This window comes from Lysinibacillus sp. K60, from assembly GCF_019731275.1.
In the GTDB taxonomy this organism is placed as follows: Bacteria; Bacillota; Bacilli; order Bacillales_A; family Planococcaceae; genus Lysinibacillus; species Lysinibacillus capsici.
The window spans coordinates 57,672-115,342 of the sequence record NZ_JAASJR010000003.1; the positions used below are offsets into that span (position 1 = coordinate 57,672).

The window sequence follows — 57,671 nt, forward strand, 5'->3', positions numbered from 1 at the left end:
CAGAATCAATCATAGCTCTTAAAGACTGGTTACTCCATCAGCCAAATGCAAAATACGTTATCGCTGACACGGAAAAAGAAAATATGGCTTCCCATCGAGTTTTGGAAAAAGCAGGGGCTGTCTTGTTTAAAGAAACGAAGTCTCTCTATTTTTGGCGGTTCCACCTTTAAAATAAAAGACAAAAGGCTATAATTGAGCCTTTTGTCTTTTGTTTTTGAGTATTTTTCTTACTGCAACAACGAGACTAACAAAAACAATGGCTCCAGCTGTATCGACAAGCACATCTTGAGCACTCATTGTACGACCTGGCGTAAAGCCTTGACGAAATTCATCAAGCACCGCAATTATAGCTGTTCCACCGATAGCAATACTTGCTGCAAAACGCCTTTTTCCCCAGGCAAAGTAAAGGCCAAGTGCGATGCATCCAAATCCTATGAAGTGTGTCAATTTACGAATTAAAAACTCTACAAATGGAAAATAACCTCGCTCTTCCACTGAAACGATGGTTCCCCAATAGGGAATTTTTAAAATAGATAGTTGTTTTTCAAAAGGTTTATTGGCGAGCAAATCTTCTAATTCTGGTAGTATACTCTGTTGCTCATAGGTCATACTAGAGGAGATTACTAGTACAACTAGACAAATGAGCAAAATTAGCCATTTTTTCATCGATGTTCATGATAGTACTCATTTTTTGTTAGCTCATTAGCTATTTTGAAATCTGCTATTGAATTAATTTTCTCGTAGGAAGCAAGTGTTTGTGTTAGTTGTTGTTGTGAGCTTGCGCCAATGACCGTAGAAGCGATTGTTGGCTCTTTCAGATTAAAAGCGATAGCCAAAGCATGCAAGTCATCATAGTGTAAAGCTAAGTCTGTTAACGTTGTTGTTAACTCCTCAGCAGTATAGGTGTTAAAACCATTAACATGTTGTAGACGTTGTTGCCAGCTATTCGTTAATAAGCCCTTTGCCACTGTGCCACGTGTGACAACAGATGCACCCTGTTTCGCAATAAAGTTAAACCATTCTTCAGGGCGGCGATCGAGGGCACTGTATTGCATCATGACGCTTCTAGCCGAGCTTGCAGGTAAAAATCGCTGCAATACATTCGGACGAATGGAGGATATACCATATTCACGAATAAGCCCTTCTTTTTTAAGTCCTTCAAATGTATCAATTATCCCGTCCCAATCATCTTCGATTGTACCACCGTGTAATTGATATACATCAATGTAGTCTGTTCCTAAACGTCGTAAGCTAGCATGGACAGCTTCTTTTATATAGGATGGTGATGCATCCCAATGCCAGCCATCTATCCCTTCTGCCCACCGATTACCTACCTTTGTTGCTAGAATGACATCGTGACGACGCTTACCTAACGTTGCGCCAATGATCTTTTCGTTTGCACCATAATCATATAAATCAGCTGTATCTATATAGTTAATGCCAGCATCTAATGCCATATCGACAATGGCAGCTGCTTGTGTTTTATCTGTCGAAAGAGACATGCCTCCTAAACTAATCTCTGAAATAAACAATTCACTTGTACCAAGCTGTCTTTTTTTCATACGAATGACCTCCTTCGATTTCTCTACTTGTAATGGTACAATGAACATATCTGAAGAACAAGCGAGGTTATCGTCAATGAAAAAGTTTGAGGAAAAAACAACGAAAACGACACCGATCTATGACGGTAGAATAATAAAACTACAAATTGATGATGTCACTTTACCAAATGGACAGATTGCAAAGCGTGAAATAATTAAGCATCCAGGTGCCGTAGCAGTGATTGCTGTTACGGACGAGGGTAAATTAGTGTTAGTAGAGCAATATCGCAAAGCGCTGGAGCGTTCTATTATTGAAATTCCGGCTGGAAAGCTTGAGCCAGGTGAGGAGCCAGTGATGACAGCACGTCGAGAATTAGAGGAAGAGACAGGTTATGGCGCGCATCAACTTACTTTTTTACAAACATTTGCAACATCACCAGGCTTTGCGGATGAAGTTATTCATTTGTTTGTGGCGAAGGGATTATATACAATAGTCAATAAAGCAGATTTAGATGAGGATGAATTTGTCGAACTATTAGAAGTTTCGTTGGAAGAAGCACAAGTAATGGTGGCTGACCAGCGTATATATGATGCTAAAACAGCATTCGCAGTGCTATGGCTAGCTGCAAATTTAGAAAATAATCTTTTAGCATAATAGAGACGGACGAGCATAAGCTGTACAAACCTTGATAGAAAAGGAGCATGTTTATGTCTCGTACGGTGTCTATTTTTTATCACGCTTCCATCATTGCAGTAAGTTTTGTTTGTGGCGTTATTTTCTTTCATATTATTGGTGGACCGAAAGCGGAACCCTTTATATTATTTATAGAGCCTCGTTTAGCAGATGGGGACAGGCAATCCATTTTTCGTTTAGTACTGCCTGTTGCTATTTCCATAGGTCTTATATTATTACTAGCAACACATAGCGTCTTAAAGGTGTTAGTGCGTGTGACTGTAGCCATGCGTGCCACTTTTTTTGGCTTTAGTTCGGTTTTTTTATTACAAAAACTTGAAGCTTTTTGGCTTTATACGATTTGGTGGTTTCCATTTCAGCTCATCTATTGTATATTGTTGCTAGTCCTATGCAATTTACTTGTACCCGCTTGGTCAAAGCGAAAAATCGGGAAACAAGTATCTGGTCGGACAATTTTGTTGAATTTTATCGCATTTTTCATCATAATAGTTGCTGAGTTTATTGTTATTTCTTATGTGTTAAAATGATGGATTGAATAGACCAAAATTGTGATCAGATAAAAAAGTAGAAGCATGTTAGAAATCTATTCACTATCTTGTAATAGGATTTACTCCTTTGGTATAATGGAAAGAGTTTAGGGGGGCGTCACATGGAGAGCCGAATTGATCGTATAAAAAAACAGTTGCATAGTGCTAGTTACAAGCTGACGCCGCAGCGAGAAGCAACAGTTGCTGTTTTGCTTGAGCACGAAGAGGACCACCTAAGTGCTGAAGATGTTTATCTTTTAGTAAAAGAAAAAGCACCTGAGATTGGTCTAGCTACTGTTTATAGAACGTTAGAATTATTAACTGAGCTCAAAATTGTCGACAAAATCAACTTTGGCGATGGCGTATCGCGCTATGATTTACGCCAAGAGGGAGCTGCCCATTTCCACCATCATCTTGTTTGTATCGAATGTGGTGCTGTTGATGAAATTCAAGAAGATTTACTTGAAGATGTGGAAGCCGTTGTTGAAAAACGTTGGAACTTTATCATAAAAGATCACCGACTAACTTTCCACGGCATATGCTGGCGCTGTCATGATAAAAACGACGAATCGAATGAAGAAAAATAACGAAAAACTGTCTGTTTTAATCTTTGGTATAGATTGAATCGGGCAGTTTTTTGTTTTTTTTATTGAAGTATAGACACCATTATGGTTGGTGGTTTATGTCGAATGGAGGGTCCTTTAGCACATTTCTTAAGGCCATGCTAAAATAGAGAATAATTGACAGTGAGGGGGCGTTGTGATGAATGAATTTCAATATGCAGTAGAGGACTATATCCATTTTATTCAGGTGGAAAGGCAGTTATCTGTTAATACATTAGCATCCTATCGCCGAGATTTAGAAAGCTATGTACATTTTTTAAAGGAAGTAGAAGGTATGTCTGATTTTAGTGTGGTGGAACGGACAACTATATTACGCCATTTAGAGCAATTACGGGCACAGGGAAAGACTAGTCGTACCGTTGCCCGTCATATTTCATCGATTCGGAGTTTCCACCAATTTTTACTACGAGAAAAGCGCTCAGAAACTGATCCGACAGTCCATTTGGAGATGCCGACAATTGAGCAAAAATTACCTAATATTTTATCTATCGAAGAGATTGAAGCTTTACTAACAGCTCCAAATAAAAGTAAGCCACAAGGTATACGTGATCTTGCCATGCTGGAGTTATTATATGGGTCTGGTATGCGCATCAGTGAACTTATTGCACTGGATTTAGCTGATATTCATTTAACCATGGGCTTTGTGCGTGTATTTGGGAAGGGTGGAAAGGAGCGAATCATACCGCTCGGCAAAAGCGCACTTTCGGCAATAAATGCCTATTTAAATGGTGCTCGTGGTCAATTACAGGGAAAGTACCCCAAAACAGATGCGTTTTTTATTAATCAAAGAGGGAAACGTTTAACAAGGCAGGGTTGTTGGAAATTAATGAAGGAGCATGCGTTAAAGGCAGGCATCCAACATGAATTAACACCACATACATTGCGTCATTCCTTTGCCACTCATTTGGTTGAAAATGGAGCCGATTTACGAGCGGTGCAGGAGATGCTTGGTCATGCAGATATTTCTACTACGCAGATTTATACACATATTAGCAAAACAAGATTATCTGAGGTCTATAAGCAATTCCATCCACGTGCTTAAAAGTTAATAGGAAAAAATTATATTTCAGTCGGATGTCTGACCTTTATTTTTCGCATTTTTTTGGTAAAATAGAGTCATGAGATTAGGAGGCAACCATTATGAATAAACCATTTAACAAAATCCATGTTGTTGTCATGGATTCCGTAGGTATTGGTGAAGCGCCAGACGCTGCAAATTTTGGGGATGTTGGCGCACATACACTAGGACATATCGCTGAAAAAATGAATGGGCTTACAATGCCAGTAATGGAGTCATTTGGTTTAGCGAATATTGAACCATTGCATGGAATGCATGCAACTACTGACCCTAAAGCATACTACGGTAAAATGCAAGAAGCATCAGTTGGTAAAGATACGATGACAGGCCATTGGGAAATCATGGGATTAAATATTGATAAACCATTTAAAGTGTATCCAGATGGGTTTCCAGCGGAGCTAATTGATGAGCTAGAGAAACGTACAGGTCGCAAAGTGCTATGCAATCAGCCAGCAAGTGGTACACAAGTAATTGAAGATTTCGGGAAGGAGCATATGGAAACAGGTGCGATTATTGTTTACACATCAGCCGATCCTGTTTTACAAATTGCTGCTCATGAGGAAATCATTCCACTAGAAGAGCTATACAAAATTTGCGAAATTGCTCGTGAATTAACATTACAACCTGAATATTTAGTAGGTCGCGTCATCGCTCGACCATTTGTAGGTACGCCTGGAAACTTTACTCGTACATCCAATCGTCATGATTATGCGTTAAAGCCATTTGGTCGAACAACGATGAATGTTTTGAAGGATGCGGGATTAGATGTGATTGCTATTGGAAAAATCTCGGATATTTTCAACGGTGAAGGTGTGACAGATTCTGTACGTACAAAAAATAATAGAGATGGTATGGATCAATTTGCAGAAGTTGTACGTCGTGACTTCCACGGTCTGAGCTTCTTAAATTTAGTGGACTTTGACGCCAATTTTGGCCATCGTCGTGATCCACTAGGCTATGGACAGGCATTACAGGAATTTGATGCGCGTCTACCAGAAATTCTAGAGGCAATGTCAGAGGACGATTTATTAATCATTACAGCAGATCACGGCAATGATCCAACCTTCCCAGGGACAGATCATACACGTGAATATGTACCACTAATTGTCTATTCACCACGTTTCAAAGGTGGAGCGGAACTTCCGCTTCGAGAAACTTTTGCTGATATTGCGGCAACAGTTGCAGAAAACTTTCATGTAGAAGCACCACCATTCGGTAAAAGTTTCTTACATGATTTGAAATAAGGGGGTTTTTTTGTATGAATATGGTTCAATTGTTTGAAAAGAAAAAACAAGGATTAGAGCTTTCTCAAGCTGAAATTCAATATTTTGTTGAAGGCTATACGACAGGCTCAATTCCAGATTATCAAGCAAGCTCTTTATTAATGGCGATACGTTTACTAGGCATGTCAGATGATGAGACATTTTATTTAACAAAGGCAATGATCGAATCAGGCGATGTCATTGATTTAACATCTATTGAAGGCTTTAAAATTGATAAACACTCAACAGGAGGAGTTGGTGACAAGGTCACACTTGTTGTTACGCCAATTATTGCTGCTCTCGGAATTCCTGTTGCGAAATTTAGTGGTAAAGGCTTAGGGATTACTGGGGGAACAATTGATAAACTTGAATCCATTCAGGGCTTTAAAACAGAGCTTTCATCCCAGGAATTCATTGATAATGTCAATCAGCATAAAATTGCAGTTGCTGGACAAACAGGTAATCTTGTACCAGCCGACAAAAAATTATATGCATTGCGTGATGTGACAGGTACTGTCGATTCTATTCCACTAATCGCCGCATCAATTATGAGTAAAAAAATTGCTAGTGGTGCCGATGGTATTGTACTAGATGTAAAATGTGGCTCAGGTGCGTTTATGAAGACGCAGGAAGAAGCACAGCGTTTAGCAGATACAATGACGGCCATTGGAGAAAAACTTGGCCGTAAAGTCATCGCACATATTAGTGATATGGATAATCCATTAGGGAAAATGATTGGTAATAAGCTTGAGGTAGTAGAGGCTTATGCCCTATTAAGTGGACGCTTGGAAGAAACGCATGAAGATTTGGTTGATGAATGTGTTGTCATCGCTTCCTTGATGTACCAAATTGCGGCTGGTGTGAATGAAGCGGAAGCGACAGCTGCTGTTAAGCGAGTGCTAGCAGATGGCTCTGCAGCTGCAAAATTCGAGGAGTTTATTGTGGCGCAAGGCGGAGTAGTCACTGATATTGTTCAAAATGACACAGCTCATAAAGTTGCAGTGACAGCGGTTTCAGAAGGCACTGTGGAAACTATAAATGCTTTATTAGTTGGTGAAGCAAGTGTTAGTCTAGGCGCTGGACGTTTAACGAAAGAATCAAAGCTAGATTATGATGCAGGTATTCAGCTAATCGCCAAAAAAGGTGATCATGTCACTAATGGCGATACGATTGCTTATTTGTATTCAAATCAGCCGATTGACGAAGAGACAATTAATAAAATTCAGCAAGCTTATACAATTGCATAAAGATTATTAGCGAGAGCCCTCACTTATGAGGGTTCTCGCTTTTTTGTGTGTTCGATGAATCGCCAAAATTTAGAGCTCGATAGCGTTTAGAAATTGTAGATTTATCCCATACTGCACTTAACCTAAAAAGCTATAAGTATGTCGATTAGACACTATTTCAGAAGACTTTGCACTAGTTCTGTCAGCCACAAGGATTCAACCTATTGAATGTGGAATTGCACGAGGAGGAGGCGATGTTCATGCATTATCAATTAGAAATGGTCACAAGAGAGACAGTCGTTATACGTTTGTTTGGGGAGCTCGATCATCATGCCGTTGAACAAATTCGAGCGAAAATTTCTGCAGCAATTTTTCAAGGCACTGTGACGACCATCATTTGGAACTTGGAAGGACTATCTTTCATGGATAGTTCGGGAGTTGGTTTAGTGCTTGGTCGTATGCGTGAGTTAGAGGCAGTTGCTGGGCGAACTATATTATTGAATCCATCGCCAACAATGCGAAAAGTATTTCAATTTTCAGGGTTAGGACCGTGGATGATGGATGCAACAGAGGAACAAGCGATTGATCGCGTAAGGGGGATTGTAAATGGATAACGAAATGACATTAACTTTTTTGGCACTTAGTGAAAATGAAGCTTTAGCGCGTGTAGCTGTTACAGGCTTTATTGCACAATTAGACCCAACTATTGATGAGCTATCAGAATTTAAAACAGTTGTCTCAGAAGCAGTTTCCAATGCTATTATTCATGGCTATGAAGAAGATGGTAAGGGTGTTGTGACAGTTCATGCTAAACGTGAGGATGATATTGTGACAGTGTCTGTCATGGATAAAGGGATAGGAATTGAAGACGTTAGTCGAGCGATGGAACCATTATTTACAACAAAAAGTATGATGGAGCGTTCGGGTATGGGCTTCACGATTATGGATAGCTTCTCAGACCAGCTGACAGTTATATCAAAATGGCAAGAAGGAACAACTGTAACATTCACGAAGAAATTTTACACAGTTCGCACAGCGGTAATGTGAGGTTAAACCCGTGAAGCCGTTAGAACAGTCGTCCGATAAGCTATTGTCTCAGGAGGAAATGCGTGATTTAATTGCACGCGCACAGCAGGGCGATCACGAGGCTCGTAAACGAATGGTAGAAGGCAATACGAGACTTGTGTGGTCCATTGTTCAACGTTTTACAACGAGAGGTGTTGAGCTTGAGGATTTATTCCAGATTGGCTGCATAGGGCTCATGAAATCTGTGGATAAATTTGATTTAACCTATGATGTGAAATTTTCAACCTATGCTGTACCGATGATCATTGGAGAAATTCAGCGCTTTTTAAGGGATGATGGCATGGTGAAGGTGAGCCGCTCTATTCGTGAGCTGAATTTTAAAATCCGTCATGCTACAGATGAATTTATTAAAAAGAACGAACATCCACCAACCATTCAAGAGCTTGCTCAGGTGCTTGGTGTGACAACAGAGGAAATTGTTACCGCATCCGATGCACTGAGAGACCCTGCCTCTCTTCATGAGCAATTGTATGAGAGTGAGGGGGATTCCATTACACTAATGGATCAAATGAAGGATGAAAAATCCGAGCAACCCTTTGATTACATCCCATTGAAAGAAGTACTAACGAGACTTGAGCCAAGAGAGCAGTCTATCATATATCTTCGCTATTTTTCAGATTGCACGCAAACTGAAATTGCAAATAGATTAGGTATTTCGCAGGTACAGGTCTCCCGTTTAGAGAAAAAAATCCTTGCCCAGCTGAAAAGTTGGATGGCAACAAGTGCAACAGTGGAGCAGGAAGTAATAAAAAAAGACATCTAAGAAAATGGTGACAGCATGACAAATAAATTATTTAACAGCTTAGAAGAAGCCGAAGATTTTCTTATAGAACAATTTGGTGACGGCGAATCGTTTGACGTTGGTATTAAACACTTATATGTCAAAGATTTGCCGGTCCTTTGTGCATATATTAGCGGGCTTGTAGATGGAGAAGCTTTAACACAGTTACTGTCTAGCATGCTTCCTGATGAGGACATTGAAATTGATGTAGAGGATGAGAAGGAATATTTTGAGTCTTACTTTAATTTCCATGGACGTTCAGAAGAAACAGAGCGTAAAGCCTATTTACTAGCCATTTTAAGTGGACAAGTCACCTTTATTACTAAAAGTGGCTATTGCTATGTTGCAGAGCTTAGAAACTATCCAGGGCGTTCTCCAGAAGAGCCAGATAATGAAAAAGTTATCCGTGGATCAAGAGATGGCTTTACAGAAGGGATTTCTCAAAACACAGCCTTAATACGTAGGCGAATTCGTAATAGTAATCTACGTTTCGAGCTACATAAAATATCCAAAATCGGTCAAACCGACGTGGCGATCGCGTTTATGAAGGATGTTGCCAATGAAGATATGCTCGAAAGTATACGACAGCGTCTTGGACAAATAAATCATGATGGCTTGACGATGGCCGATAAATCATTAGAAGAATGGCTATTTAAACAAAAGTTCCACCCAGTTCCATTTGTACGTTATACGGAGAGACCCGATATTGCTGCAGCTCATCTGCTTGAAGGGCATATAGCTATATTAGTCGATACTTCTCCATCCGTTATTTTAGTGCCTGTTACCATGTTTCATTTATTACAGCATGCAGAGGAATATCGACAGGCGCCAACTGTAGGGACATTTGTACGTTTAATGCGATATTTTGGTTCCATTATGGGTTTACTTTTATTGCCATTGTGGTATGTATTTGCAACGAATGAATCCCTACTTCCAGATGCCCTCTCCTTTTTAGGAACAGAGGAGAAATCGCATGTACCTTTATTACTACAAATTTTGATTGCAGATATTGGAATAGAGTTTTTGAGGATGGCCGCCATTCATACTCCGTCACCATTGTCCACAGCGATGGGGTTGGTTGCGGGGGTAATCATTGGTCAAATTGCGATTGATGTTGGATTATTCTCTTCAGAGGTGGTTCTCTATACAGCAGTTGCAGCCATTCTTATTTTCATTATTCCATCCTATGAGCTTAGTATCTCCATTAAAATTTTTAGGTTACTGTTACTTCTGATGACGGGTCTCTGGGGTGTCAATGGGTTATTTATTGGTTTATTTTTATTGTTTACGTATTTATGTTCATTACGACCAATGCAGGCACCTTATTTATGGCCGCTTGTTCCATTCTTTCCAACCGCAATGCTTCGCGTCATTATTCGTTTCCCAATGACAGCGGATGCACTAAGACCTTATGTAGTCGCTTCCAAACAGCGAAAAAGATCATAGGAGCCGTTGCACTCGTTTTTTTCATGTGATAAAGTTCACATATAGTATTTTGTGATTTTTGCAAAAATTATTTTCATTCAAGAAAAAGCAAGAACTATACATTTGTTTTTTTATATGTGAGGGAAATAATTTTTTGATGGAATGGTTCTAATATAGTAAAGAACCATTCCACTTTCAAACCGTAAAAATAACAAGATGGAACGATGTGAAAAGGGAGAGATGCACATGCATTTATATGGAACACAAGCGATTTCTGAAGATGGTCATTTAACAATTGGACAGGTAGACACATTAGAGCTAGCAAAAGAGTATGGTACACCACTTTTCGTGTATGATACTGCACTTATTCGTAAGCGTGCGCGCAGCTTTATCGATACGTTTAAAAAACTAGGTGTAAAAGCAGAAGTAGCTTATGCTTCAAAAGCATTTGCATGTGTAGCGGTGTATCAATTAGCAGCAGAAGAAAATTTATCATTGGATGTTGTATCTGGTGGAGAATTATTTACGGCCTTAAAGGCAGGTTTCCCTGCAGAGCGCATTCATTTTCATGGTAACAATAAAAGCATTGCTGAAATAGAGCTAGCTTTTGACTCCAAGATTGGATGTATTGTTGTAGATAATTTCTATGAAATACAGCTTTTAAAAGATATTTCGGAGCGCCGTCAGCAAAAAATGCGTATATTATTACGTGTTACACCAGGTGTTGAAGCACATACGCATGATTTCATCACGACAGGTCAAGCAGATTCAAAATTCGGCTTTGACTTAAACAATGGTCAAGCAGATGAAGCATTCCAACAAACATTTAACCATGAATTCCTAGAGCTACTTGGTTTACATTGCCATATTGGCTCACAAATTTTTGACACTGCAGGTTTTGGATTGGCTGGAGAAAAATTGATTGACAAAATTTCTGATTGGAACAAGACTCACGGATTTACATGTACTGTGTTAAACTTAGGTGGGGGCTTTGGTATTCGTTATACTGAAGAAGATGCACCGCTTGAACCACAAGTATATGTAGAGGATATGATTACAGTTGTCAAAAATAAAGCAACTGTTCTTGGACTGAAGATGCCGGAAATTTGGATTGAACCAGGTCGATCACTTGTAGGTGATGCAGGAACATCTCTTTATACAATCGGTTCACAAAAAACTGTGCCAGATGTGCGAAAATATATTGCTGTTGATGGAGGTATGAGCGATAATATCCGTCCCGCATTATACGATGCTAAGTATGAGGCAGTCATCGCAAGTAAGGCGAACGAGCCGAAAGATGAGCTCTATACAGTTGCTGGTAAATTATGTGAATCTGGCGATAAATTAATTATTGATGCTAAACTACAAGATGCTGCTTCAGGTGATGTGTTAGCCATCTTCTGTACAGGTGCGTATGGTTATTCGATGGCTAGTAACTATAATCGTGTGCCAAGACCTGCAGTTGTATTTGTAGAGGATGGACAGCATCAACTAGCTATTCGCCGCGAAAGTTATGAAGATATTGTGCAAAACGATCTCCCGCTAACTTTAAAAAAGGGTGAGTAAATTTGAGGAAAAATAAGTGGGTATTACTAGCGTCCATTACAACATTTATTTTATTATGGGGCGTAGTCTATTGGGTGTTGGCGTCGAAAGGTATTCTCGGACCTGGTTCGTAAGACAGAAATTGGCTTGCGGTAAAAGTACAAATCGTGTAGGATAGTCAAAGATTATGTACAGCTAGAAAAAGAGGGAATAGACAAATATGTTAATTCGATATAAAAAAGCTTTAGAGAAAATAGCAATGGGGCTACTTTCATTTATGCCTAACGAAAAAGACGTAAAAAAGCTTACAGAAACCATCCACTCCTATGAAAATGACGATAATTGGGTTTTATACTTATGGAAAAAGAATGATGAATATGTTGGCATTGTAGGGCTTGTTGTTGACGAGCATAATATAGCTACAATCCAACACGTGTCGGTGATCCCTTCCTATAGGGGAGAGGGAGTAGCAACGGAGATGCTTCAAGAAGTGGCGGAACTTGGCCAATATGAAAGTATGCGTGCTACAGATGAAACACGTAGTTTTGTTCAAAAATGTATTCATTGTATCGATGAAAAAGCAGACGATTAACAACGTCTGCTTTTTCTTTGTTTGCTTTCTTGTCGCTCTGCAAGAATATGTGAGCGATCTCGAAGCATATGTTTATGAAGAAGATAATTTGAGCTATTTGATGGCAAAAGCTTTATACGTGCTAGGGCTAAATCCAGCAAGTGAGGTGAAAGAGGGAGCTGGAAAGTTTGAAAGGACTTGCCCGTTTTAATCGAAGTGATAGCTTTTGTTATTTGTGTTAGGAGTTCAAGATAATCAATTTCTTGGAAAAAAACATGCCCTTCATTTTCTTGAAAGTTATGAAGTGCTTTTTCTAGTATTCGTATAGCACCAGTGTTGTTACCACGTCGCCAATGATAGAAACCTGTTGCCAGCTGCACATAGCCGACAAGTGGATGCATTTTATCGCCAGGTGCAATTTCCTTCCAATATTCCTCTAGCACTTCATGGCATTCAAAAAAATCTTGATTGCCATTAAAATAGGCACAGTAATCTATAAATAAAGTATGATGCTGTGGATGCATTTTGGACTCCTTTCCACTATACTTAAAGAACATAGAATCTCAGGGTGGTAAAATAATGTCTTATGAAGTAAAATTAGAAGCCTTTTCAGGGCCTCTTGATTTATTATTGCATTTAATTCACAGATTGGAAATTGATATCTATGATATCCCAATGGCTGAAATTACACAACAATATATCGACCATATACACGCAATGCAAGTACTAGAGTTAAATGAAGCAAGTGAATATTTAGTGATGGCAGCAACGTTACTGGCAATTAAAAGCCGCATGTTATTGCCAATTCACGAAGGAGAGATGGAGGACGCAGAATTAGAAGTGGACGGCCCTGACCCTCGTGAAGAACTGGTGCAACGCTTAATCGAATATAAAAAATACAAAGAAGCAGCTAGTAATTTGCAGGAGCTTGAAACAGACCGAGCACAGGTATTTACGAGGCCACCTGCTGATTTAACAGGATTAGCCTCAGAAGAACAGATGGCTTTATTTGATTTGAATGTGAATATCTATGATATGCTTGGCGCATTTCAAAAATTGATGCGTCGCAAAAAATTAAAAAAACCATTAAAAACTACTGTAGCAAGGCAGGAGCGATCAGTAAGAGATCAAATGCGCTCTGTTGTGGATTCGTTACGATTAACAGGTGGACGTGCATCATTTTTCGAGCTTTTTCCCTATGAAGATAAGCCAACACTTATTCTGACGTTTGTATCTCTTCTTGAACTGATGAAACGTCAGGTCGTCATCGTAGAGCAAGATGGTAACTTTGAAGAATTAACGGTTACCTTACAGAAGGAGGAATGGGAAGATGACGAAAACATCAATGTTACAGAGTAGAATTGAAGCCTTATTGTTTGTTGTGGGAGATGATGGCTTAACGATTAAACAACTCTCACAACTTTTAGGAGAACAGGAAGAGTTGATCCTTCAAACAATGAATACATTAAGGGAAGCGTATGATGAAGATTTAGCAAGAGGAATTACGGTGAAAGAAATTGCAGGCGTCTATCAGCTCATTACAAAATCTGAGTTTGCCGATACGATTCAAAGATTAGTAGAAAATCCAACTGCGCAATCCTTATCCCAGGCCTCCCTCGAAGTGTTGGCAATAGTGGCATACAAACAGCCCATTACACGTGTAGCGATAGAAGATTTGCGCGGTGTCAAGTGTGAGCGTCCAATCCAGACGTTAGTTTCGCGAGGATTAATTAAAGAGGTAGGTCGGTCAGAAGGGACTGGACGTGCCATCTTATATGGAACAACAAAAGAGTTTTTACATTATTTTGGCTTAAATAGTATAGAAGAAATGCCTCCTCTACCTGAGGAGGATCTTGTTGAAACAGAACAAGAAACAGATTTATTTATGACCAAATTCCAAGAAACATTTAGTGTGGCAAAATAATGTTATAATGCGTTGTCTTCAACATAAATAATATCTACAATTTCCTATCACATTGAATAAGGAGTGGCTCCTTGCTTCGGTTATTTCGTTTAACACTGTTTATGATCATTGTGTTAATGGTAATGCTTCCTCAGACTAGTTTAGCAAGAGGAGGAAGCGGCTATGCTGTCTTAGATGGCGAGACTGGACGGATTTTAATAGGGTCCAATAGCGATGAACGATTACCTATTGCTAGTCTAACGAAAATTTGGACAGCACTTGTGGCAATTGAAAATAGTGACTTGCAGGAAGAAGTTGTCATATCTCCGAAGGCTGCTATGGCTGAGGGGAGTTCTATTTACTTACAGGCTGGTGAAACGGTGACAGTTGAAACGTTATTGTACGGCTTAATGCTACGTTCCGGCAATGATGCTGCAACAGCTTTAGCCGAACATGTAGGAGGGTCTCTAGAGGGTTTTGTCAAATTAATGAATGAAAGAGCTGTTATTGCAGGTCTTACCAATACCGTCTTTATGAATCCTTCTGGTCTTCATCATGATGAGCATTTATCGTCTGCAAGAGATACTGCTGAGATGTTAAGACTTGCTTTGCAAAATAAAACATTTGAGAAAATTGCTTCAACGGTACTTTATCGGGCAAATACAGTAAATGGAATGCTATGGGAAAATAAACACCGACTATTAAGAGAAGGCTCAGGAATGGCGGCAGATATAGATGATGAGACAGAACAGCCTGTAAGTTCCTTAAAGTCAGCCACTGGTACTGCTTTCGCTGGAAAAACGGGCTTTACTAAGGTTGCTGGACGAACACTTGCAACGGCCTTTCAAAAGGACGGGCAAATCTGCATTGTCGTTACATTAAATGAATCAGACGATTGGAATGTACATCGAGGCTTATCCAATAAAGTATGGCAAGATTATAGTCTTGAAACAGTAGTGAAAAAGGGTAAATACAATGTCAATAAAAAGTTGGCTATTCGTTTACAAGAGCCCGTTCGACTACAGTTAAATAAAGAGGAAAAAGAACAGGTGAGGCAAGTATTACATGTTTCAAGGAAACGCCAAGAAGCAGTCTTGTCGATCTTTATTGGAGAAGAACGTATTTATGCAACACCAGTAAAAGTTGAATCAGCGGATCGTTAAAAACGATTTGCTGATTTTTTACATTATTTGATTAATTGCTATTAAATTTGGTAAAATGATAATGAATGTAAAATTCTTAATTTTCGGAAAGATGGTGAGGAAATTGAGGAATGCTTCTATGGAAAGTAATGGTAGGCAAATTCAGTTTGGTCTAATCATTATCTTATTCTTATCAAGTTTAATTGTCCCTGTCATTCTACTATATCCAATTCAAGAGATACTATATCGACCTAATGAATTTTATTATTTTGCACCTTATTTTAATGCTTATCTTATCTTTATGGTCTCTTTATTTGTCATGGCCCTCATACTACTAATCAATTATTTGATCATACCTAAAACGCAAAAAAGCAAGAATATTCAACGTGGTCTGGTGTCTACTTCCTTATTAATTGCCGTAGGTTTCATCGCATTAAGCTTTAATACTTATAAATGGATAGATTCAAGAGGTATTCATATGAATCCATTATTTAGTTTAAAAGTAAATTTTATCGAGTGGGAAGAAATAGTGAAAGTTGAGCAGGTTAATCTAGAAAAAAGTGGTGTGACAAAGCCTGATCGATTAGTTTTTACGTTACAAGACGGTTCAACAATTGAGGAACCTTTGGCAGGTAAAATGATGTTGGCTAAAAACTATATCGCCAATGAGTTAAAGCAGCGTGGTCTAACAATTGAAAATGTTTACAAATAAAAGCTGCCGAATGGTAGCTTTTTTTCTGTCAAAATAAACATTTTACAATCGATTCGCATGATTACCAAATGTGCATACTGCTAGTAAACAAAACAAAATCCGGGTTCAAATGTTGAGAAATTAGCGAATGAAAAATTATTTGGAATACTCAATTAAAAAATGTGAAATTTGTTTTTCTTTAATAATGTCTAAAAGTATGACATAATTTTCACAGATTAGCGGGAAAAATAACCCTATTCATTGGATCGAAATCGAATGATGACGAACGTGTCAATGTGAAAGAAAACTAGAGGTGAAAAAATGGAAAGATTACAAAAGGTCATTGCCTATGCAGGCGTTGCGTCAAGGCGCAAGGCAGAGCAATTGATTTTAGAAGGTAAAGTTAAAGTAAATGGTGTAGTGGTACGTGAGTTAGGAACAAAGGTATCTAATTCCGATACAATTGAAGTAGAAGGTGTGAAACTAGAAAAAGAAGATAAGGTATATTTCTTGCTTTACAAACCACGTGGAACAATTTCTGCAGTTACAGATGATAAAGGACGCAAAACTGTCACAGATTTATTTCATCATATTCCGCAACGTATTTTCCCAGTTGGTCGTCTTGATTATGATACATCTGGATTATTGCTATTGACAAATGATGGAGAATTTTCCTATATGTTGACACATCCGAAATTTAAAATTGACAAAACATATATCGCTCGTGTCAAAGGTGTGCCAACAATTGAAGGGCTTAAAAAGCTTCAACGAGGGATCAAATTAGAGGATGGTAAGACAGCACCTGCTAAGGTAAGTATGACATCTTTCGATGAAAAAGCGGGCAAAGCTATTTGTGAAATCACGATTCATGAAGGGCGCAATCGCCAAGTTCGTCGTATGTTTGAAGCGATTGGAACACCCGTTGTTAAATTAAAACGCGAACGCTTTGCTTTCTTAGATTTATTTGGCCTTGCTCCAGGAGAATACCGTGAATTATCAAAGCATGAAGTAAAGCAACTACGTGTGTTAGCAGAAACAGGAAAGCTTGATTAATGCAATTTTGCTAGAAGAAAGTGTGGATACCACAAGAGGTATTTGGATGTTTACACTTTCTTTGTGGTGAAATCGTTCATAAATCATTCATAATTAATAGCTAAGTGTTTTTGTATCATTTTGCTATAATAGGTGAGAATAGTACACCTAGTAGCAGTTTGTTCAAATAAGCTGTAACACATTTAATCCGGTATTGTTGACGTCAATGTGAAAGAAGTTTTTACATACTTATAGACGTATAGAGAGTGAAAAAGTTCTATTTGTCTCTTCAATATGTAAAAACAACGCAAGCCGTAATTGATAGGGGGTTTATTAACTTGGAGAAAAAGAAAAAGCGTCTTGTACTGCGAACTGTCATTTTAGCTGTGTTAGCGTTGGCAATCGGGTACACAGTATATGGAACAGCAACAAAGGAAAAAGTAGAGTTAGTAGCAGTGGGCTCTGAGGCACCTGACTTCACGTTAGTAGATTTAAACGGTGAAAAACATAAATTGTCGGATTATAAAGGACAAGGGGTATTTTTAAATTTCTGGGGAACTTGGTGTAAGCCTTGTGAGAAAGAAATGCCCGCAATGGACAATCAGTATCAAGAATTTAAAGATCACGGTGTACAAACATTAGCTGTTAATATTGCTCAAACAGATTTTGAAGTACAGAATTTTGTCGATCGATATGGGTTGTCATTTCCAGTAGTTATCGACAAAACAAAAAGTGTTATGACTGCTTATAATGTAGGACAATTACCTGCAACAGTGCTAATTGATCCAGAAGGCAAAGTGGCCAAAATTATTACAGGTGAAATGACGGAGAAAGATATTGCTTCGTACATGGAATTAGTGAAGCCAAATAAGGAGTAAATGACGATGGAAAAAATCATTTGTGCTTGTGGTCATAGTAATCCATACGGCACGAAGCTTTGTGAGAAATGTGGTCGTCCTTTAACTGAAGAAGAAAAACAAAATAAGGTTGTTGATATGCGCTATGATGGTATGGCCATTCGCTCCAAAACATATAACAAATCATTTGTTGATAAAATATGGAATTTCTTCTCCAGTGTTAAAGTTGGTATATCCTTAATTATTATCACATTAATTGCTGCTTCAGTCGGAACATTACTACCACAAGAGTTTTACGTAAAAGCTTCTGATATGGAGAAGGGGGCTTACTACGCAGACGTATATGGTACATTCGGTAAAATCTATTATACGTTGGGGCTTTCGGATTTATATAGCTCATGGTGGTTCCAGATTTTAGTTGGTATGCTAGCAGTATCAATTATTGTGGCAAGTCTTGACCGAGGCATTCCACTTTATAAATCATTAAAGAATCAACGTGTTAAAAGACATGAAAGCTTTATGAAGCGTCAGCGCATTGTTGCAGAAGGACAAGTGTCAGCAAGTGCGGAGGAAACGCTTGATAAAGTGGCTCAAAAAATGACTGAGATGAAGTATTCTGTTCGTCGAGATGGTAGCGCTCTCTTAGCTGAAAAAGGACGCTTTTCTCGTTACGGTCCGTACATAAACCATGTAGGTCTCATCATTTTTTTAGGTGGGGTCATGCTACGTCTAGTCCCAGGATTCTATGTTGATGAATCGATATGGGTGCGTGAAGGTGAAACACGTGCTATCACTGGAATGGAAGGCTATTTCATTGAAAACCGTGATTTTGTTTTAGAAACACATGATAATACACCTCAAGGTGAGCAAGTTAAACAGGGTGTGAATGTAGTGGCTAAAAACTTCCAAACCGATATTACACTATACAAGCAACCTGAAGACGCATTGCCTGGGGATACGGAAAATCTAGAAAAAGTAAAAGACTATTCCATTCGTGTAAACCATCCTTTGAAAGAAGATGGCTTTGCTCTTTACCAGATGGATTATCGTCTAAATGAATTAAAACAGATGAACTTTGAATTAATTAATAAGACGACAGAGAAATCATTAGGTAAGGTAGAGATTGATTTAACAAATCCTAAAAAAGAATATGATTTAGGGAATGGTTCATCCGTTCAAATTCTTGTCTATACACCTGATTTTGATGGATTTGAAAATGGTGAACCTCAGACAAAAACGTCTATTCCAAATAATCCTGCATTTTTATTTAAAATGACTACACCAGAAACACCTGAAGGAGAAGTAAGCTTTGTTGAAATTATGCAGCCTCCTTTAGAACCACTGGGTGAAAATAAATATAGAATGAAATTTGCTAGTGCAGAGATGCGTGATATGTCAGGTATTACGGTGCGAAAAGATAGCACCATCCCTATTCTGTTTGTTGGTGGGGTCATCTTTATGATCGGTGTTGCCATTGGCTCTTACTGGAATCATCGTCGTTTATGGCTTCAAGTGGAACCAGACGGCCGTGTGTTAATGGCTGCCCATGTCAACAAAAATATGTTCAGTATGAAAAAGGATTTAGATGCTGTTACAACATTTGCTGCATTGCCTCCGTATAAAGATCAGTTAGAGAAAGATGAGGCTGGCGAAGAGTCCACTAATGGTGGCATTAAAGAAAAGGAAGGTGACAACACCTTATGAGTTTGATTGACTTAAGTGGAAACTTACTATTTGTAGCGTTTATTGCTTATCTAGTTGCGACATTATTATTTGGTGGTTCAATTAAGCAAGGTAATGCTACTGGTAAAAATACTGGCAAATGGGGCAAGCTTGCCATTGTGGTTACTATTATTGGTTTCCTATCACAGCTTGGCTATTTTATTACGCGTTGGATTTATACAGGACATGCGCCAGTAAGTAATATGTTTGAATTTACAACTGCCTTTGGTATGTTCATTGTTGGCGCGTTTATCTTAATTTATTTTATTTATCGTTTGACTGCACTTGGATTAGTGGCATTACCTGTAGCGCTTTTAATTATTGCTTATGCAGCAATGTTCCCGAAAGAAGTAAGTCCATTAGTGCCTTCATTACAAAGTCATTGGTTAACAATTCACGTTATTACAGCAGCATTAGGGCAATCTATTTTAGCCATTAGTGCTGTGGCAGGACTTATTTACTTATTAAAAGTAGTAGATTTAACAAAGCCCTCTAAACAACGTTTTTGGTTAGAAGCAGTCATGTACTGTCTTGTAGTAGTTATTGGATTTGTTGCGGTAACATCTACATTTAGTGCTATGGATTATGAGTCTAGCTATAATTATGTGGATAAAGAAGGAACTACTCGTAAAATTATTTACAATTTACCTCCAGTATTCGGTATGAATGAATATGAAGTGATAGAAGAACATGGCATGTCACCATTAGTAGAAATGCCAGCGTTAATTAATGCTAAAAAATTAACAACTGTTGTTTGGTCATTAATGGTAGGATCTGTGTTGTATTTATTAATTCGTTTAATTGCTCGCCGTCGAATTAGTGCCATTTTCCAACCACTTGTTAAACGTGTCAATTTACAATTACTTGATGAAATTGGTTATCGTTCAGTGCTGATTGGTTTCCCTGTATTCTCCCTTGGTGCTTTAATCTTTGCGATGATTTGGGCACAAATTGCTTGGAGTCGTTTCTGGGGTTGGGATCCAAAAGAAGTATGGGCTCTTATTACATGGTTATTCTATGCAGCATTCCTGCATTTACGTCTATCAAAAGGCTGGGAAGGTCGAAAATCTGCTTGGTTAGCACTAATTGGTTTTGGGATTATTTTATTCAATCTAATTGCTGTTAACTTAATTCTTGCAGGTTTACACTCCTACGCGTAACCTGTGAAGCAACAAGCCTTTTCGCTGTAGCGAAGAGGCTTTCTTTTCTTTTCAATATGTGTCACACCATGTACAATAGAAGTTAGAGAAAGATTGGAAGAGAGGGATCGTGAAAGTGTCAGAAAATATTTCAGTATTAGTAGTAGATGACGAGGATCGTATTCGCCGCTTATTAAAAATGTATCTTGAGCGAGAAGGATACCTTGTTGACGAGGCCGAAAATGGAGAACAAGCGATCGAGAAATCTTTAGAAAAAGAGTATCACTGTATTTTACTTGATATTATGATGCCTGAAAAAGATGGGCTAGAAGTGTGTGCAGAAATTCGAGAGCGCGCAGCAACGCCAATTATTTTATTAACTGCCAAAGGCGAAGAAGCAAACCGTGTACAAGGCTTTGAGCTTGGTGCAGATGACTATATCGTAAAACCATTTAGTCCTCGTGAGGTTGTGTTACGTGTGAAGGCTATTTTACGTCGTTCACAGGCTTTCTCACCAACGACTAATGCGTCTTCTTCAAAAGATTTAGTGGTGTTCCAACACTTAATGATTGATCATGATGCACACCGTGTGACTGCAGAGGGCATTGAGGTTAATTTAACACCGAAAGAGTATGAATTGCTGTACTTTTTAGCGAAATCACCAGACAAAGTATTTGACCGTGAACAACTACTAAAAGAGGTATGGCATTATGACTTCTTTGGTGATTTACGTACAGTGGACACACATGTAAAACGTTTACGGGAAAAACTCAACCGAGTTTCTGAAAACGCTGCTAAAATGATTGTGACGGTTTGGGGCGTTGGATACAAATTTGAGGTTGTCAATGAATAGAATATGGAATAGTGTTGTCGGGAAGCTATGGGTAACCATATTGCTTCTCGTTTCATTTGTATTATTTGTTTTCACGGTATTAATGCTTGAATTTCTTCAAAATTATCATATGCAGCAAGCGGAAATTTCATTGCGACAAACAGCTGCAACGGTAGCAAGTATAGTAGATGACAATGAAACAGCCGAATCTACCTCGGAATTATTAAAAGATATTTTACCTACAGGGACCAATGCATTGATCGCGATCAGTCATGTTGAAGTGTCTTTTGCGATGCAAGAGGGTGTCAACAAAAAAGAAATACAAGATACTATTTTAGCCAATAAATCTTTTCATGAAGTGTTTCAATCAGATGAACCAATTATTAAAGAAATGATGATGCCTTCTTCAACTGATCAAGAAAAGATGGAATCTTATGTCGTACTTGGCTTTCCCTTAAATGTGGAAAATGCAGTACATGGAGCTGTCTTCATCTATCAAAGCCCAGATGCGCTACATAAAACGTCTAAGGAAACAACGAAAATTGTCTTTTTAGCAGCCTTCATAGCATTTGTGTTGACGACATTCTTCGCATTCTTCCTTTCTTCACGTATAACTTCGCCATTAAGAAAAATGCGTGAATTAGCTTTTGAAATTGCAAAAGGGAATTTTGAAGCAAAAATGCCTACTACCCAAAATGACGAAATTGGTCAGCTTGCCGTTGCCTTTAACCAAATGGGCCGTCAATTAAAGCATAATTTAGAGGTTATCAATCAAGAAAACGAACAGCTTTCTAATATTTTGACATCCATGACAGATGCAGTGATTACATTTAATCGGGATCGTACAATATTATTAAGTAATCCACCAGCTGAACGTCTAATGCAAAAGTGGTTTGTGAATAAAGGCTCACAAAGTGCAAAACCTATCCCGCCAGAGCTGTATCATATGCTTGATCATGTGCTGATGTTTGAGGATAAACTAGAAGAGGAAATTGAAATGGATGGCAGCTATTATACATTTACTATTAGTCCCCTTTATAGTGGTGAAATGATACGTGGCGCTGTGGCTGTAATTCGTGATATGACTGAACAGCATCGCTTAGAAAAACTAAGATCCGATTTTATTGCCAATGTCTCCCATGAGCTCCGAACACCGATTGCCATGCTTCAAGGTTACTCGGAAGCATTAATGGATGACGATTTTATTCAGGATCAGGAAGAGCGAAATGAGATTACCAAGATTATTTATGATGAATCGAAGCGAATGGGCCGCCTTGTGACAGATCTATTAGATTTGGCACGCATGGAATCAGGGCATATGACGCTTTATAAAGATGAATTACCAATTAATTCTACATTTGAACGTATTACACAAAAGTTTTCACAAGTAGCAAAAGAAAAGCACGTTCGTTTGTTGTTTGAAAGTGAATTTAATGACGAGGCCATGATTAATATAGATGAGGATCGCATTGAACAAGTGCTTACAAATTTAGTCGACAATGCCCTTAGACATACAGATGAAGGGTCTGTGTCTGTGAAAGTAGAGCAGGAGCCGACATTTGCTAAAATATCTGTTCAAGATACAGGACATGGCATTCCTCAAGAGGACTTACCCTATGTCTTTGAACGTTTTTATAAAGCCGATAAGGCACGTACTCGTTCCAAGGGTGGAACTGGTCTCGGCTTAGCCATCGCTAGAAATATTGTGAAGGCACACTCAGGTAATATTATGGTAGACAGTGTGTTGAAAGAGGGTACGACCTTCACGTTTTATTTACCGTTCGATTAATAACAAGTATTGCTATTAATTGGCTGTAACTTCTGTGAATGTAAGACGACAAATATTATAGAACGGGGGTGGAGTGCTTTGAATGACTCCGTGTTCCATCGACTATACGATGCATATCACCAAGACGTGTTTCAGTTTTTAATCTATTTAGTAAAAAACCGTACACTTGCCGAAGATTTAGCACATGAAGTTTATGTACGAGTGTTGCGCTCATACGATCAATTTGCAGGGAATAGTAGTGAGAAAACTTGGCTATTTGCTATTGCTAAAAATGTAGCAATTGATCATTTTAGAAAGCAAGCTGTACGTCAAAAGCATTCACATGATTTCTTTGACTGGGAAACGGAACAGCTCCATTCAACCACGCCATCACCGGAAGATATGCTACAGGCCAGTGATGAATTTATGCAGGTAGAATCAGCACTTGAAAACTGCACAGGCGACCAAAAAATGGTCATTATAATGCGCTATTTTCAAGATTTATCGATTGCAGAAACAGCGCAAATACTAGATTGGACAGAAGCTAAGGTAAAAACGACCCAGCATCGAGCCATTAAATTTTTAAGGCAACAGCTACAGCCGATTAGAGAACAGGAGGCGAAACGGCAATGACACATAAGCCATTTGATGATGAACAGCTTGAACATGTCTTGAACAATGCCCCTAAGCTTTCTGACCGCCGTTCAAAAGAAGAAATATTAAATCGGTTAATGGCAGATGCTCGCTTGCAGGATAATAGTCACCTTCAAGAAGCAATACAACAACCTATAGAGAATGAAGAAGCGCAACCAGAAAGTAAACCTTTAAATCAAGATGAACGACCATCACGCTTAAAGTTCCGAAAAATGCCGATTTTTACGAGTGTAGCAGCAGTTTTCGCGATAACGGTACTCGTTGGCTTCATGTTCATGAATAATGGCGCTAGCCAAAAAGATCTCGCTAGTACGCCAGAAAAGGCTAATTACGCTACGTTACAGGAAGATCGTTCTGCTAAAGAGGCAGCAACCCAGGATGAGGCACTTCAATCCAGTATTGTATCGGAGCATGAGCGTATGTTATCTTTACGGTCGTCTGTCTATGAGGAAGATGTGAAAGATGCTGTCGTTTTCCGTATTGGTTTGGCAGGACGCGATGCAGAAAGTGTTCCGATGACATATGTGATACCAAATGAGCGTGTAGCAACTGATTTTGGAACAGAAAAACCTTCTACCTTACAGATGTATGAAAAATATGCTCCTCAAATAGATGAAGAAGCCAAAGGGTTTACGGAATATCATCCTTTTAAAGGTGAACTAAAGGAGAAGGAAGACAAGCTTGTCCACGTTTTACCAAAGGACAATGACTATGATGTTGCATCAGCTACCGTTAATGAATACAAAGGGACTTTAGAGGATACCTTCTCGGATTCTGAATATACGGAAGTTGAGATTCAAAATGAAGATGGCACACCTTATGAGTTTTCTCAAGAGGGTGAGCCAAGTCAAGCCATGTCATTAACAAACGCTAAGCATTTTAATTATTATTTATACCAAGATGGTAATGGGGCAGAATATCTGTCACCAGATTTCCGTCAAACATTTGCTAATGTTACAGAGGCACTTACACTAATGAAAAACAAAAATGATGATGTTTATGTAACAGTGGTTCCTGAAAACGTAACATATACCGTGAAAGAGGAAGCGGAAGGTGTAGTCGTAACATTCGATATTCCCTTAGATTTAGCATCGATGGAGCCAATTCGCGCTACCCAATTGATTGAAGCTATGATGTTAACTGCTGCTAGCTTTGACCAACAATTACGCTTAGATAATGTGGTCCAAGAAAGCTGGGAAGGATTCGATTTAAAAACGTATTTGCCAAAGCCTGTGGGTCCAAATAAACAATCTATGCCTTAGTCAGAATCAAAAATGGAGCATCCCTGTAACATGGAATGCTCCATTTTTATAATACATACAAATCTAATCGGATTTTTTTAAGCAGAACTATTTACTTTTTCTTAATAATTAATTATAGTAAGGTTGTAGTATAAAATAATATGATTCATCTTCGGGGCAGGGTGAAAATCCCGACCGGCGGTAATAGAGTGGTGAACCGTTAATGTTTCCATTAACTCGAATGGTTTATGCTTCGCTCTTCAGCCCGCGACCTGTGCAAATTTATTTGCATGGCTGACTTGGTGTGATTCCGAGGCCGACAGTTAAAGTCTGGATGGGAGAAGATGGAGGTACGATCGTCATTCATTGTTATGAAATAAACTATGACCGAGCGCTTTTTTTGTATGGCTTTTTAAATGGTGCTCAAAAATAGTTTAAATTGACGCTTATTCGTCATGCCTTTCTCCCTTGTGCTCTTCATGCATAAGGGTTTTTTCGTGCTAACAATTGAAAGATCGTCACCTTTCTTCTTGCGAGATTGAATCAGCAAAGAGGAGAGAGTTTTCTATGAAGAAAAATGTTAAACTCCAATCGTTTATTACGATTGGCATGCTGAGCAGTATTTCGTTTTTATTAATGCTTTTTAATTTCCCAATTCCACCATTCCCAGCATTTTTGGAAGTGGACTTTAGTGATATGCCTGCATTAATAGCAGCCATCACAATGGGGCCTGTAGCTGGTATTTTAGTAGAATTATTTAAAAATGTATTGGATTGGATTTTCTCTGGAACGCCAACAGGTGTGCCAGTAGGTCATATGGCCAACTTTGCAACAGGTATTTTATTTATTTTACCAGTAAGCTTTATTTTTAATCGCTTTAAAACAATTGCTGGTCTTGTTGGAGGTTTAGCGACTGGGACAGTTGTAATGGCAGTAGGCATGAGTATTTTAAATTACGCAGTATTTTTACCAATGTACACATACTTCTTAGGTATGGAGCCTGTTGTAGGTGACTCACTTTATAAAATGATTATCGCTGGGATTTTACCATTTAACATTGTGAAAGGTATTTTATTAACGGCTATTATGGCATTTTTATTTACAACAATGCGCAAATGGATCGACCGCCAGCGTTCTATCTATATAACAAAATAATTTTTACTAACCTCGGGTCAATATACCTGAGGTTTTTTTGTTGGAAGGAACGATGGATAGGAAAAGGTGTGAAGAATAGAAAGGCAAAACTAACGGATAAATATAGAAAAAAGTAATAGAGTAAAATAGCTAAATAGTACTTTATGATTATAACCTAGTCGAAAGCTACATTTTCATGTAAAATAGAGAAGAGTTTAGAATGTTTGAGGAGTTTGAAGAGATGAGTGGAAAAAAAGGACAATGGTCTAGTAAATTAGGTTTTATTTTAGCATCAGCTGGTGCAGCGATCGGACTAGGGGCAATTTGGAAACTTCCCTATGTAACAGGACAAAGTGGTGGGGGAGCATTTTTCCTTATCTTTGTGTTATTTACCTTGTTAATAGGGCTACCGATGTTATTATCCGAGTATGTTTTAGGACGTGGTACACAATCCGAGGCTGTAACAGCGTATAAAAAAATTGCTCCAACTAAGCCAGGCTGGGCTTGGATTGGTCGAATGGGCGTGCTAGGTTGTTTTTTATTATTAACTTTTTATAGCGTAGTTGGAGGTTGGATCTTTATTTATAGTGGGCTAGGTGTAGCTGGCGCGGTAATTGATCCGGCAGTAGATCCAACTGAATTATTTGGAAAAATTATAGGCACACCTTGGATTACGCTAGTTGGTCTAGTGTTGTTTACATTGGTCAACGTACTTGTGATTTCATTAGGTGTACAAAATGGGATTGAAAAGGCCAATAAATGGATGATGCCGTTACTTTTCATAATGTTCATTGTCCTTGTTGTGCGTGCTGTTACATTAGATGGGGCAATGGAAGGGGTAAAATTCTTCTTATGGCCAGATTTCTCGAATATTACGGGTAAGGCATTATTAGAAGCCCTAGGGCAATCGTTCTTTGGGTTAGCAGTAGGCTTTTCTTGTCTAGTTACATATAGCTCTTATCTAAAAAAAGATGTCAGTCTTCCGAATTCAGCAGGTTCTGTAGTGTTGTTAACCGTGCTTGTTTCATTTTTAGCAGGATTAGCAATTTTCCCTGTGGTGTTCGCCTTTGATTTAGAGCCAGCAGCAGGTCCAGGTTTGCTATTTATGGTGCTACCAACAGCTTTTAGTCAAATGCCATTCGGTGAAGTGTTTTTAGCTATGTTTTTATTGCTATTTTTATTTGCTACATTAACGTCATCATTTAGTTTATATGAGATTATTGTCGCAGCATTTATGGAGAATAGTCAGAAATCCCGTCCAATGTGGACACTTTTACTTGGTATAGTCGTGTTTATTGCAGCTATTCCAGCTGCACTTTCTTCGAGTGTTTTGTCGGATATAATGATTTTTGAGAAAAGTATTTTTGATGCAACCGATTTTTTAGTGTCAAATATCATGCTTCCACTAGGGAATTTATTCATTGCTATTTTTATTGCCTATGTAGTAGATAAAGAATTTGTGAAGAGAGAATTGCTAACGGGTAGTCAAATGGGACAAGGCTATTATTCGACATACCGTATGTTAATGTTAGTTGTTGTACCGATTATCATTCTAGTTGTGTTTGTTAATATGCTACTGCAGTATTAAAGAAAAGGTGTATTCCTATTAGACGGAATACACCTTTTTATTAGTATAACAAAAATTAATAGTCGTTAAGCGATAGCTCACCTAGCCAATCTTCTTTAATAATCTTCCTTGCTTGTTCTTCACTTTCGGCAATAGGGAATACTTTATCAACCTGTGAAATAGCGAATAAGTTGCGAATGAAATCATCGACGACAATAATGGCGATTTTCTTATCTTTTACAGACACCTTCTTAGCGAAATTAACGATCATACCGAATCCAGTACTATCAATATTTGTTACCCTTTGCATATCGATAATGTATCCGTGTTTTGTGTCTAAGCTAAGTGTTTGAAGCTCTGACTTTATTTCTTCAATCATCCCGTATTCTAAATCGCCTGTAAACGCAATCACAATATAATCAGCCTTTGTGTCAATATTCATTGCAATTTTCTTCTGATTCATCCTATAGCGCCTCCATTTTTCTTTTCTTGTTTGGGGATTTATTCAAACTTAAATTTATTCACTTCATTTTGTAATTTATCAGCAATTGATGATAACTCATCTGAGCTTTGTGTAATTTCTGCAACAGTCGCATATTGCTCTTCTGAGGTTGCGGCAATCTCTTCTGTAGCTGCTGCAGCATCCTCGATGATGCGAGAAATATCTTGGATAGCCTGTTGCACACCTAAGGAGTTGTCGTTAACATGTGTAAATGCCACTTTCATTTGTTCGACACCTTCTTCAGTTTCGACAACTTTCTCCACAATTTCTTTTAAGGCACTTCCGCCTTTATTAATGATTGTTACTTGCTCCTCGACAGCTAGTAAATTACTTTCCATTGTCCGTACGGTCACAGATGTTTCCGCTTGGATATCATTAATAAGATTAGTAATTTGTCCAGCTGCTAAACTTGACTGTTCAGCTAACTGACGAACCTCTGATGCAACGACAGCAAAACCTTTTCCTTGATCACCTGCTCGTGCTGCCTCGATGGCCGCATTGAGTGCTAACAGATTCGTTTGTTCTGCGATGCCAGTGATAACGGTAATAATACCACCAATTTCTTCAGAGCGCTTGCCTAATTTTTGGATAGAATCAGTTGCATAAGACACTGTTTTCGTAACATCACTTAGATGCATAATCGCTTCATTGATGGCTTCTTCTCCTTTACGCGCGATATGTGTGGATTCGATAGCGCTGTTTAAAGTGATTTCGGCCTTTTGTAAGCTCTTTGATACTTCTTCAATCGTTTTTTGCATCATTGAAACTATTCGCTCAGCCTGATCAGATTGAGTGGTAGTACCAACGGCGATTTCATTCATTGTTAGTGCGATCTGATTAGATGCTTCACTTGTTTGATGTGATGATTCTGCCAAAGTGTGTGACGACTTTGCAATTTGATGTGCACTACCAGCCACAATCTTTATCGTCTCTGTTAAATGATTTTTCATACTACTAAATGCGCGAGCTAATTCAGCGATTTCATCTTTGCCTTTAGGGTTTAACAGTTTAACATTTAAATTTAGTTCTGCTAGTTCCTTGGCATTGGTACTTAGAATGTTAATAGGATTAACAATTTGCTTTTGTAAGAACCAACTAATTCCTCCGATCATTACAATGGCGATTACTAAGGAAATAGCTACATTCTCCAGTGCTGATTTTGTGGCAATGCTTATATAAGGAGCGGTAGGGACAGCGGTTGCCCATACACCGATAACCTCGCCTTGACTATTTACAATCGGATCATAGGCTGCTTGATGCAAACTTCCTAAGACATTTGCAGAACCGATAAAGCGCTTTTTTTCTCCTAGCACAACAGTAGCAACCTCGTCGGAAACCTTGGTATTTAAAGCGCGTTGACCATTATCCACTATATTGGTACTTATACGCGTATCGTTTTGAAAGATGGAGACAGCATTCCCGTTTGTGAGTTCTCCAACTTTATCAGCTACCTCAAAGTTTTCTACCATATTGATATCGCCCTTATAGAGTTGGTTGTTTTTAATGGACCATTCTCCAGGATATTTAGCGTCTAAATATTCATAGCTTAACTGTATATCTGATAAAAGCTTTGTATCAGCACTTTCTAATAGATTGTTCTTGGCAACAAAAAAATTGACTCCTGCTAAAAGGGAAGTAAGTAAAATAATACACCCAAATATAAGCAGATTCATTTTCTTTCGTATAGATAACTTCATTAAAACGCCCCCAATTTTACGTTTACTTTATAGATGAATCTTTTTGGAAATACCAACTAAAAATTTTGTTTTAGAAATATTTTCGAACCAAATATGGTCGACCATATTTTTGACAAAAAATAAACCGCGTCCACGATCAGCATAATCAAGTTTGTCTAAATCGAATTGAAGAACTTTGTCCCAGTCCTTTTGGTCAATGCCTTTTGCTTCGTCAGTGACTGTTATTTTTATTTCTTCGTTTGATTGGGCTACATGTATTTGAATCTCCTTTTGAACGGGTGTATTAATTTTTCCCATAGCCTCTACGGCATTGATGACTAGTTCATGAACAACAAATCTTAATTCTCGTTTATAAGGTAGATTATATAAATCTGTATAATTCTCCATAACTTGATCAATAAAGGCTATAGCTTGTGTATCAGGATTTACATTGAGTGTGAATTCCATCTTCAATCACCTACCCTTTAATGTAATTGTTATTGAAACGACTGTGATGTCATCGCTGTAATCATTATCAAATAAATTGTACTTTTGAGAAAACTTTTGTAGTGCATAGCTGTTATCCTGTGAAGCATAAGCGTAGAAAAAGTCCATATCAATTGAGTTTTGCTCGTTCAATGTTAATAGTCCATCCGTATAAAGAATAATACGATGCCAGCCTGATAAAGGTATTGTTTTTTTATTTATTTGAATAGTAGGGAATAGTCCGAGGATAGGCGTATTCGCTGGGAGGAAGACTGTTTCTCCATATTTTCCAAATAAAAAACCAGAAGGATGAGCCGCATTCACATAGTGCAAAGTTCCGTTTTTTGTATCTAGAAGTATGTAGATTGCTGTCATTAAAAAACGGTCCATATCTTCATCAGAAAATAGCTCGTATATTTGGCGGTTAAGTTCTTGGATTACTGCTACTGGATCAATTAACTTAGTAATCATTCCTTTTAGTAATGATCTGATAGACATAGTAACGAGTGATGCAGCTATGCCATGCCCCATTGCATCGTACAGAAGAATGGCGGTTAAATGGTCATTAATCTTAAACCAACAGTACATGTCACCTCCTAGTGTATTGGATGTTACATAAAGACCATCAACCTGAAGTTGCTCAAGATTTAATGGAGGAGATAGTGCGTTCTTTTGGAATTTTTTTGCAACAAACAAATCTTTTTGAATCATACTTTCTTGCTGCTTTCGAAGCTTAGCTTCCCTCTGATATTTTAAGGCTACTTGAATTCGAGTCTTAAAATGAGTAAAATCAAACGGCTTTAAAATAAAGTCGAAAATTCCTGCTTCAAAAACCCTATCGATTGTTATGTTTTTTTCGTAGGTAGTAGATAGTAGGATAGGGACATCTATCCAATTTTTAAGTACATGAATGTGCTGACAAATTTCCTCGCAATTGCTGAGTGTCATTTTAGTGTCAAGTACGATTAATTCCAGTTCATCTTTCAAAGATGAATCTACTAAATAGTTCATTGCTGCTTCCGTTGTTGAAAAGCAATGAATATTTGGGATGCTTATACGATGAAAATACTTTTGCAGACGTAGCACATCATTACTTACGCTGCCAATAATTAATACTGACATGCCTACTAAATTCACCGCCTTATGTATCTATAACTAAATATTTCCTGGAAGCCAACATAATGATTTCTAACCATAATTATATACTCCGTATTTACTTATAATATGAATAAAATAAAATTCTAATTTGCTATAAATTTACCAATAAATATCGCATTATACAAGGCTTTTGTGATATAAAGTAAAACTTAATCAATAGGATTTTTGACATCTTGGTTCTTGGATCGTGTTCACGCGTTATCTTTTTAACGATGTTCTTGATATATCTACATTTGATACATGTGGAAGAAATGAATCCCTCCTCTCTAGTCATGATACTAGACTGTTTGTTTTTAGAGGGACGGAGAATTTTGTAAGACTAAAGGCCTTTTGTAAAAAGTAGTAATTTTGCCCTTATTTAAAGATGAAAGATCGCTATTTGAGATGGAATGTGGTTAGAAAAATTAATCTAAAATAGGGATTAATATATTCGATAAAATGTATGTTATAAAACCTTACATAAATATTGCTTATTCTAAAAATTTAATGTATTTTAAGATCAGTTATAAAAATGCGTGTTAATTAAAATTACATTGGAGTGGTGAAGAATGAAACATTATACCAAAGAAGATATTATACGCCGAGTGAAGGAAGAAAATGTGAAATTTATTCGCCTACAATTTACGGATATTTTAGGGACAATCAAAAATGTGGAAGTTCCTGTCAGCCAATTAGAAAAAGCGCTAGATAATAAAGTTATGTTTGACGGCTCTTCAATCGAAGGCTTTGTGCGTATTGAAGAATCAGATATGTATTTAAAGCCTGATATCAATACCTTCGTGATTTTTCCTTGGACTGCTGAAAAGGGGAAGGTAGCTCGCTTTATATGTGATATTGCAAGACCAGATGGCACACCGTTTGAAGGAGATCCGCGCTCCAATTTAAAACGCGTATTGAAGGAAATGGAGGAGCTGGGCTTTACGTCGTTTAATTTAGGGCCAGAGCCTGAATTTTTCCTATTCAAGTTGGATGAAAAGGGGCATCCGACACTGGAATTAAATGATAGTGGGGGCTATTTTGATTTAGCGCCAACTGATTTGGGAGAGAACTGTCGTCGTGATATTGTTTTAGAGCTAGAGGGAATGGGCTTTGAAATTGAAGCGTCTCATCATGAGGTAGCACCAGGCCAACATGAAATCGACTTTAAGTATGCGAGTGCTATTGAGGCATGTGACAATATCCAAACATTTAAACTGGTAGTAAAAACGATTGCTGCACAGCATGGTCTCCACGCAACATTTATGCCAAAGCCACTATTTGGGGTCAATGGATCAGGAATGCATTTTAATCTCTCATTATTTGAAGGTGATAAAAATGCCTTTTACGATGAACATGCAGACTTGCAATTAAGTACAACCGCACGTAGCTTTATGGCAGGAGTTATGAAGCATGTGCATGGCTTTACGGCTATCACGAATCCACTTGTCAATTCCTATAAACGATTAGTACCTGGCTATGAAGCCCCTTGCTATGTAGCGTGGTCTGCTCAAAACCGCTCACCATTAATTCGCATTCCAGCAGCACGTGGACTATCTACACGAATTGAATTGCGTTCAGTTGATCCAGCAGCAAACCCCTATTTAGCAATGGCTGTTATTCTAGCATCTGGGCTGGATGGCATACGAAAAGATTTAACGCCACCAGCTGCGGTAGACCGTAATATTTATAAAATGACAGCAGCAGATCGGGAGTTGAACGGGATTGATAGTTTACCATCCTCATTAGAATTTGCGCTTATCGAATTAGAGATGGATGCCATTGTTCGTAATGCATTGGGTGACCATATTTATGATAAATTTACAGCTGCCAAAGAAATTGAATGGAATAAATATCGCACACGTGTCCATAACTGGGAGCGTGAGGAATATTTAACGATGTACTAAAGGTGTTGGGGCTTTTTTAGCTCCAACTTTTTTATGTGACATGTACTTCTTTTTGCTCTATCATAAGATTAAAGGAGTGTGGACAATGACACAGATAACTCAAGTTGTGACAATTCAAAACAATGATATTGTGCAATTTGAACTTGATATTAACCGAGCTTTAGTAGATTTAAAAAGCTTTTTCATACTTGATATCAAATACAATACGCTCTTTATTGGAGAGCAGACGGTCATCCATTCCGCTTTAATAATTTATCAGCAAAACGATTACACCATTTAACAAGAGGGGTCATGTCGATGAGACGTGACTTTTTTTAATAAAAAATATACTCGATTGTTTGGAAAGGTTAATGGCAATCGGGTTTCCTCCTCCCTTTGATTTCCATGCAATGTCATAAATTAATTCATCTGGATCTTGGATTATTATTTCCCCCAACAAGGACAGTTTCAAAGTCATGAACATCCACAACTTCATAATTTCTTTAATAATCTTTATGAGATAGCCTGTTTCTTTATAAATCCTCCTGAATGTAGCGTGCCTCAAAGTGTCTACTGCCTCTTACCACCTGATGGATCAGCCCATGTTTTTTTTCCTCCAAAACAATTAATAATTGATTGTCTTTCGTTCAAGCAAATAGCAGCAGATCTTGCCATTTTACCAAGAAAAAACCTCCATTTCATTTCTGTTTATACTAAACTTAACTATAAAATATGCATTCTATAGCCTACAATATTTTTTATGTTGGTTAAGCAAAGGAGAGATACTAACAATACGGTTAGATCTTAACCTGTCCGAAGTTAGCATAAAAAGACAGGTTATATAGCAAGATCTATTTTAATATGGAATCAAGGAGTGAGAGCAATGAGTTGGATTGAGTCGATACAAAAGGCCATTAATTATATGGAGGAACATTTATTAGAAGATATTACGATTGAACAGATTGCGCAGGAGGTTAATTCATCTGTCTTTCATTTTCAACGAACATTTGCCATTTTGACAGATATGTCTATTGCAGATTATCTGCGGCGAAGAAGATTAACATTAGCTGCACAAGAATTGCTGGGTACTGAACAAAAAATAATCGATCTCGCCTACAAATACGGCTATGAAACTCCTGAAGCCTTTACTAAAGCGTTTCGAAAACAGCACCATGTTACGCCTAGTGAAGCAAGAAAGAAGCAAGGACCATTACAATCATATAATCGCCTGGTCATACAGGTAAGCTTGAAGGGAGCAGAACCAATGAAATATAAAATTATTGAAAAAGACAAGTTTCAAATTGTGGGTGTAAAAAGAACATACAACTGTCAAAATGGGGAGAACACAACGGAAATACCTCTATTTTGGCAAGAGGTAAACCAAAGTGGCTTTGATCACCAGCTATACCAATTAAATAATGGCACGGTTAATGGCGTATTAGGTGTTTGTGTACCAAATACTGAACAGGGAAAAAAGGGCTTCATTGATTATTGGATTGCTACTGATCATGTAGGAGAAGTAGGAGAAGATCTCTTAACAATGGAAGTACCTGCATCCAAATGGGTTATCTTTGAAGTACATGGACCTATGCCTGATGCAATGCAAAATACGTGGAAACAAATTTATTCAGAGTGGTTTCCATCCAACCCATATGAACCAGCAGGAACAGCGGAGTTGGAGGTTTATCCTGAAGAGGATGCTTATAGCCCTGATTCGTATTCAGAAATTTGGATTCCAATTAAATAACAAGAAAGCCAAGGATGCTATACTAGTGCATCCTTGGCTTTTATTATTCTACTGAAAAATTTACCCTTTTTTTAGTTTTGTTAAAGATGTAATATATATATATGTTTGGAATAAACGGTTTAACGACGTTTATTAATCGGTACATATTTTCATGAAGGGGTTAAGAAATGATGAGAGGTACGATTCAAAACAAACGTGTGGAAATTTTACAAGAGGACGCACAGCAATACTTAAAGTTGGGAAAAGTGGCGCATGTTGCAACAGTTGATGAGGAAGGTTTTCCTTATGTTATTCCGTTTGTCTATGTATATGAAGGGGAGGACAAACTATACTTGCATATTGGTAATCTTCGAGAAAGTCACTTTTGGTCAAATATCAAACATAATCCTAAAATTTGTATAGAAGTTTGCGAAATGGGTGATCTACATCCAGGCAAAAAATATGCCTGTCAATCCGCACTAGTTTATCAAAGTGTGGTGCTGTTTGGGCATATTGTAAGGATTGAAGAGGAATCTAAAAAAGAATGGTTCTTTGATGCGTTACTGGAGAAGTATGGCAATCCTGAATGGACATTTGAAAGAGAAGGCTATCCGATTATGCCAAAAATTGAACTATTTGAAGTACAAATAGAAAAGCTGACAGGGAAAATTAATCACGGCATGCATCATTAATCAAAAAGGCTAAGTATTGGTTGAATTCTACCATGCTTAGCCTTTTCTTATTACGATTTTGTTAAAGTGTAAAGTTGTAGAGTATCTTCAGTATTGTGCTTCTCTTGATAAATGAAATTCAATTTTTTTAAAACCTTGATTGAATTGATATTGGCAGCGTCAACTTCCGCCACAATTTTTTCCATTTTTAAGTGCTTAAAGGCATAATCAATTAAAGCAGTTATAGCTTCTGTTGCATAGCCTTTTCCCCAATATTCCTTGCCCAAATCATAGCCAATCTCTGTCAGAGCATTGTCATAATCAAGCATATTAAAGCCACATGAGCCAATGATATGATTGGATGCCTTGTCAAAAATAGAGAAGCGGATTGCCTTGTGTTGCTTAGCTAATTGTTCTAGAAGTTCAATCATTTCCAAGGCCTGCTCTTCTTGTGTAAACTGAGTAATGTTCATATACTTGGTTACATCGGGATCAGACCAAATAGCTAATAAACTTTTAGCATCAGCTTTACCCATTTTTCATAACCGTAATCTTTCCGTGTCGATATTTTCAATCAATACTTTTACCTCCAAAATTATGATGATGTTGGATGAAAAATATTGCTATCTGCGCATAATTCAGTCCCTTCATATGGATTGAAGTTTATTATAATAGAAATGATACATACTGCAAAATACTGGAGGAAATAGCATGATAAAAGTCTCGAAAGAGCAATATCCTATCATTAAACAATTTATTTCAAGAGCCCCGACATTTGTTTATAGTATACTAGATCGAATGATAGAAGGAGCTGTCTATTCCGATACAGCTGCTTTTCGAACATTATTATTCCACACGAAATCAGGGATATACTATGTATATGGAGATGAAAGTAAGACTTCGATTGATCATCAGCTTGCCTATGGCTTTCAACAGGCTATAGAACAACAGAAACGGTTTACCTTATTTTCTTATTCTGAACAGTGGAATACTAAAATCGAACAATTGTTAAATAATCAGCTGAGAAAGCTAGAACGCTATACATTTACATTTGATGAAAATATTTATAATCATCGAGAGAAGCATGGGGAACGTGATTACCAAGTCAAATCTATTACTGAACCCTTGATTAAAAATTCACTGGAATTTGATCAGACATATTATGAGGAATATTGGGATTCTACCTCTAATTTCCTCAAAAATGGCTTCGGCTTTTGTTTTGTACATAAAGAAGAAATCATTAGTGAAGCCGTCTCTATTTTTAAATCAAATGAGTATGCAGAAATTGATATTATGACAGATTCAAAATTTAGAGGACAAGGATTAGCAAGTAGCATTGCAGAAACATTTATAGATCATTGTCTTGTCAACCAGCTAAAGCCTTGTTGGGATTGTGATGTTTCGAATACAGGATCCATTCACCTAGGCACAAAGCTTGGTTTTACGACTCCACAAAAATATGCTATCTATACAAAAAGCTAGCCCACGCGGTTATTAAAAACATCGTGAGCTTTATCTGCTTTTAAAAGAAACGATTGCGTAATTCAAAAACCCTATAGAATAGTCTAGCGTCTTTAGCCATTTTATTAGGGTCGTTCATATGGGGACGGAGGCATTGTTGAAACAATTCATCACAGTATTTTGTGCTACCGTGGCGTTCATAGCATTCATCATGCAGTTTACAGCAAGCATCCACTGCATTTGTAGGCGTACCTGGTCCTGAGCAGCCGGGACCACAGTATCGGTAGCCAGGATAACAAAAACCGAGCTTGCGATTTCTTTTCATCTCCTAAACCTCTCTTTTCGATGTTTTTACTATAAAATATGTAATATTTCATCGTAGAAGAGGATAAAAAACTATAAGACTATTCTTTTTGATTTGTAAGGTTCCTGTAAGCTTAAAAATAATTAGTTGTAAGGATGGGGAGTTATGCTAGCTATAGCATAAAAGATAAGGAGTTTTTCAGCATGAAGCCATCCGTTACACAAAAAGAACGAATCATTTCCTTAGATATTATACGAGGATTAGCGTTATTTGGTATTTTATTTATTAATGTAGGTGCCTATCAGCTCATAATAGAGGGTGCACCAATGCCTGATATGAGTGGAATCAATGGGGTTATTGATTCACTTATTAATATTTTTATAGAAAAGAAATTTTTCTCAATCTTTTCATTCCTATTTGGGGTTGGTTTTTATATTTTTGCTACACGTGCAGAAGCGCGAGGCGATAGACCGAGAATGCGCTTTGCAAGACGCTTAGTTGCTTTATTGGTTATAGGTATTATTCATATTTTTATTTTTTGGGGCTCTATTCTAGCCATTTACGCAGTGATTGGTTTTTTATTGCTACCATTTTACTCTGCGAAGGTTTCAACCATTTCTAAATGGTTGTTTACGATTATCACACTGCATATTCTGGCATTATTAGGACAAATGTATATGCCGTCTAATGCGGTTTCTTCAGCTATATTTGGCTTTTTAGGCAATGATGCCGTAGCCATCTTTATTATGTTTTTAAGTGGATTTTTAGTAGCAAAAGCTGATTGGATTAGGCACATTGGAGCGCATAGTCAAAAAATAAAACGGCTGCTTTACAGTACTTTCCCATTCTTTATTGGATTTTCATTATGGATTTGGTTTGCCTCACAAGCAGATGACCAACAGCTTCAATCTATCATTGGCTTAGGGGTTGTTCCAACAACCTATTTTTATCTAAGTTGTTTGTTTATTCTATTAGAACATAAAACAATAGCGAAGCTACTTCAGCCAATTGGACGTGTGGGGCAAATGGCCTTTACAAATTATTTAGCGCAAAGCTTTATTGGAACAGCCATCATTTCATTAATGGGGCTAGAAGTAGTTTCACCATCAGAAATTGTAGTGATAGCGAGTATTACGTTTATCATTCAAATAATTTTTAGCGTGATTTGGTTTAAGTTCTTTACAATAGGGCCATTTGAAAAATTATGGCGATATATGACTTATGGAAAAAAAGTCGTGTCAAAACAATCATAAAACACTGTAAATCCCAAACAATCCTACTGTTTGGGATTTTTTCTGCTAAAATAAATTGTATGTTTTTGTAAAAAATGAAACCTAAAATGGTAGATATTCGTAAACTAGGTACAAGAAATAAAGGAGCGTTTATAATATGGCAAAGCAAATAAAAAAATATATGGCTGTGACAACGGCATCTTTGATGGCTGTACAGCTAGCAGCATGTGGAAATAGTGAAACTCAGACAGCAGAAGAATACCCTTTAACTACTTCTAATCAGGTAACTGAAGATCAAAACCAAGCAATTACAGGTGATGAAATAGAAAGTGTTTACAAGAGTGAAATGGCTGATGCCTGTGATGAATGGCAAGAGGGTGATGATGGTTCCTTTGAATGTATCGATGAAAATTCACCTTACTATGCACAGCATTTCTTTAATGGTTTGATGTATGCAACGGCTGGAGCCATGATAGGAAGTGCGATTTATAAAAGTCGCAATTTAAAAAATGGTACAGATCTAGATGAGCAAAGCAATGGTGGCGGCTCAGCAGTGCCACGATCGTCATCAAGCGGTAAGGATGAAAGTAAACCAACAAATGGTATAACAAACAGTACGCAAAATAAGGCTAGCTCAACTTCAAGTGGATCAAATTCTTATTCGAGTGGACAACGCTCCTATTCGACGGATAGTTCATCAAAGAGTTCCAATTCCTACTCCAATAGCTCTTCCTCAAGCACAGGGAAATCGGGCTTTGGTTCTGGTGGGGCATCTCGTGGCGGCTCGTCCTCCTCGTAAGGTTTGGATAGGGAGTGAAGAACATGATGAATCACACACAGCAACGACAAGCATTTTACTCAAAATTCCCTGACTTCTTTCCTGACTTTGAGGATTTAGAGTATGCATTATATGATGTTTTAGAATTGCCAAAGCAACAAATTGATCAACTTCATTATGCAACACAAATACTTTGGCGCATCTTTTTAAAAGTCGGGAAACAATTTAAACATTTATCGGTCGATCAGCTCTTAGCCTTAGGTATTCGACCGGAAATGATCCCATATATTCAGTTAGATTATTTACAGCAGCAATCAATTCTGGCACGCTTTGATTTTATTTGTACAGAGGAGGGCTACATTAAATGTTTAGAGCTAAATGGAGAAACACCTTTTCTTGTACAAGAAACCTTCAAGATGAATGACGCATTATGTCAGCATTTTGGCTATAAAAATCCTAATGATGTAACAGCCTTACAAAAAGCATTGTCGGGCGCCCTTTTTGCTGCCATCCAATACTTACATAATGTCAAAAAGCCAAAGATTGTCATCACAGGAAAAACAGCGAAAGAGGACTACGAAGAGTATTGCCAGGTACAGTTTATCAAGTCCTGTATTCCTTTTGCCATTGAGTATGTGCCCATTCAAGAACTTATCATCTTTTCTAGTGACACGTCTGAGGTAGCACAAGGTCTTTATACACCTACAATGGAGAAAATTGATATTTTATTTAGACCCGCACACCCTGTAGAGTTTTTAATAGATGATGTGGCAGCGGATGGTGATCGCATTGGATTGCATCTTTTAGAGCTTGTCAAAAAACGACAGCTGGCAATTATTAATCCACCTGCTGCCTATGTATTACAATCGAAAATCTTATTATGGTTAATATGGGAGCGGAGAAATGATCCATTGCTCTTTACTTCCGAGGAACGAGCAGCTATTTTGCAATATATGCTTCCTACATACCTTACAGCAGAACCATTTATTCGAGATGATGTACCTTATGTCAAGAAGCCTGTTTATTCACGTGAGGGAAATACAGTAGAAATTTACGCAGGAAGTGGGCGGAGAGTAAATGCTTCCACATCCAAGCACTATGTTGATAATTTGTTTATTTATCAACAATATGTGGAGATGCCTAGCATAACAGTGCAGTTAAAAGAAGGATATCACGCTAAGAAGTGGCTAATTGGCTCATTTGTTGCTGATAATCGAGCATGTGGTTTAAGTTGTCGGGTAGGCAATCAAATTACAGAATGGGATTCACATTGGTTAGCCGTTGGTTACAAGGAATAGCAAATCTATCGTGCTGAAAAACAAAACCACCCATAAAATTTTTTTAGAAGGTGAAAATGGATTGCCGTTGCAGGCTACTTGCTTTCCTGTGGGCGAGCGCCGAACCGCTTCCTTCGCTCCGCTCCGTGCAGGGTTTCGCCTGACTCGCTATCCCATGGGAGTCAAGTAGCCTTCCACTCCAACCTACAAAAATGTTATCTTTTTAGCAAAGGTTTTCAAATAAAGTGAAGGTGTTCACTTCTTGTCACTCATCACTTCTCCACATTGAAAATAAGAGCTTATCCCCTCTCTATGAATACAGATAATGGGCGATTTTATTACTATGCTACTATTAAAAAAGTAAAGACACTTTGCAGAATGGTTGATTGGAGAGGAGCCAGCGTCACTCCTAGGAGATTTAGCGTCACTGATGAGTCCCTGGAGCAAACGTAAGTGAGAGAAGCGGCTCATTGGAACGCCCCCTGGAAAGGACGCTGGCGGAACGGAAATCAACCCTTACCTTGCCAAAAGGTATTATTTCTCCTAGCGATATTATCTTTTTTCAACAACATGAATTGGCGAGACTTTTAAAAGTCTCGCCAATCGTTTGGTCCTTATTCATTCCAGCCTTTACAGACATTAATCCATTCTTTATAGGGAGCATATGTTTCAAGTTCTGAAATGGTTACCTCAATGGCTGAATTACTACTACCGCACGCTGGAAATACTGTAGTAAAACGTTTTAAAGATTCATCTAAATAAATGGCTACGCCCTCGTTCACACCAAAAGGACATACACCTCCGACATCATGACCAATCATCGTCTCTACATCATCTTTGGATAACATCTTTGCCTTCGTACCAAATACGGCTTTATATTTTGCATTATCGATCTTAGCATCACCAGCAGCCACAATTAAGATCGCTCCATCGTTTACAAGAAAAGATAAAGATTTTGCTATGCGCTCTGGCTCGCAGCCAAGCGCCTGTGCTGCTAATTCAACTGTTGCGGAGCTTTCTTCTAATTCTTGTATTTTGTGTTCTACATGCCATTGTGCTAAATGGCGACGTACTTTTTCAATTGCCATATGTACATCCTCCTACTTATATCAATTATGCCTTAGCATAGTTGTCGAGATTTTTTGAGATTATTCGAAAAGCTTCCTTTTCTATAAAGAGCGTTTTCTATATTTGATATACCACATTCGTACAAAAAGCATTCATTAAAATCAAGACAAAATTAATTTTACCATAATTTTCAGAATATATAGTTGTGAATGCTTTAGCTTTCGGGTACCATTGGTGTAAGGAGTGTAAAATTACACTAGGGAGGTTTTGTATGCTTAAGTTTATACAAATAGTATCGATACTATTTGGTTTATCCGTTGTGACATTAATGGTTGCATTCATTATCACATTAAGTGGTGGGCTACATTTAATTAATTTGGTCTTTACTATACCCGTTTGTTTATTTGTCTGGATTGTTTGTAGCATGTTTAAATGGACCAACACAAAAAAACGAAGGGGCTTGCTATTTGGTGTCATGGGAATCGCCCTGTTGATTGCAGCCATTAAACCGATTCAACATTATTATAAAATGAGTATTCCCACTGTTGATGCGGAAATTGATGTAACAGTCTATCAGCCATTTGTCCCTGGCAATGAAATAGTGAAAAATAAAGCTTCCTTACAATTGACAGAGTCATTACCACGACTAGATGGTGCAACAGCCATGTACCCTTTATATGCGGCTTTTGTGGAGGCTACTTATCCCAAAGGTGAATATCCTCCATATAATAGTAGAGTTCAAGTAAGTCGTACACCAGAGGCCTATCAAAATTTAATAGCTGGAGATGTTGATTTGATCTTTGTGGCAGCCCCGTCCACCTCACAAGAATGGCAAGCAGAAAAGGAAGGACTTACATTTGATATGACGCCAATTGGTCGAGAGGCATTTGTCTTTTTTGTGCATCGTAAAAATAAAATCGATAATTTAACACTTGAGCAGGTCAAAAAAATATATGCTGGAGAAATAACTAATTGGCGTGAAGTAGGTGGGGAGGATGAGTCCATTCGTGCTTTCCAACGCCCAGCGGATAGTGGAAGCCAAACGACACTAGAAAAACTGATGGGCAATACGCCTATCATGGAGGCACCCACTGAAGATGTTGCATCAGGAATGGGCGGAATCATTCGTGAAGTGTCGCAATATCGAAATTATAAAAATGCCTTGGGCTTTACGTTTCGATATTATTCTACAGAGATGGTTGGTAACAAAAAGATCAAATTACTATCTATTGATGGAGTAGCACCAACAAAAGAAAATATTCAAAATGGTACATATCCTTTAATGTCTGAATTTTATGCCATCACAGCAGGAACAGAAAATCAAAATGTACAGAAACTGATTGATTGGATACTTTCTGAGGAAGGGCAGGCAATGGTAGAAAAGGTCGGCTATGTACCAGTGGAAAATCATTGAATAGTTTGCTATACTAAGAGTAATAATCGAATAAAAGTTTTCTAGGGTTCCGTAGCGCTTGCTAGTCTGGTCCGAGAGAAAACCACAAATTGATTTTGTGACACGGAAGGATAAAAGCCTGGGAGATACTGTTTAAAGACAGTTTCTTCAGGCTTTTTTTGTTTGGCTAAAATCAAGTCATTTGGCGAATGCTGAAAAAGTAGTTGGACCATCCAATTAGTCGGCCGTGTCTTATAAAATGGAGGGATTTATGATGAATAAACAATGGATCAGCGTCATTATAGCGGCTTGCTTTGAAGTTGGCTGGGTCATTGGGTTAAAGCATGCAACAAGTGTACTAGAATGGATTGGTACAGCAATTGCCATTTTTATTAGTTTTTATTTGCTCATTAAAGCAGGTGAGCATCTACCAGTTGGGACCGTCTATGCAATCTTTGTCGGATTAGGGACAGCTGGTACTGTATGTGCGGATAGCTTGCTATTTGGAGAGCCGTGGAAATTAGCAAAAATCCTATGTATTGTTGTGTTACTTGCAGGAGTTGTAGGCTTAAAGCTAGTAACAGGAGAGCCTAAGGAACAAGAGGTGAGTGAATAATGGCATGGATGGCATTAGTTGTTGCAGGGTTATGTGAGATGTTGGGCGTATATATGATTAGTAAATATAATAAGACGAAGAGTATGAAAAATTTAGGACTGTTGATTGGTGCATTCACCTTAAGTTTTGCAGGCCTTGCCTATGCGATGGGAACATTACCAATGGGTACTGCCTATGCGATCTGGACAGGGATTGGTGCAGCTGGAGGAGCACTGCTAGGTATGCTGTTTTTTAATGAATCTAAGGATTGGCGACGCATCGTTTGTATTGTCCTTGTATTAGGAGCAGCAATAATGTTGAAATTGCTATCATAATTAAACAGGCACTCCTGCATAAAAGGAGTGCCTGTTTTTATATTATTTTTTTACATCTTTTGTCCATTCGGCCACTTTATCTGGATTAGCATCAACCCATTCTTTTGCAGCGTCTTTTGGATCTTTACCACCCATTACTTCTAACATAACACTTTCTAAATCTTCTGCTGTCCAGTGGAAGTTATCGAGTACCGAATATACATCTGGTAAATCTTCTTTTAAGCCTTTACGTACGAATGTATTTATCGTTTCTTCTCCACCATAAACACCTTTTGGATCTTCTAAGTATTTAAGATCATATTTGGCAAATTTCCAGTGTGGTGACCAGCCTGTGACAATAATCTCTTCCTTATCTTTCAGCGCTTTGGATAATGCAGTTGTCATCGCACCAGAAGAAGAAGTAATAAAGTTCCAGTCTGCTAAATTATCATATTCTTCTAATGCTTTTTCGGTAGCAGCAGTAATGCCCGCACCTGGCTCAATACCAGTGATTGTATGATCTGCTTCATTAGATAAATCTTCAATTGAATTGACATTCATATAGCTTGGTACAACTAAACCGATTTTTGCACCAGCAAGGTTTTCACCTAGCTCATCTAAATCAGCTTTATATTTTTCATATTGTGAAGCATGTGTATGTGGTAGCCAAGCAGCAACCATTCCATCAGCCTCTCCTTTGGAGACAGCCTCCCACATGATCGCATTATCCAAAGGAGTTAATGTTACATCATAACCTAAATCTTCGAGTACCTGCCCAACAACATTCGTTGAGGCAATTTCTGTATCCCACTCAACATAGGCAAGGTTTACCTCCTTAGAATCACTGTTTTTTCCAGAACTTGAGCCTGAGTCACCTCCACTACATGCAGCAAGCATGAAGCCTAGACCTAGAGCCATTCCTAACTTTGATAGTGTTTTCAGTTTCATCGAATCTCCCTTTCTCTTCATCATTTTGTATCAAACTGCCGACATCCATCGGAGGATGGATGGTAGCAAGAAAGATGACATTTCTATAATGCTTTCTTTTTATTGAAGCTTTGTGTTAAACGGTCAATAATGATCGCAAAAATAACTAAACCTAAACCTGCAACGAAGCCATTCCCAACTTGGGTACGTTGTAGGGCTGTTAATACTTCACGTCCTAGACCAGGAGCTCCGATCATAGAGGCAATAACTACCATAGAAAGTGACAGCATAACGGTTTGGTTAATCCCTGCCATAATGGTTGATTTAGCAAGTGGGATTTCTACTTTAAATAATTTTTGGCTAGCTGTACTACCATAGGAGTCTGCAGCTTCCACTAATTCTTTTGGTACTTGACGAATACCGAGGTTTGTCATACGTACAGTAGGGGGTAAAGCAAAGATAACGGATGCAAAGACTCCAGGTACGATACCAATGCCAAAAAAGGCGACAGCCGGAATTAAATAGACAAAGCCAGGCATTGTTTGCATGAAATCTAGTATTGGTTTAATAATGTTTTCAGCTACCGTTGATTTTGACATTAAGATACCTAGTGGAATACCGATGATGATGGATATAATACTGGAAAAGATCACAAGCGTGGTTGTTTCCATAAGATGAGTCCATAATCCTTGGTTATAAATAAACAACAAGCCTATTAATGAGAATGCAGCAAGCCCTAACTTTTTGCCTGAAACGAAGAAGGCAAATATCACGACAAGAAGTATAAGAATAATGGCTGGGATACTAATTAATAAATCAGTGACCTGATTCATGAGTAGTTTTCCGAATTGCTGAATAGAGTTAAAGAACGCTGAAAAATTACTCGTCAACCAGTCCATAGCTGATTCTACCCACGGAGCTAGTGGTAATGTTGGAATATTATCTAAAAAGTTATTCATGTGCTTCGGCCTCCTCATCGCTAGTTGACAGTGCTTGGATGACAACGCCCCTAATTAGTACACCAAGCAAGCGACCATCTTTCACAACGGCAATAGGAGTAGGAGAATTATAAATCATCCCTAAAATATCCTGTAGTAGCATATCTGGTGGAACGGTTAACACTTCTGATTGCACAATAGAATGGACGGTTTGCTCTTGTTTCTTTGCTGCAGCCAGTGCATCGTCAGCAGTAATATAGCCTTTTAAATGTCTATTTTTATCAACAGCCATTAATAAACTAACAGCCTCTTGACGCATCCGCTTTAGTGCCACTTTAGGGCCATCTAGGTCTGTATTGACATAAACGGGCCGTACCATGACATTTTCAGCTGTCAATACTTTAGAACGATCCACATCTTCCACGAATGTTTTAACATAATCATTTGCTGGGTTGGTTAATATTTCTTCTCCCGTACCAATCTGAATGATAGAGCCATCCTTCATAATGGCAATGCGATCCCCGATGCGTAATGCTTCATTTAAATCATGTGTGATAAATAAAATTGTTTTTTTCAATGTTTGTTGTAGATCGAGTAGCTCATCTTGCATTTCCTTGCGAATCAATGGATCAAGGGCTGAAAATGCTTCATCCATTAGTAATATTTCAGGATCATTAGCAAGGGCTCGTGCTAAACCAACACGCTGTTGCATACCACCTGATAACTGATTTGGATACTGGTCTTTATAAGCGAGTAATCCGGCATTTTCTAAAGCCTGTTCAGCTTTTGCTTGCCGTTCTTCTTTTGGAATACCTCGAATTTCAAGGCCATATTCGGTATTTTGAAGTAATGTACGATGGGGGAATAAACCGAAGTTTTGGAAAACCATGCTCATTTTGTTTCTTCTTACAGACCGTAGACTTTCTTTTCCCATGGTAGAAATATTTTCTCCATCGATATATATATTTCCGCTCGTTGGTTCAATTAGGCGGTTTAAAAGCCGTATAAGCGTGGATTTGCCACTTCCTGACAATCCCATAATAACGAAGATTTCTCCTTCGTTGACAGTAAAGCTTGCATCGTATACACCAACAGTTGCACCTGTTTCTTTTAAGATATCAGTCTTACTTTTTTGTTGCTTAACGAGTTCTAGTGCTTGGGGAATATGTTTGCCAAACACTTTTGATACGTGTTCTATTTTAATTTTTTCCATAGAAGCACTCCTTTCGTAGATTATTACTATGTGAGGATAATGATACCCAAAAATAAACAAGTAACAACCTTACTGTAGCAAAGGGTTGTTACTTTTGTCAAATCGACAAATAAGAAAAAATCCGCTTAAACGCTGTTATATCAGCGCTTAAACGGATTTTAATTTGGGTATAAAAAGCTTTGAACTCTAGCGAAACTTTCATCATTTCCAACAAAATAAATAATGTCCCCTTCTTCAAATGAGACATAAGGACCGGGGGATAGTAATAATTCATTGCCACGTCGAATACCTACGATCGTACTAGAAGTATTTTGCCAAAAATTTAAAGCTTGTACAGTTTGATGAATGCATGGACTATCAGCTGTCATTTCTAATTGATAAGGAATGAACGGATTGACTGATCGGTAATGCTCTGTGCGGCTAATTAGTTGCTTTGCCTTGTCTTGTAAATTAATCAATTCATGATGTTGCTTTTGAATACTTGTCAAAAGCTCATTTTGTATTTCATGAATCGATTGTACATCATGAAACTGTCTGACGAAATGAGCCGCTTTTTCATACGATTTTATAATTACACCACTACCTTTTGAAGCTTCAACAATTTCTAAGTCTTGCAAAACGGCAATAGCTCTTCTTGCAGTCTCAGCGGAAACATTATATTGACTGGCAAGAGAGGATCTTGCATATATTTTATCGCCAATGCTGTATTTTCTTTCAACAATCTTGGAGGCGAGATCAATGGCTATTTGTTGATATTTTGGTTGCTTTAGTTGAACATTTTTTTCTAAGTTCATGTTAAACTTCCTTTCGTCATTACAGTACCACAGCTTATTATAGACTAGCCTGCACAGAAAAAATAGCATCTCCATAAGCTAGTAGTATATGATGAAAAAGTAATAATAAAATTCTCATCTCTAATAATTATAATGAAAGAGTAATAGCTGTTGATTGACACTTTTTAGTTATTATTATAAACTAAGTTACGTTATGTAAGTGATGTGAAAATACATGTGCTCAGTTGGTGAATTTAGCCAACTGTTTCTATAGAAGGTTGGAGATTAATATGACAATTACGACTAAAGTGATGGACTTAGTGAAAGATAAAATGACATTAGTAAAGCATACAAATACAGAGAATATTTGCCTAGTTGGGCCAGTGAAATTACCTGTAAAACAAGGTGATTTTTCTGCAACTTTTCAATGGTATAACTGGCTTAAAATTGATGCGGATTTAACTAAAGAAGAAATCATTGATGGATTAGCCGCTGCCAATTTAGCATTTTTACAACAATCCTCTGTGCTTGTATATGGTGATTTTACCCATTCAGAAGGTGCTTTAATCCGAATGCATAGTATTTGTCACACAGGCGACATATTTGGCAGCCAGCGTTGTGATTGTGGATACCAGTTGCATGAATCTATGAAAATGATAGTTGAGCATGGCTGTGGAGCTATATTTTATTTAGCTGATCATGAAGGTCGTGGTATTGGACTATTCTCTAAATCTCTTGCTTATTTATTGCAAGAGGAAGGGCTCGATACAGTTGAAGCAAACCATGCACTTGGCTTTCCAGATGATACACGATCCTATGACGAAGCACTTGCGGTATTAGCTACACTGCGTACCAAACCAGTAACACTCATTACAAATAATCCGAAGAAATTGGCTGCATTACAGGCTCGTGGCATGGCTGCGGAAGGGCATGTTCCTTTATGGGGCGGTTTGACAGAGACGAATCGTTTTTATTTAGAAACGAAAGTTGAAAAATCTGGACATATGCGTGAAAAGCAATAGGTGGAGGTTGCGATGATGATGAATGTAGATGAAAAGTATATGCAACTGGCTTTGGATTTAGCAGCTAGTGCTAAAGGAAATACGAACCCTAATCCACTTGTTGGAGCTGTAATCGTGAAGAACGGTGTGATTGTAGGCACAGGTTTACACAGAAAAGCAGGGGAACCACATGCTGAAGTGCATGCTTTTCGAATGGCTGGAGAGCATGCAATGGGTGCTACATTATATGTAACATTAGAGCCTTGTTCACATTATGGTAAGACACCACCTTGTGCCAATTTAGTGAAGGAATCTGGTGTCAGTCGAGTGGTAGTTGCTATGCAAGATCCAAATCCAGCTGTAGCAGGTCGTGGTATTCAATTGCTACAAGATGCAGGAATAGTGGTCGAAGTAGGGGTTTTAGAGCAACAAGCGCGCCGTTTAAATGAGCGTTTTATTCACAATATGCTTAAGCACCGTCCTTTTGTTATTTCAAAATTTGCTATGACTTTAGATGGGAAAATTGCTACGCATACAGGACATTCAAAATGGGTAACTGGAGAGGCTGCACGTGAGGATGTTCACAATATTCGTCATGAAGTAGATGGAATTTTAGTTGGCGTGGGTACAGTCGTTGCTGATAATCCTTCTTTAACAACAAGACTAAAAGAAGGATATGGAAAAAATCCAACACGTATTATTATGGATAGTTCTCTACGTACACCTGACAATGCAAATGTCTTAAATACAGAGGATGCACCAACGATTCTTGTTTGTAGTGACGACGTAAGCCAAGAAAAGATTCATTTATTTACAGAAAAAGGTGTTACAGTTTTACCTGTACAAAAAAATGAATATGGACTACAGATTGATGAGATGCTTGAAAAACTTTATATTCACGGTATAACAGATATTTTGCTAGAAGGTGGAAGTAAAATAAATGCTTCCTTTTTACAGCAGGGTGCAATCGATAAATATGTAGTATATATAGCACCTAAAGTTTTGGGTGGAAATCTATCGTTAACGCCGTTTGCTGGCTATAATCCCTCTCTCATGGATGAGGCATGGAATGTTGAGTTTGCTTCATTTGATAAAATAGGCGAGGATTTGCGTATTATTGCTTATCCAGAGCAGGGTGAAGAAAAGTGAACTATCAAGCAGATGTCTGTATAGTAGGGGCAGGGCCTGCTGGTGCATTGTTATCCTACCTACTTGCTAAAAAAGGGCTGTCAGTGATTTTATTAGAGCAAAATGTAGCACTTGGTCAGGCATTTCGTGGCGAGCATTTAAATGAGGAGGGGGAGGCTGTTTTAAAAAGCCACCATCTTTTCGAAGCAGTCGAGGCACTCGGTATATTACGAATGGAGAAGCTCGAGTATTATGCTGGTGGCAGAGCATTTAAAACAATTCTTCCAGATGAAGCAATAGGACATTTAGGCATTCATGTACCACAGGCAAATTTATTAAAAGGAATTTTACAAAAAGCACAGCTGTTCCCTAACTTTACATGCCTGCTACATACAAAGGTTACAAAGCTGATTGCGGATGCTACAGGTCATTATAGAGGCGTTATGGCGATAAAAAGCGGAGACCCTATAAAAATCGATAGTCAGTTAATTATCGGTGCGGATGGTCGTTATTCTACTATTCGTAAGCAAGCACATATTGATGTTCAGAAACAGAAGCATGGCTTTGATTTACTGTGGGCTAAAATCCCTGCACCAGCTGATTGGGAACCATCTATAAAAATGGCACTCATCGATGATAAGCAGCTGTCATTGTTTACACAAGTTGGTGGTTATCTTCAAATAGGCTGGAATATTGAGCAAGGTAGTTTCCCTCAGCTTCGAAAACTAGCATTTACACCCTTTATCCAGCAGCTTGTGGAGGCATTTCCAGCATTAACGAAGACAGTACAGGAACAGATAACTTCCTGGCAGGATTTTGTTTTGCTTGATGTCTTTAGTAGCCATTGTAATAGTTGGGGGACAAAGGGCCTTGTCTTGCTAGGGGACGCCGTTCACACAATGACACCAACAGGCGCTTTTGGGCTGAATAGTGCACTAAAAGATGCAGATTGTCTTGCATCCTTGCTAAATAAAGATACACTAGCACAATTTAACGTACAATATTTTCAACAAATGCGTGAGCAAGCCATTGAGGAAGTATTAGCAAAACAAATTGAAAAAGAGCAGACATTTGCTTCTAACTTTATAAACAAGGCTTCGTGAAAGGACGAACAACTAGATGAAGTTTGGCTTTGATATAGATGACACATTAATTGATTTACGAGCACATGCCTTTTCGCTTTATAATAAAAAGCTTGGCAAAAATGTTTCCTTTGAAACCTTTCAAGCGATACAACGAGTAGAAATTCATGAACCATTTGGATTAACGGATGAGGAAGGTTCAGCCATGTGGAATAGCGCATTGGAAGAAATCTATTTTACGGACTGTCCATCTTTTGACGGTGCATTAAAAACCCTCCAAGCTTTAGCAGAGCAGGGACATGACATTTACTATATTACATCTCGTCCACAACAATATTGTGCGCAAACAAAAGCTTGGATGGAAGCACAGGGCTTTCCAATAACAGACGGTCATTTTTTCTGTGGCATGCAAGATGCAGAAAAAGTAGCCATTATAAAAGAGCTTGCTTTAGATATTTATGTAGATGATAAACCAGCAGTACTTGAGACACTTCATGATGTGACAACTAAGGTAATCTTAAAGAATCAATCTTACAACCAGCATGTAAATCTTCCACGTTTATATGATTGGCAACAGTTTCAAACAATGTTAACAAAATAAAGGATTGGTGCAACGTCTAACCGTTGTACCAATCCTTTTTTGCTAAAATCGACTAAGTTTAAAGGGAGATAAATCTTGTTTACTTTTGCCTTCTACAATTAAATCTGCAAGAGCTTCCCCAACGGCACTACTAAATTTAAAGCCATGACCAGAAAAACCTGCAGCAATCACAATATTCTGATGTTCAGGTAAAAAGTCGATAATGAAATCTTCATCTGGTGTCATCGAATACTTACATGTTTTTCCGTATTTAAGCGTTCCATGCTGAGGCATAAACTGATCAATGAAGTTTTGTAAGTCAACAGCATCAGACGCATCAAACGGACGTAGAGGGTCGTTTGGATTAACTATATCACCACCATCGTGTCGTCCAAGTTTTAACCCCGCTCCTTCAATACTTGGAAAACCGTAGTAGGTTGAATCGGCAAATTCAAAGCAATAGGCTGGAAAAACTTCATCACGATACAGCTGCTCATCTGCCTCAAACCATGCAAAGGTTTTCCGCGTTGGTGTAACGGGTATGCTCACGTCCACTGTTTGTAGTAGCTCTGTTGCCCATGCACCCGCCGTTAATATTAATTGCTTTGCTTTATAGCTACTATGTACAGTTTGTACCTGTACAATATCACTAGCTTGGATAGCCAATACTTTTTCATTTGTTCGGAGGCTTGCACCCGCCTCTAAGGCTAATTTTTTATAGGCTTGGATACATGCTTCAATACGAAGGACACCAGCAGTTGGTTCAAAGCAAGCAACTAAATTTTTTGGTAAGAATAACCCTGGCCATTTGTTCATCGCCTCAGCAGGTGAATAGTGTTCAAGTGCTAAATTATAGAGCGCAGCACTAGCCTTCACATTTTGAATAAAGGCACATGTTGGCGCTCCAATATTAACTACACCAGTTTGTAAAAATAAGCTTTCATTTGCTAATGACTCTAGCTCTTGCCAAAGCTCGCCAGCTCTTTTTACAAAAGGTACATAGCTAGCTCCTTCACCATAAGCAAAGCGAATGATTCTTGTATCCCCATGATGACTACCTTCTTCATGTGGTGGAGTAAAGGCATCTAGCATAAGTACATTTTTCCCTTCCTTTGCTAAATAGTAACCAGCCGCCATCCCCATGGAGCCAGCACCAACTATTATGACATCATAGTCCATTCTAATCCCTACTTTTTTGCTCTAGTATAACAGATTTTTAGAAAAGGAAACAGAAATTTTAGAAAATAAATAGACACAGCACCTGCAATCCGAATGGACTAAAGATGCTGTGTGTTGTAGATAGCTACTATTTTGAGCTTGGTAAAATTTTATTAAGGAAAATCGCTACGAGCGCAGCGGTTGCAATAGGCGAACCAAATAAATACTGCACAGTTGTAGGTAAGGAATACAGGAAATCATCAGGCAATAATGTCAATGCTAACGTTAAAATAACAGGAATCGCGATGACATACATTTCCTTTTCACCAATATGTTCATTTTTCATGACCTGTAAACCACTAATGGCAATGATGCCGCAGACGATCACAAATACACCACCGATAACAGCTGAAGGAATTGCTGAGATGAGTGCTGCTAGTTTACCAGAGAAGCCGAAAACGATAAACCAAATACCTGCAGCTATAAAGACACGACGGCTCGCAATCCCAGTAATAGAGATAACACCCGCATTTGTTGAGTAACCAGTAACAGGAGTGGAACCAAATAAAGAAGCAATAAAGCAGCCAATTCCTTCACCAATAACACCACGATTAATTTGTTTATTTGTCAAAGGTTGGTCGATGACATTGCTAATAGCAAACCATGTTCCTGTTGTTTCTGCCATTAAGACAATATATATAATGACCATTGTGATAATAGCAGAAAAATTAAAGCTAAAACTAAAATCTGCAAATGGAATTTGTGGCATGCTAAACCATTTGGCTTGCGATACAGGAGATAAATCTAAAACACCCATGATATTTGCTGCAATACTACCAGCAATTAAGGCAATGATGACAGAAGCAATTCGGAATAGACGTCCTTTTTGATGGAAGACTGTGCCTAACATGACACAAATAATTAACACGAATGCTGTGATCAGCGCTAAATAAATGTTTTGATTTATGGATGCACCTGCTCCATTAAAAATATTATCACTTAAACCAACAGGCATTAAGGATAGTCCTACTACAAAGATAATCGTTCCACCAACAATTGGTGGAATAAATGTTTGGACAATTTTATTGAAGATTCCTGTATAACCTAAAATAATAACCAAAATGGCTCCAATTAAACTAGCACCTAGCACAGTACTCCAGCCTAAATCACCACTACCACTTGCTGCATAGATCCCAACAATGGCTCCAAGTGGAACATAAGATGGACCTTGTGCCATCGGTAATTTCATACAAAAATGTGTTTGCACAATTGTCGCGATCCCAGCAGCAATAAAGGTTGATTGAATCAATGCGCTTGCCTGACCAGTTTGTAGACCGATTAGCATGGCAATTAAAAAAGGCACCACATAAACATCCATCGCCATAACATGCTGTAAACCGAGAAGAGCAGACTGACCGAGCGAAATTTTTTCATCTGGTAATACGGTTAATTGTGTTTGTTTTGTTTGATTAGTTAGTTTTCTATGTTGTGTTTCCACGATGTTGTACACCTCAAAATGATAGATTTTTATTATAGATTAAGAGAATGATTAGCCTCTCGTATGAACTTTATTTCCTTGCACCCATACCTCGCGGATATTTTCTGGGCGTACAAGATACATGATTTTTTGGAATATATCGTGTAAATCTTCATTTTGATCAAAAATCGGAAGCCTAGCAGTAGGAATTTTTGTATCGATAATTTGTACATCCCATGTATAGTTTTCCTGTAAACGGCCAATTGGAAGACTTAAGCTTTCTCCACCACCAGCTGTCGCAAGATAGAAGGCCTCATTTATTGTAATGCGTGAATTTGGGACACCACGCTTTTCGGCGGAAATGGATGTATCTACACCATCCTCTAGCATTCTCGATGACATAACAGCTTGTCTTGCATTATCAAAAAGACTTGGTGAAAATCCGCCTGAAACATCTGAACCTAGTCCAATATCAACGCCCATTGCATGAAAGCGGGCGATTGGAATCACGCTGTTAGCAAAATAGGCATTAGAGATTGGACAATGGCCTATGGCAGTGCCAGTTTCAGCAAATAATCTGGCATCCTCATCGCTTAAGAAATTACAATGAGCCATGACAGATTTATCACCTAACAAACCAAAGTCATGTAAGGCAACGGCATCATTTTTGTTGAGTCGTTCTTTGACGTAGCTGTGCTCCCAGTCACTTTCACTACAGTGTGATTGAATATGTGTATCGTATTTCGCAGCTAATTCACCCAAACCCTTTAAGGCACCGTCTGTACAGCTTGGAATAAAGCGAGGAGTGACAACAGGATAAACACCCTGTTTAGTCGTTTTGGCTAAATTTTTTACAGCTAAAATAAATTCCTCCGTATCCTCTAATGCGGTTTTTGTGTTTTCATCTCGATAAAAATCTGGATTCTGTTCAGGATCGTCCATGACTACTTTTCCGACTAATCCTCGCTGACCCTTTTCAGCACAGATTTTCGCTAAAAGTACACTGGCCTCCTTATGAACTGTCGCGAAATATAATGATGTAGTTGTACCATTGGCAAGTAGTGTGCTTACTAAATCCTCATAAACTTCTTGAGCAAATGCTAAATCGGAGAATTTTGATTCGATAGGGAAAGTATATGTGTTTAACCAATCGTAAAGGGGAATGTCTAAAGCTGTCCCAGATTGTGCCCATTGAGGTGCATGTACATGCAAATCGACAAATCCTGGTAGGAAATATTGCCCTTCAGCTAATGCGTGGAAGTTATTTTGATCTTGATATGTAATTAATAGTTGTTGGTAATCAGCTTGTTCAGGAGCGACAGTTTTAACAATCATGCCGTCAGCATTAATGAAAAATAAATAATCCTTTAAAATGTGAACGTCAGTAGCAGATTTACTAGTAAAAGCTGTTCCTTTGAAAATGTGCGTATATTCAGACATAAAAACCACCTTAATGTTCGTTTATTGATAATAACACGGATTATTATAGGCTATAAAAACTATTAAGTCTACAAAAAAACGAATATTAGCATGGTGGCTAAAGAAATAAACGCACCTTTTTAACTACATTTTTACAGCTTTGACAAGTGTTGATAGATAACAAAAGAAGGCACCTTTTTGAGAGTGCCTTCTTACTACATGATGGATTCATTGATGATGTGAAGAAAGTTATTAAAGGATGTGGAGTGATGCAATTCATTTTTTCTTGTACAAAGGTAGATCGGTCGTTGGATATCAATGTCCTTAATAAAAACGCGGGCAACTTGCTGCTGTAATATAAAGCTAGAAGCTGCTATGGATGGTGCTAGCATCGTACCAAAACCTGCTGCAATGGCATGTATGGATTCATTAATCCCGTCTAGCTGTAAACCTACTTTCGGTGGAGGAATTTTATGCACTTTACATAGGGCATTTAAGTATTCTTTTGTGGAACTACCATCCTCCCTTGTGACGAAGGGCTGCTGCATAAGTTCTGCAAGGGATACTGTTTGACCTGCCAGATGATGATTGTACGGCACAATAAACCAATAATCCAAATTCATTAGAAATTGATAATTAATATCAGCATGATGTCCATCTTCTTTGACGATAAAAGCTAAATCAGCTTTATAATGAAGTAAATCCTCAATCACTTGCTGGGAATTGGCGGTCTTTAAATGAATATGTGTGGCTGGATAAACTTGTTTAAATTGAGCTAACCACTTAGGTAGTAAAAAATGGGAGGGAACATGTGTCGAGGCAATTTGCAATTCTTCATTGCCTGTATTTTTAAGCTGTTCAACTTTATTTTCAATATCAGTTTCTAGATCAAATAAGCGCTGTGCTTGTTTGTATAAAAAAGTACCATTTTGTGTTAGCGAAATGCCCCTACCTTTGGCTTCTAACAATGTCAAACCTAGTTCTTTCTCTAAATTTCGAATTTGAATGGTTACAGCAGGCTGACTAATCATAAGTGTCTGTGCCGCTTTGGAAACACTATTGTGTTCAGCCACCTTTGTAAATAAACGTAGAGCATGTAAATTCATGTCGTTACACCTTTCATAAATTTTTTTTATGCTTTTATATACATTATATATTAGATTTATTAATTTGCGCTCTGTATCCTTTTAATTACAGTAGAATAATATGGGAGGGGGTTCATCATGAATCGACAACATATAGGGATTGTCTTTGGAGGAATTTTATTATTGGTTGTTGCAATGGGGATTAGTCGATTTGCCTTCACACCGATTCTACCCTTTATGCGTCATGATGTAGGATTTTCATTGGAAGTGGCTGGGTTTTTAGCTTCAAGCAATTATATTGGTTATTTCATTGGCGCATTATGGGCAGGGTTCATTTATCGTCAAC

At 38.1% G+C, this 57,671-nt stretch carries 61 protein-coding genes and 2 riboswitches (2 of these 63 cut by a window edge); of the genes, 43 read left to right on the forward strand and 18 right to left on the reverse strand.

Translation table 11 applies throughout. The features are described 5' to 3' along the window. Positions 1 to 170, forward strand: partial view of a GNAT family N-acetyltransferase gene (locus HCH28_RS07595; RefSeq protein ID WP_004232164.1) — the 3' portion only. The gene continues 337 nt to the left of window position 1, outside the view; the window shows 170 of its 507 coding nt (coding positions 338-507); the start codon falls outside the window, past its left edge; its stop codon occupies positions 168 to 170. A gap of 16 nt (positions 171 to 186) precedes the next feature. Here the strand turns inward: HCH28_RS07595 and HCH28_RS07600 are convergent, their stop codons facing one another. Then, entirely contained in the window at positions 187 to 666 is a 480-nt protein-coding gene (locus tag HCH28_RS07600; protein ID WP_221680469.1) for a VanZ family protein, read from the reverse strand. Next, complete coding sequence (locus HCH28_RS07605; RefSeq protein ID WP_221680470.1) at positions 663 to 1,562, reverse strand: aldo/keto reductase; 900 nt, start codon at positions 1,560 to 1,562, stop codon at positions 663 to 665. Before HCH28_RS07605 ends, HCH28_RS07600 begins: the two co-directional genes overlap by 4 nt. Before the next feature lie 76 nt (positions 1,563 to 1,638). Between HCH28_RS07605 and HCH28_RS07610 the strand changes: the two genes are divergently transcribed. From HCH28_RS07610 to HCH28_RS07665, 12 genes are all read left to right on the forward strand, one after another. Next, a complete protein-coding gene (locus tag HCH28_RS07610) occupies positions 1,639 to 2,196 on the forward strand; it encodes an NUDIX domain-containing protein (RefSeq protein ID WP_221680471.1) in 558 nt (185 codons plus the stop codon). 53 nt (positions 2,197 to 2,249) lie between these two features. Beyond that, a complete protein-coding gene (locus HCH28_RS07615) occupies positions 2,250 to 2,762 on the forward strand; it encodes a hypothetical protein (protein WP_004232169.1) in 513 nt (170 codons plus the stop codon). Between the two features lie 122 nt (positions 2,763 to 2,884). Continuing rightward, positions 2,885 to 3,349, forward strand: a complete 465-nt coding sequence (gene fur / locus HCH28_RS07620; RefSeq protein WP_004232171.1) for a ferric iron uptake transcriptional regulator — start codon at positions 2,885 to 2,887, stop codon at positions 3,347 to 3,349. A 175-nt stretch (positions 3,350 to 3,524) separates the two neighbouring features. Beyond that, positions 3,525 to 4,427, forward strand: coding sequence for a site-specific tyrosine recombinase XerD (xerD, locus tag HCH28_RS07625; protein ID WP_221680472.1), 903 nt, complete (start codon positions 3,525 to 3,527; stop codon positions 4,425 to 4,427). A gap of 98 nt (positions 4,428 to 4,525) precedes the next feature. Then, positions 4,526 to 5,707, forward strand: a complete 1,182-nt coding sequence (gene deoB / locus HCH28_RS07630; RefSeq protein ID WP_016992981.1) for a phosphopentomutase — start codon at positions 4,526 to 4,528, stop codon at positions 5,705 to 5,707. 14 nt (positions 5,708 to 5,721) lie between these two features. Then, the gene (locus HCH28_RS07635; RefSeq protein WP_221680473.1) at positions 5,722 to 6,972 is read left to right on the forward strand and encodes a thymidine phosphorylase; all 1,251 of its coding nucleotides are present in this window, start codon (positions 5,722 to 5,724) and stop codon (positions 6,970 to 6,972) included. A gap of 239 nt (positions 6,973 to 7,211) precedes the next feature. Next, positions 7,212 to 7,565, forward strand: a complete 354-nt coding sequence (gene spoIIAA, locus HCH28_RS07640) for an anti-sigma F factor antagonist (RefSeq protein WP_004232181.1) — start codon at positions 7,212 to 7,214, stop codon at positions 7,563 to 7,565. Then, the gene (spoIIAB, locus tag HCH28_RS07645) at positions 7,558 to 7,998 is read left to right on the forward strand and encodes an anti-sigma F factor (protein ID WP_004232182.1); all 441 of its coding nucleotides are present in this window, start codon (positions 7,558 to 7,560) and stop codon (positions 7,996 to 7,998) included. Before spoIIAA ends, spoIIAB begins: the two co-directional genes overlap by 8 nt. Before the next feature lie 10 nt (positions 7,999 to 8,008). Continuing rightward, entirely contained in the window at positions 8,009 to 8,800 is a 792-nt protein-coding gene (gene sigF, locus HCH28_RS07650; protein WP_009370709.1) for an RNA polymerase sporulation sigma factor SigF, read from the forward strand. A 15-nt stretch (positions 8,801 to 8,815) separates the two neighbouring features. Then, positions 8,816 to 10,264: a spore germination protein gene (locus HCH28_RS07655; protein ID WP_221680474.1), complete on the forward strand. Its 1,449-nt coding sequence runs from the start codon at positions 8,816 to 8,818 to the stop codon at positions 10,262 to 10,264. 225 nt (positions 10,265 to 10,489) lie between these two features. Further along, positions 10,490 to 11,809 (forward strand): diaminopimelate decarboxylase, encoded by a 1,320-nt coding sequence (gene lysA / locus HCH28_RS07660; protein WP_004232188.1) that lies wholly within the window; start codon positions 10,490 to 10,492, stop codon positions 11,807 to 11,809. A gap of 199 nt (positions 11,810 to 12,008) precedes the next feature. Beyond that, positions 12,009 to 12,380: a GNAT family N-acetyltransferase gene (locus HCH28_RS07665; RefSeq protein ID WP_009370710.1), complete on the forward strand. Its 372-nt coding sequence runs from the start codon at positions 12,009 to 12,011 to the stop codon at positions 12,378 to 12,380. On the opposite strand, the gene HCH28_RS07670 is transcribed toward HCH28_RS07665, so the two are convergent. Next, complete coding sequence (locus HCH28_RS07670) at positions 12,377 to 12,883, reverse strand: DUF309 domain-containing protein (protein WP_221680475.1); 507 nt, start codon at positions 12,881 to 12,883, stop codon at positions 12,377 to 12,379. The two genes, HCH28_RS07665 and HCH28_RS07670, sit on opposite strands and share 4 nt — an antisense overlap. 55 nt (positions 12,884 to 12,938) lie before the next feature. Here HCH28_RS07670 and HCH28_RS07675 point away from each other — a divergent pair, with 55 nt between their 5' ends. From HCH28_RS07675 to HCH28_RS07740, 14 genes are all read left to right on the forward strand, one after another. After that, positions 12,939 to 13,718: a segregation/condensation protein A gene (locus HCH28_RS07675; RefSeq protein ID WP_004232198.1), complete on the forward strand. Its 780-nt coding sequence runs from the start codon at positions 12,939 to 12,941 to the stop codon at positions 13,716 to 13,718. Beyond that, positions 13,690 to 14,283 carry an SMC-Scp complex subunit ScpB gene (scpB, locus tag HCH28_RS07680; RefSeq protein WP_221680476.1) on the forward strand — a complete coding sequence of 198 codons (594 nt, stop codon included), beginning with the start codon at positions 13,690 to 13,692 and terminating at the stop codon, positions 14,281 to 14,283. The genes HCH28_RS07675 and scpB overlap by 29 nt, the downstream gene beginning before the upstream one ends. Positions 14,284 to 14,354: 71 nt before the next feature. Then, positions 14,355 to 15,425 (forward strand): D-alanyl-D-alanine carboxypeptidase family protein, encoded by a 1,071-nt coding sequence (locus tag HCH28_RS07685; protein WP_221680477.1) that lies wholly within the window; start codon positions 14,355 to 14,357, stop codon positions 15,423 to 15,425. Between the two features lie 118 nt (positions 15,426 to 15,543). Next, complete coding sequence (locus HCH28_RS07690) at positions 15,544 to 16,116, forward strand: hypothetical protein (protein ID WP_255600954.1); 573 nt, start codon at positions 15,544 to 15,546, stop codon at positions 16,114 to 16,116. Positions 16,117 to 16,416: 300 nt separating this feature from the next. Then, positions 16,417 to 17,148 (forward strand): pseudouridine synthase, encoded by a 732-nt coding sequence (locus tag HCH28_RS07695; protein WP_004232209.1) that lies wholly within the window; start codon positions 16,417 to 16,419, stop codon positions 17,146 to 17,148. Between the two features lie 317 nt (positions 17,149 to 17,465). Further along, a complete protein-coding gene (resA, locus tag HCH28_RS07700; RefSeq protein ID WP_004232210.1) occupies positions 17,466 to 18,005 on the forward strand; it encodes a thiol-disulfide oxidoreductase ResA in 540 nt (179 codons plus the stop codon). A gap of 6 nt (positions 18,006 to 18,011) precedes the next feature. Continuing rightward, positions 18,012 to 19,688, forward strand: a complete 1,677-nt coding sequence (resB, locus tag HCH28_RS07705) for a cytochrome c biogenesis protein ResB (RefSeq protein WP_221680478.1) — start codon at positions 18,012 to 18,014, stop codon at positions 19,686 to 19,688. Further along, positions 19,685 to 20,866: a c-type cytochrome biogenesis protein CcsB gene (ccsB, locus tag HCH28_RS07710; RefSeq protein WP_305068587.1), complete on the forward strand. Its 1,182-nt coding sequence runs from the start codon at positions 19,685 to 19,687 to the stop codon at positions 20,864 to 20,866. Before resB ends, ccsB begins: the two co-directional genes overlap by 4 nt. Positions 20,867 to 20,981: 115 nt before the next feature. Then, positions 20,982 to 21,698: a response regulator transcription factor gene (locus tag HCH28_RS07715; RefSeq protein WP_004232215.1), complete on the forward strand. Its 717-nt coding sequence runs from the start codon at positions 20,982 to 20,984 to the stop codon at positions 21,696 to 21,698. Further along, complete coding sequence (locus HCH28_RS07720; RefSeq protein WP_202341593.1) at positions 21,691 to 23,466, forward strand: ATP-binding protein; 1,776 nt, start codon at positions 21,691 to 21,693, stop codon at positions 23,464 to 23,466. The genes HCH28_RS07715 and HCH28_RS07720 overlap by 8 nt, the downstream gene beginning before the upstream one ends. A gap of 78 nt (positions 23,467 to 23,544) precedes the next feature. After that, positions 23,545 to 24,078, forward strand: a complete 534-nt coding sequence (sigX, locus tag HCH28_RS07725) for an RNA polymerase sigma factor SigX (RefSeq protein WP_009370717.1) — start codon at positions 23,545 to 23,547, stop codon at positions 24,076 to 24,078. Further along, on the forward strand, positions 24,075 to 25,361 hold the full coding sequence (locus HCH28_RS07730) for an RNA polymerase subunit sigma (protein WP_221680479.1): 1,287 nt from the start codon (positions 24,075 to 24,077) through the stop codon (positions 25,359 to 25,361). The genes sigX and HCH28_RS07730 overlap by 4 nt, the downstream gene beginning before the upstream one ends. Before the next feature lie 143 nt (positions 25,362 to 25,504). Continuing rightward, positions 25,505 to 25,690, forward strand: a riboswitch (FMN riboswitch). 217 nt (positions 25,691 to 25,907) lie between these two features. Continuing rightward, entirely contained in the window at positions 25,908 to 26,495 is a 588-nt protein-coding gene (locus tag HCH28_RS07735) for an ECF transporter S component (RefSeq protein WP_221680480.1), read from the forward strand. 220 nt (positions 26,496 to 26,715) lie between these two features. After that, a complete protein-coding gene (locus HCH28_RS07740; RefSeq protein WP_255600956.1) occupies positions 26,716 to 28,062 on the forward strand; it encodes a sodium-dependent transporter in 1,347 nt (448 codons plus the stop codon). 55 nt (positions 28,063 to 28,117) lie between these two features. Here the strand turns inward: HCH28_RS07740 and HCH28_RS07745 are convergent, their stop codons facing one another. The 4 genes from HCH28_RS07745 to HCH28_RS07760 are packed head-to-tail and all read right to left on the reverse strand — an operon-like array spanning position 28,118 to position 31,827. Beyond that, on the reverse strand, positions 28,118 to 28,504 hold the full coding sequence (locus HCH28_RS07745) for an STAS domain-containing protein (RefSeq protein ID WP_009370722.1): 387 nt from the start codon (positions 28,502 to 28,504) through the stop codon (positions 28,118 to 28,120). A 38-nt stretch (positions 28,505 to 28,542) separates the two neighbouring features. Then, entirely contained in the window at positions 28,543 to 30,240 is a 1,698-nt protein-coding gene (locus HCH28_RS07750; protein WP_004232229.1) for a methyl-accepting chemotaxis protein, read from the reverse strand. Between the two features lie 27 nt (positions 30,241 to 30,267). After that, positions 30,268 to 30,687, reverse strand: coding sequence for an ATP-binding protein (locus HCH28_RS07755; RefSeq protein ID WP_221680482.1), 420 nt, complete (start codon positions 30,685 to 30,687; stop codon positions 30,268 to 30,270). 6 nt (positions 30,688 to 30,693) lie between these two features. Next, positions 30,694 to 31,827, reverse strand: coding sequence for a response regulator (locus HCH28_RS07760; RefSeq protein WP_004232231.1), 1,134 nt, complete (start codon positions 31,825 to 31,827; stop codon positions 30,694 to 30,696). 584 nt (positions 31,828 to 32,411) lie between these two features. On the opposite strand from HCH28_RS07760, the gene glnA reads away from it, so the two are divergent. From glnA to HCH28_RS07780, 4 genes are all read left to right on the forward strand, one after another. Next, positions 32,412 to 33,746, forward strand: coding sequence for a type I glutamate--ammonia ligase (gene glnA, locus HCH28_RS07765; protein WP_221680483.1), 1,335 nt, complete (start codon positions 32,412 to 32,414; stop codon positions 33,744 to 33,746). 85 nt (positions 33,747 to 33,831) lie between these two features. After that, on the forward strand, positions 33,832 to 34,026 hold the full coding sequence (locus HCH28_RS07770; RefSeq protein WP_221680484.1) for a hypothetical protein: 195 nt from the start codon (positions 33,832 to 33,834) through the stop codon (positions 34,024 to 34,026). A 582-nt stretch (positions 34,027 to 34,608) separates the two neighbouring features. Continuing rightward, a complete protein-coding gene (locus tag HCH28_RS07775; RefSeq protein ID WP_221680485.1) occupies positions 34,609 to 35,472 on the forward strand; it encodes an AraC family transcriptional regulator in 864 nt (287 codons plus the stop codon). A 167-nt stretch (positions 35,473 to 35,639) separates the two neighbouring features. Beyond that, positions 35,640 to 36,143: a pyridoxamine 5'-phosphate oxidase family protein gene (locus HCH28_RS07780; RefSeq protein WP_255600957.1), complete on the forward strand. Its 504-nt coding sequence runs from the start codon at positions 35,640 to 35,642 to the stop codon at positions 36,141 to 36,143. A 50-nt stretch (positions 36,144 to 36,193) separates the two neighbouring features. Here HCH28_RS07780 and HCH28_RS07785 read toward each other — a convergent pair whose 3' ends face one another. Further along, positions 36,194 to 36,658, reverse strand: a complete 465-nt coding sequence (locus HCH28_RS07785) for a GNAT family N-acetyltransferase (RefSeq protein ID WP_255600958.1) — start codon at positions 36,656 to 36,658, stop codon at positions 36,194 to 36,196. Positions 36,659 to 36,833: 175 nt separating this feature from the next. Between HCH28_RS07785 and HCH28_RS07790 the strand changes: the two genes are divergently transcribed. Beyond that, complete coding sequence (locus HCH28_RS07790; protein WP_221680486.1) at positions 36,834 to 37,604, forward strand: GNAT family N-acetyltransferase; 771 nt, start codon at positions 36,834 to 36,836, stop codon at positions 37,602 to 37,604. 40 nt (positions 37,605 to 37,644) lie between these two features. On the opposite strand, the gene HCH28_RS07795 is transcribed toward HCH28_RS07790, so the two are convergent. Further along, the gene (locus HCH28_RS07795) at positions 37,645 to 37,908 is read right to left on the reverse strand and encodes a phospholipase A2 family protein (protein ID WP_221680487.1); all 264 of its coding nucleotides are present in this window, start codon (positions 37,906 to 37,908) and stop codon (positions 37,645 to 37,647) included. A 182-nt stretch (positions 37,909 to 38,090) separates the two neighbouring features. On the opposite strand from HCH28_RS07795, the gene HCH28_RS07800 reads away from it, so the two are divergent. From HCH28_RS07800 to HCH28_RS07810, 3 genes are all read left to right on the forward strand, one after another. Then, positions 38,091 to 39,140 (forward strand): DUF418 domain-containing protein, encoded by a 1,050-nt coding sequence (locus HCH28_RS07800; protein ID WP_221680488.1) that lies wholly within the window; start codon positions 38,091 to 38,093, stop codon positions 39,138 to 39,140. A 136-nt stretch (positions 39,141 to 39,276) separates the two neighbouring features. Next, a complete protein-coding gene (locus tag HCH28_RS07805; RefSeq protein WP_221680489.1) occupies positions 39,277 to 39,918 on the forward strand; it encodes a hypothetical protein in 642 nt (213 codons plus the stop codon). 23 nt (positions 39,919 to 39,941) lie between these two features. Further along, positions 39,942 to 41,195 (forward strand): glutathionylspermidine synthase family protein, encoded by a 1,254-nt coding sequence (locus tag HCH28_RS07810; RefSeq protein ID WP_221680490.1) that lies wholly within the window; start codon positions 39,942 to 39,944, stop codon positions 41,193 to 41,195. A 593-nt stretch (positions 41,196 to 41,788) separates the two neighbouring features. On the opposite strand, the gene HCH28_RS07815 is transcribed toward HCH28_RS07810, so the two are convergent. After that, positions 41,789 to 42,262 (reverse strand): YbaK/EbsC family protein, encoded by a 474-nt coding sequence (locus HCH28_RS07815; RefSeq protein WP_221680491.1) that lies wholly within the window; start codon positions 42,260 to 42,262, stop codon positions 41,789 to 41,791. A 251-nt stretch (positions 42,263 to 42,513) separates the two neighbouring features. Here HCH28_RS07815 and HCH28_RS07820 point away from each other — a divergent pair, with 251 nt between their 5' ends. The 3 genes from HCH28_RS07820 to HCH28_RS07830 all read left to right on the forward strand — a co-directional run bounded on the left by HCH28_RS07820 (position 42,514) and on the right by HCH28_RS07830 (position 44,565). Next, on the forward strand, positions 42,514 to 43,656 hold the full coding sequence (locus HCH28_RS07820; RefSeq protein ID WP_221680492.1) for a PstS family phosphate ABC transporter substrate-binding protein: 1,143 nt from the start codon (positions 42,514 to 42,516) through the stop codon (positions 43,654 to 43,656). A 30-nt stretch (positions 43,657 to 43,686) separates the two neighbouring features. Next, a riboswitch (guanidine-I (ykkC/yxkD leader) is annotated at positions 43,687 to 43,783 on the forward strand. Between the two features lie 126 nt (positions 43,784 to 43,909). Next, positions 43,910 to 44,251, forward strand: coding sequence for a DMT family transporter (locus HCH28_RS07825; RefSeq protein ID WP_221680493.1), 342 nt, complete (start codon positions 43,910 to 43,912; stop codon positions 44,249 to 44,251). Next, positions 44,251 to 44,565, forward strand: a complete 315-nt coding sequence (locus HCH28_RS07830; RefSeq protein WP_221680494.1) for a DMT family transporter — start codon at positions 44,251 to 44,253, stop codon at positions 44,563 to 44,565. Before HCH28_RS07825 ends, HCH28_RS07830 begins: the two co-directional genes overlap by 1 nt. Before the next feature lie 42 nt (positions 44,566 to 44,607). Here the strand turns inward: HCH28_RS07830 and HCH28_RS07835 are convergent, their stop codons facing one another. The 4 genes from HCH28_RS07835 to HCH28_RS07850 all read right to left on the reverse strand — a co-directional run bounded on the left by HCH28_RS07835 (position 44,608) and on the right by HCH28_RS07850 (position 48,416). Next, positions 44,608 to 45,492: a glycine betaine ABC transporter substrate-binding protein gene (locus HCH28_RS07835; RefSeq protein ID WP_221680495.1), complete on the reverse strand. Its 885-nt coding sequence runs from the start codon at positions 45,490 to 45,492 to the stop codon at positions 44,608 to 44,610. An 83-nt stretch (positions 45,493 to 45,575) separates the two neighbouring features. Next, the gene (locus HCH28_RS07840; RefSeq protein WP_016991840.1) at positions 45,576 to 46,430 is read right to left on the reverse strand and encodes an ABC transporter permease; all 855 of its coding nucleotides are present in this window, start codon (positions 46,428 to 46,430) and stop codon (positions 45,576 to 45,578) included. Next, positions 46,423 to 47,622: a quaternary amine ABC transporter ATP-binding protein gene (locus HCH28_RS07845; protein WP_221680496.1), complete on the reverse strand. Its 1,200-nt coding sequence runs from the start codon at positions 47,620 to 47,622 to the stop codon at positions 46,423 to 46,425. Before HCH28_RS07845 ends, HCH28_RS07840 begins: the two co-directional genes overlap by 8 nt. A 158-nt stretch (positions 47,623 to 47,780) precedes the next feature. Continuing rightward, positions 47,781 to 48,416 carry a GntR family transcriptional regulator gene (locus HCH28_RS07850; RefSeq protein WP_004232302.1) on the reverse strand — a complete coding sequence of 212 codons (636 nt, stop codon included), beginning with the start codon at positions 48,414 to 48,416 and terminating at the stop codon, positions 47,781 to 47,783. 269 nt (positions 48,417 to 48,685) lie between these two features. On the opposite strand from HCH28_RS07850, the gene HCH28_RS07855 reads away from it, so the two are divergent. The 4 genes from HCH28_RS07855 to HCH28_RS07870 are packed head-to-tail and all read left to right on the forward strand — an operon-like array spanning position 48,686 to position 52,207. Then, positions 48,686 to 49,417 carry a GTP cyclohydrolase II gene (locus HCH28_RS07855; protein WP_221680497.1) on the forward strand — a complete coding sequence of 244 codons (732 nt, stop codon included), beginning with the start codon at positions 48,686 to 48,688 and terminating at the stop codon, positions 49,415 to 49,417. A 15-nt stretch (positions 49,418 to 49,432) separates the two neighbouring features. Beyond that, a complete protein-coding gene (gene ribD, locus HCH28_RS07860; RefSeq protein WP_221680873.1) occupies positions 49,433 to 50,545 on the forward strand; it encodes a bifunctional diaminohydroxyphosphoribosylaminopyrimidine deaminase/5-amino-6-(5-phosphoribosylamino)uracil reductase RibD in 1,113 nt (370 codons plus the stop codon). Further along, positions 50,542 to 51,627: an FAD-dependent monooxygenase gene (locus HCH28_RS07865; protein WP_221680498.1), complete on the forward strand. Its 1,086-nt coding sequence runs from the start codon at positions 50,542 to 50,544 to the stop codon at positions 51,625 to 51,627. The genes ribD and HCH28_RS07865 overlap by 4 nt, the downstream gene beginning before the upstream one ends. 16 nt (positions 51,628 to 51,643) lie before the next feature. Continuing rightward, positions 51,644 to 52,207, forward strand: coding sequence for a 5' nucleotidase, NT5C type (locus tag HCH28_RS07870; protein WP_221680499.1), 564 nt, complete (start codon positions 51,644 to 51,646; stop codon positions 52,205 to 52,207). A gap of 42 nt (positions 52,208 to 52,249) precedes the next feature. On the opposite strand, the gene solA is transcribed toward HCH28_RS07870, so the two are convergent. From solA to HCH28_RS07890, 4 genes are all read right to left on the reverse strand, one after another. Beyond that, positions 52,250 to 53,365, reverse strand: a complete 1,116-nt coding sequence (solA, locus tag HCH28_RS07875) for an N-methyl-L-tryptophan oxidase (RefSeq protein WP_221680500.1) — start codon at positions 53,363 to 53,365, stop codon at positions 52,250 to 52,252. Between the two features lie 127 nt (positions 53,366 to 53,492). Then, positions 53,493 to 54,842, reverse strand: a complete 1,350-nt coding sequence (locus HCH28_RS07880; RefSeq protein WP_221680501.1) for a uracil-xanthine permease family protein — start codon at positions 54,840 to 54,842, stop codon at positions 53,493 to 53,495. A 51-nt stretch (positions 54,843 to 54,893) separates the two neighbouring features. Next, positions 54,894 to 56,261, reverse strand: a complete 1,368-nt coding sequence (gene guaD, locus HCH28_RS07885) for a guanine deaminase (protein WP_221680502.1) — start codon at positions 56,259 to 56,261, stop codon at positions 54,894 to 54,896. A gap of 194 nt (positions 56,262 to 56,455) precedes the next feature. After that, entirely contained in the window at positions 56,456 to 57,346 is an 891-nt protein-coding gene (locus HCH28_RS07890) for a LysR family transcriptional regulator (protein ID WP_221680503.1), read from the reverse strand. Positions 57,347 to 57,463: 117 nt separating this feature from the next. On the opposite strand from HCH28_RS07890, the gene HCH28_RS07895 reads away from it, so the two are divergent. Beyond that, positions 57,464 to 57,671: the beginning of a YbfB/YjiJ family MFS transporter gene (locus HCH28_RS07895; protein ID WP_221680504.1), read on the forward strand. It continues 977 nt past the right edge of the window; 208 of the gene's 1,185 nt are visible here — the first part of the coding sequence; the start codon lies at positions 57,464 to 57,466; its stop codon lies off the right edge, out of view.

Coding starts and splice junctions, on each gene's coding strand:
- HCH28_RS07665 (WP_009370710.1), top strand. CDS start 12,009: ATGTTAATTCGATATAAAAAAGCTTTAGAGAAAATAGCAATGGGGCTA.
- HCH28_RS07830 (WP_221680494.1), top strand. CDS start 44,251: ATGGCATGGATGGCATTAGTTGTTGCAGGGTTATGTGAGATGTTGGGC.
- HCH28_RS07605 (WP_221680470.1), bottom strand. CDS start 1,562: ATGAAAAAAAGACAGCTTGGTACAAGTGAATTGTTTATTTCAGAGATT.
- xerD (WP_221680472.1), top strand. CDS start 3,525: ATGAATGAATTTCAATATGCAGTAGAGGACTATATCCATTTTATTCAG.
- HCH28_RS07755 (WP_221680482.1), bottom strand. CDS start 30,687: ATGGAATTCACACTCAATGTAAATCCTGATACACAAGCTATAGCCTTT.
- HCH28_RS07810 (WP_221680490.1), top strand. CDS start 39,942: ATGATGAATCACACACAGCAACGACAAGCATTTTACTCAAAATTCCCT.
- HCH28_RS07735 (WP_221680480.1), top strand. CDS start 25,908: ATGAAGAAAAATGTTAAACTCCAATCGTTTATTACGATTGGCATGCTG.
- HCH28_RS07670 (WP_221680475.1), bottom strand. CDS start 12,883: ATGCATCCACAGCATCATACTTTATTTATAGATTACTGTGCCTATTTT.
- HCH28_RS07695 (WP_004232209.1), top strand. CDS start 16,417: ATGGAAAGATTACAAAAGGTCATTGCCTATGCAGGCGTTGCGTCAAGG.
- HCH28_RS07795 (WP_221680487.1), bottom strand. CDS start 37,908: ATGAAAAGAAATCGCAAGCTCGGTTTTTGTTATCCTGGCTACCGATAC.
- HCH28_RS07850 (WP_004232302.1), bottom strand. CDS start 48,416: ATGAACTTAGAAAAAAATGTTCAACTAAAGCAACCAAAATATCAACAA.
- HCH28_RS07610 (WP_221680471.1), top strand. CDS start 1,639: ATGAAAAAGTTTGAGGAAAAAACAACGAAAACGACACCGATCTATGAC.
- guaD (WP_221680502.1), bottom strand. CDS start 56,261: ATGTCTGAATATACGCACATTTTCAAAGGAACAGCTTTTACTAGTAAA.
- ribD (WP_221680873.1), top strand. CDS start 49,433: ATGATGAATGTAGATGAAAAGTATATGCAACTGGCTTTGGATTTAGCA.
- scpB (WP_221680476.1), top strand. CDS start 13,690: ATGACGAAAACATCAATGTTACAGAGTAGAATTGAAGCCTTATTGTTT.
- resB (WP_221680478.1), top strand. CDS start 18,012: ATGGAAAAAATCATTTGTGCTTGTGGTCATAGTAATCCATACGGCACG.
- lysA (WP_004232188.1), top strand. CDS start 10,490: ATGCATTTATATGGAACACAAGCGATTTCTGAAGATGGTCATTTAACA.
- HCH28_RS07740 (WP_255600956.1), top strand. CDS start 26,716: ATGAGTGGAAAAAAAGGACAATGGTCTAGTAAATTAGGTTTTATTTTA.
- HCH28_RS07655 (WP_221680474.1), top strand. CDS start 8,816: ATGACAAATAAATTATTTAACAGCTTAGAAGAAGCCGAAGATTTTCTT.
- HCH28_RS07840 (WP_016991840.1), bottom strand. CDS start 46,430: ATGAATAACTTTTTAGATAATATTCCAACATTACCACTAGCTCCGTGG.
- HCH28_RS07825 (WP_221680493.1), top strand. CDS start 43,910: ATGAATAAACAATGGATCAGCGTCATTATAGCGGCTTGCTTTGAAGTT.
- HCH28_RS07600 (WP_221680469.1), bottom strand. CDS start 666: ATGAAAAAATGGCTAATTTTGCTCATTTGTCTAGTTGTACTAGTAATC.
- spoIIAA (WP_004232181.1), top strand. CDS start 7,212: ATGCATTATCAATTAGAAATGGTCACAAGAGAGACAGTCGTTATACGT.
- HCH28_RS07835 (WP_221680495.1), bottom strand. CDS start 45,492: ATGAAACTGAAAACACTATCAAAGTTAGGAATGGCTCTAGGTCTAGGC.
- HCH28_RS07780 (WP_255600957.1), top strand. CDS start 35,640: ATGATGAGAGGTACGATTCAAAACAAACGTGTGGAAATTTTACAAGAG.
- HCH28_RS07775 (WP_221680485.1), top strand. CDS start 34,609: ATGAGTTGGATTGAGTCGATACAAAAGGCCATTAATTATATGGAGGAA.
- HCH28_RS07800 (WP_221680488.1), top strand. CDS start 38,091: ATGAAGCCATCCGTTACACAAAAAGAACGAATCATTTCCTTAGATATT.
- HCH28_RS07730 (WP_221680479.1), top strand. CDS start 24,075: ATGACACATAAGCCATTTGATGATGAACAGCTTGAACATGTCTTGAAC.
- HCH28_RS07635 (WP_221680473.1), top strand. CDS start 5,722: ATGAATATGGTTCAATTGTTTGAAAAGAAAAAACAAGGATTAGAGCTT.
- spoIIAB (WP_004232182.1), top strand. CDS start 7,558: ATGGATAACGAAATGACATTAACTTTTTTGGCACTTAGTGAAAATGAA.
- HCH28_RS07815 (WP_221680491.1), bottom strand. CDS start 42,262: ATGGCAATTGAAAAAGTACGTCGCCATTTAGCACAATGGCATGTAGAA.
- HCH28_RS07750 (WP_004232229.1), bottom strand. CDS start 30,240: ATGAAGTTATCTATACGAAAGAAAATGAATCTGCTTATATTTGGGTGT.
- glnA (WP_221680483.1), top strand. CDS start 32,412: ATGAAACATTATACCAAAGAAGATATTATACGCCGAGTGAAGGAAGAA.
- deoB (WP_016992981.1), top strand. CDS start 4,526: ATGAATAAACCATTTAACAAAATCCATGTTGTTGTCATGGATTCCGTA.
- HCH28_RS07855 (WP_221680497.1), top strand. CDS start 48,686: ATGACAATTACGACTAAAGTGATGGACTTAGTGAAAGATAAAATGACA.
- HCH28_RS07675 (WP_004232198.1), top strand. CDS start 12,939: ATGTCTTATGAAGTAAAATTAGAAGCCTTTTCAGGGCCTCTTGATTTA.
- fur (WP_004232171.1), top strand. CDS start 2,885: ATGGAGAGCCGAATTGATCGTATAAAAAAACAGTTGCATAGTGCTAGT.
- HCH28_RS07720 (WP_202341593.1), top strand. CDS start 21,691: ATGAATAGAATATGGAATAGTGTTGTCGGGAAGCTATGGGTAACCATA.
- HCH28_RS07805 (WP_221680489.1), top strand. CDS start 39,277: ATGGCAAAGCAAATAAAAAAATATATGGCTGTGACAACGGCATCTTTG.
- solA (WP_221680500.1), bottom strand. CDS start 53,365: ATGGACTATGATGTCATAATAGTTGGTGCTGGCTCCATGGGGATGGCG.
- HCH28_RS07790 (WP_221680486.1), top strand. CDS start 36,834: ATGATAAAAGTCTCGAAAGAGCAATATCCTATCATTAAACAATTTATT.
- HCH28_RS07845 (WP_221680496.1), bottom strand. CDS start 47,622: ATGGAAAAAATTAAAATAGAACACGTATCAAAAGTGTTTGGCAAACAT.
- HCH28_RS07820 (WP_221680492.1), top strand. CDS start 42,514: ATGCTTAAGTTTATACAAATAGTATCGATACTATTTGGTTTATCCGTT.
- ccsB (WP_305068587.1), top strand. CDS start 19,685: ATGAGTTTGATTGACTTAAGTGGAAACTTACTATTTGTAGCGTTTATT.
- HCH28_RS07870 (WP_221680499.1), top strand. CDS start 51,644: ATGAAGTTTGGCTTTGATATAGATGACACATTAATTGATTTACGAGCA.
- HCH28_RS07690 (WP_255600954.1), top strand. CDS start 15,544: ATGGAAAGTAATGGTAGGCAAATTCAGTTTGGTCTAATCATTATCTTA.
- HCH28_RS07770 (WP_221680484.1), top strand. CDS start 33,832: ATGACACAGATAACTCAAGTTGTGACAATTCAAAACAATGATATTGTG.
- HCH28_RS07890 (WP_221680503.1), bottom strand. CDS start 57,346: ATGAATTTACATGCTCTACGTTTATTTACAAAGGTGGCTGAACACAAT.
- HCH28_RS07615 (WP_004232169.1), top strand. CDS start 2,250: ATGTCTCGTACGGTGTCTATTTTTTATCACGCTTCCATCATTGCAGTA.
- HCH28_RS07785 (WP_255600958.1), bottom strand. CDS start 36,658: ATGGGTAAAGCTGATGCTAAAAGTTTATTAGCTATTTGGTCTGATCCC.
- HCH28_RS07745 (WP_009370722.1), bottom strand. CDS start 28,504: ATGAATCAGAAGAAAATTGCAATGAATATTGACACAAAGGCTGATTAT.
- HCH28_RS07760 (WP_004232231.1), bottom strand. CDS start 31,827: ATGTCAGTATTAATTATTGGCAGCGTAAGTAATGATGTGCTACGTCTG.